57 protein-coding genes (1 of these 57 running past the window's edge) are annotated in these 57671 nt (G+C 37.2%); 25 read left to right on the top strand and 32 right to left on the bottom strand.

What is annotated here, in order from left to right; translation table 11 throughout:
• The 20 genes in view from B554_RS0109930 to tviB are tightly spaced (at most 49 nt apart) and all read right to left on the bottom strand, a layout consistent with a single transcriptional unit that may run on beyond the window.
• A protein-coding gene (locus tag B554_RS0109930; protein ID WP_019457933.1) for a glycosyl transferase crosses the window boundary here: on the bottom strand, positions 1-678 show its 5' portion. The gene continues 312 nt to the left of window position 1, outside the view; 678 of the gene's 990 nt are visible here — the first part of the coding sequence; the start codon lies at positions 676-678; the stop codon falls past the left edge of the window.
• Between the two features lie 19 nt (positions 679-697).
• Positions 698-1636: an NAD-dependent epimerase/dehydratase family protein gene (locus B554_RS0109925; RefSeq protein WP_019457932.1), complete on the bottom strand. Its 939-nt coding sequence runs from the start codon at positions 1634-1636 to the stop codon at positions 698-700.
• A gap of 15 nt (positions 1637-1651) precedes the next feature.
• The gene (locus B554_RS0109920) at positions 1652-2839 is read right to left on the bottom strand and encodes a glycosyltransferase family 4 protein (RefSeq protein ID WP_025465180.1); all 1188 of its coding nucleotides are present in this window, start codon (positions 2837-2839) and stop codon (positions 1652-1654) included.
• A 10-nt stretch (positions 2840-2849) separates the two neighbouring features.
• The gene (wecB, locus tag B554_RS0109915) at positions 2850-3980 is read right to left on the bottom strand and encodes a non-hydrolyzing UDP-N-acetylglucosamine 2-epimerase (RefSeq protein ID WP_025465179.1); all 1131 of its coding nucleotides are present in this window, start codon (positions 3978-3980) and stop codon (positions 2850-2852) included.
• A 12-nt stretch (positions 3981-3992) separates the two neighbouring features.
• A complete protein-coding gene (gene wbjC, locus B554_RS0109910; protein ID WP_019457929.1) occupies positions 3993-5102 on the bottom strand; it encodes a UDP-2-acetamido-2,6-beta-L-arabino-hexul-4-ose reductase in 1110 nt (369 codons plus the stop codon).
• Between the two features lie 2 nt (positions 5103-5104).
• On the bottom strand, positions 5105-6142 hold the full coding sequence (locus B554_RS0109905) for a polysaccharide biosynthesis protein (RefSeq protein ID WP_019457928.1): 1038 nt from the start codon (positions 6140-6142) through the stop codon (positions 5105-5107).
• Complete coding sequence (locus B554_RS0109900; RefSeq protein ID WP_019457927.1) at positions 6139-7158, bottom strand: glycosyltransferase; 1020 nt, start codon at positions 7156-7158, stop codon at positions 6139-6141. The genes B554_RS0109905 and B554_RS0109900 overlap by 4 nt, the downstream gene beginning before the upstream one ends.
• A gap of 11 nt (positions 7159-7169) precedes the next feature.
• The gene (locus B554_RS0109895) at positions 7170-8267 is read right to left on the bottom strand and encodes a hypothetical protein (protein ID WP_019457926.1); all 1098 of its coding nucleotides are present in this window, start codon (positions 8265-8267) and stop codon (positions 7170-7172) included.
• Between the two features lie 49 nt (positions 8268-8316).
• On the bottom strand, positions 8317-9477 hold the full coding sequence (locus tag B554_RS0109890) for a polysaccharide biosynthesis protein (RefSeq protein ID WP_264653700.1): 1161 nt from the start codon (positions 9475-9477) through the stop codon (positions 8317-8319).
• A gap of 31 nt (positions 9478-9508) precedes the next feature.
• Positions 9509-11089 (bottom strand): hypothetical protein, encoded by a 1581-nt coding sequence (locus B554_RS0109885; protein WP_019457924.1) that lies wholly within the window; start codon positions 11087-11089, stop codon positions 9509-9511.
• A 26-nt stretch (positions 11090-11115) separates the two neighbouring features.
• Positions 11116-11886 (bottom strand): oxidoreductase, encoded by a 771-nt coding sequence (locus B554_RS0109880; protein ID WP_025465178.1) that lies wholly within the window; start codon positions 11884-11886, stop codon positions 11116-11118.
• Between the two features lie 3 nt (positions 11887-11889).
• Positions 11890-12576, bottom strand: a complete 687-nt coding sequence (locus tag B554_RS0109875) for a cytidylyltransferase domain-containing protein (protein ID WP_019457922.1) — start codon at positions 12574-12576, stop codon at positions 11890-11892.
• Between the two features lie 10 nt (positions 12577-12586).
• Entirely contained in the window at positions 12587-13558 is a 972-nt protein-coding gene (locus B554_RS0109870) for a Gfo/Idh/MocA family protein (RefSeq protein ID WP_019457921.1), read from the bottom strand.
• Position 13559: 1 nt separating this feature from the next.
• Positions 13560-14615 carry a nucleotidyltransferase family protein gene (locus tag B554_RS0109865; RefSeq protein WP_019457920.1) on the bottom strand — a complete coding sequence of 352 codons (1056 nt, stop codon included), beginning with the start codon at positions 14613-14615 and terminating at the stop codon, positions 13560-13562.
• Complete coding sequence (locus B554_RS0109860; protein WP_019457919.1) at positions 14608-15249, bottom strand: sugar O-acyltransferase; 642 nt, start codon at positions 15247-15249, stop codon at positions 14608-14610. The genes B554_RS0109865 and B554_RS0109860 overlap by 8 nt, the downstream gene beginning before the upstream one ends.
• Positions 15250-16344 (bottom strand): N-acetylneuraminate synthase family protein, encoded by a 1095-nt coding sequence (locus B554_RS0109855; RefSeq protein WP_019457918.1) that lies wholly within the window; start codon positions 16342-16344, stop codon positions 15250-15252.
• Positions 16334-17470 carry a UDP-N-acetylglucosamine 2-epimerase gene (gene neuC / locus B554_RS0109850; protein ID WP_019457917.1) on the bottom strand — a complete coding sequence of 379 codons (1137 nt, stop codon included), beginning with the start codon at positions 17468-17470 and terminating at the stop codon, positions 16334-16336. Before neuC ends, B554_RS0109855 begins: the two co-directional genes overlap by 11 nt.
• A 5-nt stretch (positions 17471-17475) precedes the next feature.
• Positions 17476-18624, bottom strand: coding sequence for a LegC family aminotransferase (locus B554_RS0109845; protein ID WP_019457916.1), 1149 nt, complete (start codon positions 18622-18624; stop codon positions 17476-17478).
• Positions 18624-19820 carry a UDP-N-acetylglucosamine 4,6-dehydratase gene (locus B554_RS0109840; protein WP_019457915.1) on the bottom strand — a complete coding sequence of 399 codons (1197 nt, stop codon included), beginning with the start codon at positions 19818-19820 and terminating at the stop codon, positions 18624-18626. The genes B554_RS0109845 and B554_RS0109840 overlap by 1 nt, the downstream gene beginning before the upstream one ends.
• 13 nt (positions 19821-19833) lie before the next feature.
• Positions 19834-21108, bottom strand: coding sequence for a Vi polysaccharide biosynthesis UDP-N-acetylglucosamine C-6 dehydrogenase TviB (gene tviB, locus B554_RS0109835; protein WP_019457914.1), 1275 nt, complete (start codon positions 21106-21108; stop codon positions 19834-19836).
• Positions 21109-21464: 356 nt separating this feature from the next.
• On the opposite strand from tviB, the gene B554_RS0109830 reads away from it, so the two are divergent.
• From B554_RS0109830 to B554_RS0109810, 5 genes are all read left to right on the top strand, one after another.
• Complete coding sequence (locus tag B554_RS0109830) at positions 21465-22565, top strand: polysaccharide biosynthesis/export family protein (RefSeq protein ID WP_019457913.1); 1101 nt, start codon at positions 21465-21467, stop codon at positions 22563-22565.
• 4 nt (positions 22566-22569) lie between these two features.
• On the top strand, positions 22570-22998 hold the full coding sequence (locus tag B554_RS0109825; protein WP_019457912.1) for a low molecular weight protein-tyrosine-phosphatase: 429 nt from the start codon (positions 22570-22572) through the stop codon (positions 22996-22998).
• 19 nt (positions 22999-23017) lie between these two features.
• A complete protein-coding gene (locus B554_RS0109820) occupies positions 23018-25201 on the top strand; it encodes a polysaccharide biosynthesis tyrosine autokinase (protein WP_019457911.1) in 2184 nt (727 codons plus the stop codon).
• 195 nt (positions 25202-25396) lie between these two features.
• Positions 25397-26119: an FKBP-type peptidyl-prolyl cis-trans isomerase gene (locus B554_RS0109815; RefSeq protein WP_019457910.1), complete on the top strand. Its 723-nt coding sequence runs from the start codon at positions 25397-25399 to the stop codon at positions 26117-26119.
• Between the two features lie 48 nt (positions 26120-26167).
• Positions 26168-26863, top strand: coding sequence for an FKBP-type peptidyl-prolyl cis-trans isomerase (locus B554_RS0109810; RefSeq protein ID WP_019457909.1), 696 nt, complete (start codon positions 26168-26170; stop codon positions 26861-26863).
• A gap of 49 nt (positions 26864-26912) precedes the next feature.
• Here B554_RS0109810 and murJ read toward each other — a convergent pair whose 3' ends face one another.
• Together murJ and ampD are read right to left on the bottom strand one after the other, a co-directional pair.
• The gene (murJ, locus tag B554_RS0109805) at positions 26913-28463 is read right to left on the bottom strand and encodes a murein biosynthesis integral membrane protein MurJ (protein ID WP_171057788.1); all 1551 of its coding nucleotides are present in this window, start codon (positions 28461-28463) and stop codon (positions 26913-26915) included.
• Between the two features lie 74 nt (positions 28464-28537).
• Positions 28538-29107, bottom strand: coding sequence for a 1,6-anhydro-N-acetylmuramyl-L-alanine amidase AmpD (gene ampD, locus B554_RS0109800; RefSeq protein ID WP_019457907.1), 570 nt, complete (start codon positions 29105-29107; stop codon positions 28538-28540).
• 171 nt (positions 29108-29278) lie between these two features.
• On the opposite strand from ampD, the gene nadC reads away from it, so the two are divergent.
• Positions 29279-30124 carry a carboxylating nicotinate-nucleotide diphosphorylase gene (nadC, locus tag B554_RS0109795; RefSeq protein ID WP_019457906.1) on the top strand — a complete coding sequence of 282 codons (846 nt, stop codon included), beginning with the start codon at positions 29279-29281 and terminating at the stop codon, positions 30122-30124.
• On the opposite strand, the gene B554_RS0109790 is transcribed toward nadC, so the two are convergent.
• From B554_RS0109790 to B554_RS0109770, 6 genes are all read right to left on the bottom strand, one after another.
• The gene (locus B554_RS0109790) at positions 30121-30288 is read right to left on the bottom strand and encodes a hypothetical protein (protein ID WP_004706093.1); all 168 of its coding nucleotides are present in this window, start codon (positions 30286-30288) and stop codon (positions 30121-30123) included. The two genes, nadC and B554_RS0109790, sit on opposite strands and share 4 nt — an antisense overlap.
• 379 nt (positions 30289-30667) lie before the next feature.
• Entirely contained in the window at positions 30668-32836 is a 2169-nt protein-coding gene (locus B554_RS0109785; RefSeq protein WP_019457905.1) for a phosphocholine-specific phospholipase C, read from the bottom strand.
• A gap of 20 nt (positions 32837-32856) precedes the next feature.
• Complete coding sequence (locus B554_RS19235) at positions 32857-32991, bottom strand: hypothetical protein (RefSeq protein ID WP_264653691.1); 135 nt, start codon at positions 32989-32991, stop codon at positions 32857-32859.
• A 133-nt stretch (positions 32992-33124) separates the two neighbouring features.
• On the bottom strand, positions 33125-33841 hold the full coding sequence (gene rph / locus B554_RS0109780) for a ribonuclease PH (protein WP_004706096.1): 717 nt from the start codon (positions 33839-33841) through the stop codon (positions 33125-33127).
• A gap of 159 nt (positions 33842-34000) precedes the next feature.
• A complete protein-coding gene (locus tag B554_RS0109775) occupies positions 34001-35143 on the bottom strand; it encodes a fatty acid desaturase family protein (protein ID WP_081400354.1) in 1143 nt (380 codons plus the stop codon).
• Between the two features lie 30 nt (positions 35144-35173).
• Positions 35174-36199, bottom strand: coding sequence for a ferredoxin reductase (locus tag B554_RS0109770; protein WP_019457903.1), 1026 nt, complete (start codon positions 36197-36199; stop codon positions 35174-35176).
• Between the two features lie 173 nt (positions 36200-36372).
• On the opposite strand from B554_RS0109770, the gene B554_RS0109765 reads away from it, so the two are divergent.
• Together B554_RS0109765 and B554_RS0109760 are read left to right on the top strand one after the other, a co-directional pair.
• Positions 36373-37011 (top strand): TetR family transcriptional regulator, encoded by a 639-nt coding sequence (locus B554_RS0109765; protein ID WP_000027529.1) that lies wholly within the window; start codon positions 36373-36375, stop codon positions 37009-37011.
• A gap of 138 nt (positions 37012-37149) precedes the next feature.
• A complete protein-coding gene (locus B554_RS0109760; protein ID WP_019457902.1) occupies positions 37150-37797 on the top strand; it encodes a TetR/AcrR family transcriptional regulator in 648 nt (215 codons plus the stop codon).
• Positions 37798-37889: 92 nt separating this feature from the next.
• Here the strand turns inward: B554_RS0109760 and B554_RS0109755 are convergent, their stop codons facing one another.
• Positions 37890-38507 (bottom strand): thiol:disulfide interchange protein DsbA/DsbL, encoded by a 618-nt coding sequence (locus tag B554_RS0109755; RefSeq protein WP_019457901.1) that lies wholly within the window; start codon positions 38505-38507, stop codon positions 37890-37892.
• A gap of 180 nt (positions 38508-38687) precedes the next feature.
• Here B554_RS0109755 and ubiG point away from each other — a divergent pair, with 180 nt between their 5' ends.
• The 12 genes from ubiG (at position 38688) to B554_RS0109695 (ending at position 49608) form a co-directional block, all read left to right on the top strand.
• Positions 38688-39401 (top strand): bifunctional 2-polyprenyl-6-hydroxyphenol methylase/3-demethylubiquinol 3-O-methyltransferase UbiG, encoded by a 714-nt coding sequence (ubiG, locus tag B554_RS0109750; protein WP_019457900.1) that lies wholly within the window; start codon positions 38688-38690, stop codon positions 39399-39401.
• Positions 39398-40099, top strand: coding sequence for an HAD family hydrolase (locus tag B554_RS0109745; protein ID WP_081400349.1), 702 nt, complete (start codon positions 39398-39400; stop codon positions 40097-40099). The genes ubiG and B554_RS0109745 overlap by 4 nt, the downstream gene beginning before the upstream one ends.
• 65 nt (positions 40100-40164) lie before the next feature.
• Complete coding sequence (locus B554_RS0109740) at positions 40165-40911, top strand: YciK family oxidoreductase (protein ID WP_019457898.1); 747 nt, start codon at positions 40165-40167, stop codon at positions 40909-40911.
• 217 nt (positions 40912-41128) lie between these two features.
• Positions 41129-41530 carry an RcnB family protein gene (locus B554_RS0109735; RefSeq protein WP_019457897.1) on the top strand — a complete coding sequence of 134 codons (402 nt, stop codon included), beginning with the start codon at positions 41129-41131 and terminating at the stop codon, positions 41528-41530.
• Positions 41531-41753: 223 nt separating this feature from the next.
• Complete coding sequence (locus B554_RS0109730; protein WP_019457896.1) at positions 41754-42083, top strand: RcnB family protein; 330 nt, start codon at positions 41754-41756, stop codon at positions 42081-42083.
• A gap of 120 nt (positions 42084-42203) precedes the next feature.
• The gene (gene argA / locus B554_RS0109725; RefSeq protein WP_019457895.1) at positions 42204-43559 is read left to right on the top strand and encodes an amino-acid N-acetyltransferase; all 1356 of its coding nucleotides are present in this window, start codon (positions 42204-42206) and stop codon (positions 43557-43559) included.
• 333 nt (positions 43560-43892) lie between these two features.
• Positions 43893-44861, top strand: coding sequence for a sulfonate ABC transporter substrate-binding protein (locus B554_RS0109720; RefSeq protein ID WP_019457894.1), 969 nt, complete (start codon positions 43893-43895; stop codon positions 44859-44861).
• Between the two features lie 71 nt (positions 44862-44932).
• Positions 44933-45916, top strand: a complete 984-nt coding sequence (locus B554_RS0109715) for a sulfonate ABC transporter substrate-binding protein (RefSeq protein ID WP_019457893.1) — start codon at positions 44933-44935, stop codon at positions 45914-45916.
• Positions 45917-45942: 26 nt separating this feature from the next.
• Positions 45943-47118, top strand: a complete 1176-nt coding sequence (ssuD, locus tag B554_RS0109710) for an FMNH2-dependent alkanesulfonate monooxygenase (RefSeq protein WP_019457892.1) — start codon at positions 45943-45945, stop codon at positions 47116-47118.
• Positions 47115-47912 (top strand): aliphatic sulfonate ABC transporter permease SsuC, encoded by a 798-nt coding sequence (gene ssuC / locus B554_RS0109705; RefSeq protein WP_004706119.1) that lies wholly within the window; start codon positions 47115-47117, stop codon positions 47910-47912. Before ssuD ends, ssuC begins: the two co-directional genes overlap by 4 nt.
• Before the next feature lie 13 nt (positions 47913-47925).
• Complete coding sequence (locus tag B554_RS0109700; protein WP_004706121.1) at positions 47926-48726, top strand: ABC transporter ATP-binding protein; 801 nt, start codon at positions 47926-47928, stop codon at positions 48724-48726.
• Positions 48727-48987: 261 nt separating this feature from the next.
• Positions 48988-49608 carry a TetR/AcrR family transcriptional regulator gene (locus B554_RS0109695; RefSeq protein WP_004706123.1) on the top strand — a complete coding sequence of 207 codons (621 nt, stop codon included), beginning with the start codon at positions 48988-48990 and terminating at the stop codon, positions 49606-49608.
• Between the two features lie 36 nt (positions 49609-49644).
• Here the strand turns inward: B554_RS0109695 and B554_RS0109690 are convergent, their stop codons facing one another.
• Positions 49645-50211, bottom strand: a complete 567-nt coding sequence (locus B554_RS0109690) for a 5'-methylthioadenosine/S-adenosylhomocysteine nucleosidase (RefSeq protein WP_004706125.1) — start codon at positions 50209-50211, stop codon at positions 49645-49647.
• An 81-nt stretch (positions 50212-50292) separates the two neighbouring features.
• A complete protein-coding gene (locus B554_RS0109685) occupies positions 50293-51426 on the bottom strand; it encodes a TDT family transporter (RefSeq protein WP_019457891.1) in 1134 nt (377 codons plus the stop codon).
• A gap of 208 nt (positions 51427-51634) precedes the next feature.
• Between B554_RS0109685 and ribF the strand changes: the two genes are divergently transcribed.
• From ribF to B554_RS0109660, 5 genes are all read left to right on the top strand, one after another.
• Positions 51635-52636, top strand: a complete 1002-nt coding sequence (gene ribF, locus B554_RS0109680; RefSeq protein WP_019457890.1) for a bifunctional riboflavin kinase/FAD synthetase — start codon at positions 51635-51637, stop codon at positions 52634-52636.
• Between the two features lie 61 nt (positions 52637-52697).
• The gene (gene ileS, locus B554_RS0109675) at positions 52698-55535 is read left to right on the top strand and encodes an isoleucine--tRNA ligase (protein ID WP_019457889.1); all 2838 of its coding nucleotides are present in this window, start codon (positions 52698-52700) and stop codon (positions 55533-55535) included.
• Positions 55528-56058, top strand: a complete 531-nt coding sequence (gene lspA / locus B554_RS0109670) for a signal peptidase II (protein ID WP_001133879.1) — start codon at positions 55528-55530, stop codon at positions 56056-56058. Before ileS ends, lspA begins: the two co-directional genes overlap by 8 nt.
• 1 nt (position 56059) lies before the next feature.
• A complete protein-coding gene (locus B554_RS0109665) occupies positions 56060-56542 on the top strand; it encodes an FKBP-type peptidyl-prolyl cis-trans isomerase (RefSeq protein WP_004884037.1) in 483 nt (160 codons plus the stop codon).
• A gap of 132 nt (positions 56543-56674) precedes the next feature.
• Positions 56675-57217, top strand: a complete 543-nt coding sequence (locus B554_RS0109660) for an NADPH-dependent FMN reductase (RefSeq protein ID WP_019457887.1) — start codon at positions 56675-56677, stop codon at positions 57215-57217.
• A 46-nt stretch (positions 57218-57263) separates the two neighbouring features.
• On the opposite strand, the gene B554_RS0109655 is transcribed toward B554_RS0109660, so the two are convergent.
• Positions 57264-57575: an ankyrin repeat domain-containing protein gene (locus tag B554_RS0109655; RefSeq protein ID WP_019457886.1), complete on the bottom strand. Its 312-nt coding sequence runs from the start codon at positions 57573-57575 to the stop codon at positions 57264-57266.
• Positions 57576-57671: the final 96 nt, after the last annotated feature.

Genomic DNA, 57671 nt, shown 5'->3' with positions numbered 1-57671 from the left:
AAAATCTATTTTTAATGCATATAAAGCAAGAACTGCGAATAAAAATCCTAAAAAACTACTGCCTACATCTCCCATAAAAATTTTTGCTTTTGGAAAATTCCAAAATAGAAAACCACTCACTATAGAAGCTATCACAAGCAATATAAAATTATTAGAACCATACCAGCCATAAAGCAAAGCTAAATTTACTCCTACAGATATTGCTTCAATACTTGCGATGCCATTAATACCATCCATAAAATTATATAAATTTAACATCCAGACAAGAAATAAGACGGCCAAAATATTGGTAAAAAAACCTAAATTTAAACCATTAAAAACAATAACTTGATTGAGATTTCTCAAATTAAACACTATAAAAATTGCAGCAATAAAATGAATAGTTAAACGAAGCATAGAGTTGATATGGGTATGATCATCACAGAAACCGAGAATAGCAATGCCTAAACATCCTCCACCTATAACGAAGAATTCATTAAAACTTATCAATTGATTTATAAAACAATAGAACAACGCTAACATAAAAGTTAAAACTATTGCTAAACCACCACCACGCGGTGTTGGTGCAACATGTGAGCTTCTAAAATTAGGTAAATCAATAATATTTTTTCTTAAGGCATATTTGCGAACACAATAAGTCAAAGTAAAAGAAAGAATAAAAAAAAGAATGAGAGGCATCACGATATTCATACTAGCGTTAATTTTTTTTAAACATTAAATTTAAGCAGTCATCAACACTATAAGGTGCTTTCCAACCCAATAATTCTACATTCTTTGATGTATCAACCACTAATGGCGAACAAAGCCGTAAGGCAATAGCATCTTTATTAAAAAGTTTAGCTACAAAGTTAATCAGTACTTTAGGTACAGGTAAAGCGATAAGCTTTTTACCTTGAACTTTAGCTAGCTTCTTAAATAATTCTTTAACTGTTATATCATCTTGATCACTTATCAAGAAAATTTGATTTTTTGCTAAAGGATGTAATAAACAAGTATGGATAAAATCAATTAAATTATAAATACTCACCATACTTCTTTTATTATCAAGACAGCCAACGGGTAAAGGAACTCCTTTTGCTGCCAGATTTACCATACTCTTAAAGTTTGCCTTAACATTTGGGCCATAAATTAATACAGGACGAATAATAACTACATCCATTTTAACGTTTTGAGCCAAATTTAATAAAGCTTGCTCAGCTTCAAATTTTGATAATCCATAAGGATCTTGAAGATTTGAAACACTTTCATTTGGTGTAAACAGCTTATTGGTAGTTACTTCACCATTTACCTTTATACTACTCATAAAGATAAAACGTTTCACGCCAGCTTTAGCTGCTTTTTTTGCTAAATTAAGTGTACCTTCTACATTTACCTGTCTATAGAGGAAAAGTGGATCACTCTCTACTTCTTTCATAATATGAGCACGTCCAGCACAATGCACGATAACATCTACTGAACCTAAATCAAGATTAGTTAGATCATCATTCAAATCAAAAATGATAGTCTTAAGGGACGTACTTAAGTTTTGTGTTTTTTCCCGAATTTGAGCAAGAACTCTATATTCGGGAATTGTCGAAAAATACTCACATAAATGTGAGCCCACAAAACCGTTACTTCCTGTAATTAATATCTTCATTTTTAAAGTACAGTCTTAAGAAAGTTTTCTAATAATTTTTAGAATTTTATCCATTGCTACTCTTTCTGAATAAAATTCATTAAGTATTTTTCTTGATGAATTAAACGAATATTGATGTTTTGCTAACACAATTTGATCAAGTTGTTTAGCCAACAAATCTTCATTATTAGGTGGAACCACCCAACCAATATGGTGTGTATTAATCATATCTGCAACTTCTGACCCATTATCCATAATCGCGAGTAAAGGTTTATCAGCTGCCATAGAAAAATAAGATTTACTTGGAACACCTAAACCTAACATTCCATCAGCCAATGTAATTAATGCAACATCACACGCATTTAAACCCGTCGTTTTTTCTTTCTGATCTAAAGATCCATAGTAAAGAATATTTTGAGATCCTAAAGAATGAATTTGCTCTTTAAGACGAGCCACGTATGCACCATCACCAATAAAAATGAATTTTGCCAAATGTGCATATTCCATTTTCTGAATCGCATGCAGAATATTTTCCACACCTTGAACACGGCCAATATTTCCGAAGAATTGAAAAATCGTAGTTTCACTATCAAGCCAATTCAATTCTTTTAAAATTCGGTTATCAGTTTTAAGTTCTGTACCAATATCCGAAGAGTCAATCCAGTTCTGCACTACAGTAATATTGTTATTTTGATTCGTTTTTTGATGCACTAATTCTTTCATGTCTTTGCCAATAACAATGACCTCATCAGCACTTGCATAAATCCTATCAAATAAACTTTTTAATATTTTAAATAAAAAATGATCATTTTTTAAAATTTTAGCCGCTGCCAAATTTTCTGGAAAAACATCATGAACTAACAATATCCATTTAAAATTTAGAAACTTTTTAATAATGAATAAAACAAAAAGGAGCAAAATAGGAGTCGTACCTGTAAAAACAATACTATTTTTTTTCACTACTTTCAAAGTTTTAGTTAAGAAACTAAAAGCAATAACTAACTCATATAAAAATCTTTTAAACAAACTCGCTTTATTAGGCTTTTTAGCTTTAATAAAATGTGCATTTGCATACTGAGGACAATTCGTATCCTCTTTTGCAATAAGAACAAGGTCTATATCACTTTGTACATTCAACGTGTCATACAACTTTCCTAACAAGTAACCTGTCGTATTTTGATATGGGTGATAATATTCTGTGATTAAATAGACCTTCTTCTTCACTTCTTAAACCTCAATACTTTTTCCAAATCACTCGATTTATATAATCTGTGTAGCTCATAATGATACGCACAACTTTGTCACTTACGTTTGGCATACTATAGTCTTCAACTAGACGTAAAAGACGATCTTCACCTCTAGTCTGACCTTCTAGAATTGCCAAACCTTGTAAAATACGTTCCGCTTTTAAGCCCACCATCATTACAGCAGCTTCTTCCATTCCTTCTGGGCGCTCATGTGCTTGACGTAAGTTAAGTGCAGGGAAGTTTAGAATTGATGATTCTTCATTAATCGTTCCGCTATCAGACAATGCAGCCTTTGCAGAAAGCTGTAACTTATTGTAATCACTAAAACCAAGTGGCTTTAATAGTTGAATTAAAGGATGAAATTCAACATTTAATTGTTCGATACGCTTACGGGTACGAGGGTGTGTAGAAACAATTACCGGATATTTATACTTCTCTGCAACTGCATTTAACATTTCTACCAAATCTAGGAAATTCTGATCTGAATTAATGTTTTCTTCACGATGAGCACTCACAATAAAATATTCATGCTCTTTTAAATTCAAGCGTTCAAGTACATCAGAAGCTTCAATTTTTGCTTTGTAGTGATGAAGTACTTCAAACATTGGGCTACCTGTTTTAATTACTAAATCAGCAGGTAATCCCTCAGCCAACAAATAGTCACGTGCAATCGTACTGTACGTTAAGTTAATATCAGCAGTATGGTCAACGATTCGACGATTAATTTCTTCAGGAACGCGCATATCAAAACAACGGTTTCCAGCTTCCATGTGGAAAGTTGGAATCTTGCGGCGTTTTGCAGGTAATACTGCCATACAGCTGTTAGTATCACCTAAAACAAGTAAAGCTTCAGGTTGTACTTCATCTAGAATCTTATCAACTGCAATAATGACATTACCAATCGTTTCTGCACCTGTAGCACCAGCTGCATTTAAGAAATGGTCAGGTTTACGGATACCCAAATCAGTAAAGAAAATTTCATTTAATTCATAGTCATAGTTTTGACCGGTATGAACAATAACATGATCAAAATATTCATCACACGCAGCCATTACGCGAGACAAACGGATAATTTCTGGACGTGTGCCCACCACTGTCATTAATTTTAACTTTTTCACTACTCTTTACTCTTAATTTGTTATTGGCATCGCATAAGTATCTGGCTTATTACGATCAAAGATTTCATTTGCCCATAGCATTACTACCATCTCTTCATCACCAATGTTAGTAATATCATGTGTCCAGCCTGGCACTGTTTCTACAATTCTTGGTTCATCACCATGTGTTTCAAGTTCATAAAACTCACCTGTCACAACATGCTTAAACTTAAATAGTGCCTTACCTTTAATAACAAGAAACTTTTCAGTTTTCGTATGGTGATAGTGTCCACCACGAGTAATACCCGGATGAGCAGTAAAGTAAGAAAATTGGCCTGCATCTGGTGTTTTTAGCATTTCAACAAATACGCCACGAGCATCACCATATTTTGGAACACTGTAGTCAAATTGCTCTGGCTTTAAAAAGCTTAAATATGTTGAATAGAGTGCGCGAGTTAAACCTATCCCTACACGATCTGTGATAAGCGTATCGCGAGATGCCTTAAAACCATTTAAAACTTTAGCCAAATCACCTACTGTAATTTGATATTCAGGTTCAACTTGGAAAACTTGCTCAACCTGCTGACCATTTATAATATTCCAGAATGTTTCAACTACATCGTCGATATACACAAGACGAATCAAAGCATTTTCATCATGAATTTGTAGCGGTAAGTCATTTGCCACGTTATAGCAAAAAGTTGCAACAGCTGAATTGTAGTTAGGACGTGACCACTTACCAAAAACATTAGCTAAACGGCAAATATGAACAGGATTACCTTGTGATTGATTGAGAGCTACCAGAGCCTGCTCTCCACCTAGTTTACTTTTACCATAAGGATTATCACGTTCAACCTGAATAGAAGACGATAAAATAACAGGAGTTTTCTTATTTGCTTGCTGCAAAATCTGGCAGATTTTTTCAGTTAAGCTGGTATTACCTTCAGCAAACTCTTCTTCATTTAAAGGACGATTCACGCCCGCTAAATGCACTATCCAATCCGAAGCGAGAACTGCTTGCTCAAACTCTTGATCTGTTGTTTCACGATGAGTTTTCAAAATCTCAACTTCAGGTTTTTCTGATAAAAACTGAATAAGGTTTTTTGCAATAAATCCATTAGAACCGGTAACTAAAACTCTCATGCTTACGCCTCTGGTGAAATGTATTCGCCTCTTGTTAATGCGCGAACAAAATCTAGTTTAAGCAATAATTGTTTCATACCCTCTACATCTAGACGAGTAGTATTATGCGAGTTGTAATCTTCAAATTCAGTAATTTTTAAATCACCATCTTCTACATACTTTTCATAATTCAAATCGCGTTGGTCTGCCGGTACGCGGAAATAATCGCCTTGATCAAAAGCATGCACCATTTCTTCGCGGCTTAATAAAGCTTCAAAAGCTTTTTCACCATGACGGGTACCCATAATAGAAATAGGATGATCTTCAACGTTTAGTAACTGTTTTAATGCTTCAGCTAATACTGCAATTGTAGCTGCAGGAGCTTTTTGTACAAAGATATCCCCATTTTCACCATGCTCGAAAGCATAGAGAACTAAGTCTACCGCATCTTCTAAAGTCATCATAAAACGAGTCATATTCGGATCAGTAATCGTAAGAGGTTTACCCTGACGAATTTGATCAACGAATAAAGGAATTACTGAACCACGTGATGCCATCACATTACCATAACGAGTGCCACAAATAACCGTATTTAAACCCTCAAGGTTACGTGACTTTGCGACCATAACTTTTTCCATCATGGCTTTAGAAATACCCATGGCATTGATTGGATAAACTGCTTTATCTGTGCTTAAACATACGACACGCTTAACATGGTTTTGAATGGCCGCTTCAAGTACATTTTCCGTACCCAACACATTAGTCTTTACAGCTTCCATCGGGTGAAACTCACATGATGGAACTTGCTTTAAAGCTGCTGCATGATAAATATAATCAACACCACGGGTCGCATTTAAAATACTGTTATAGTCGCGTACATCACCTATATAAAATTTTAGCTTTGCTGAATGATATTTCTTACGCATATCATCTTGCTTTTTTTCATCGCGACTAAAGATACGGATTTCTTTAATATCTGTTTCTAAAAAACGTTTTAAAACAGCGTTACCAAAAGATCCTGTACCACCAGTGATTAATAATGTTTTTCCTTTAAAACTCATATGTTATCCGATAAAAGTAAAATTAAACGATCAATATCATTGGAAATTGTTTTTTCCGAATCTGTTAACTTCTCATTCATTGCCTGAATTATAGCAATTTTGATACTTTCTTTAGTATAAGGATTGAAAGTCAAAGAAGGTTTACACACCTCATAAGCATAAGGTAGATCTGAAACAATAATCTTACATCCCCCATCTATTCCTTCTACAAGGCCCAAACCAAAACTTTCAGACAAAGAAGGAAAAATTAAATATTCAGAAGACGAATATATTTGCCCCAACTGTTCTCTATCTATAAAACCCACATTTAAAATAGGATAGCCTAGCTCGACTTTCTCACTAATTAAATTATTCAAAATAACATCATGTTTTGGAACAGTAAGCGTTAAAGAGCCTGATTTAGTTATATCGTAAGCTTCACAAAACGCATGTATTAAATTTTCATGATTTTTATGTGGTCCACTATTACTCACATAAATAAAAGAACCCTGATTACGTAAAGGTTTTACAACGTCTATATTCAATGGGGGATAAAAAGGCAATACATAAATATTACTTAATTTTTTATTCAGATATTTTTCTGCAAACTGTTTTTGCATCAATTTACTTTGTACTAACCATTTATCACAATTTTTTTTGTAAAAGTTTAAATATAACTGTTTTATTTTATAAACCAACTTGTCTTTTAAACTAAATCCATTAGGAATTTCTAAAAAAAGCTTTTGATGGAAATAAACAAAAACTTTAGCTTTCAATCGCAATGGTGGAGGAACATTTCCAAAACACAAAACAGACTGAAATTTATCTTTATTTTCAGAATAAAACTTTAAACGCTCCGTATGAGAGTTTTTTATAAATCTTACTCTCTCTTGATCTATATCATTAAAATAATCTTCTGTACGACTATCCAATAAATAAAAAATATTAAGTTTTCTTTCTTGAACAATTCCAATTAAATAATTAAGTAGTACTAGACCACCACTATCATTTATATAAACTGCATCAAGTAAAATCATGTACTATCCTATCAAGAAAAATTTTCTTTTTTACCAAAAAATAAGCAAAATAAAATAAATATTGGTGCTAACATTTCGACACGCAACAGGTTACTTTCGAATACTCCATATAACAGTGAAGTAATAATCATAATTACATATGCACGAGGTATATATTTTTTATAGGAAATAAATGGTGAAAAAAAGTAAATAATAAAAGAAAGAACAATTCCTATTGCTCCTGAAAAAATAATATAACTATTATCTACAGTGATATCTTCACTCAAAGGAACACCAAAGATAATACTCATATTATTTTCAAACAAAAGATCTGTATACTGCTTAAAAAAAGCTGGTCTATAACTAAGAACTTCATTAAAACCACCCCCAGCATTTGAAGCTAAATAAAAACTAACGCCAGCTGAAAAAATAATAATAAAATTCAGACTAAAACGCTGAAGTTTATAAAATAAATCTAATTTAGAAATTTGCCAAAGAAATACAATCAATATGCATAAAAACAATGAAGTACGAGCATCTGAAAGTTGAATATAAATTATAGAGCTGATAGCAAAAAAATAAAAAATAATTTTTTTATAAAAATCTTTACCGTTATGAGCAATCATATAAAAATTTAACATAAAAAAATAAAAATAAAAAACACCTAATCTATTAGCATTTGAAAAGCCATAAGAATTTCTTACACGCTCATCAAATGAAGAAATAGAATTTTCCAAGATTCCCGTAAATATAAAAATATTATGTAGAAAAAAATAAATAACATAACTAAAGAAAGTAAAAACAACAATATTATTTAATTTAACTCGAGACAAACATGAAAAAATAATTAATAGAAAAAAAATATTAAGTAAAATATCATTCCCATTAATAATATAAAAAACAAGTACTAATAAAATACTAAATAAAATTGAATATTTAATTTTACCAATTTGCCCCATATATAAAAGCAATAAGAACAGGCAAACCATCCTTACACTATTTTTCAATAAATTAAAGGCATCTTCCCCCCCCCAGTCAAATGCTGTAAAAAGCATATAGTTAGAAAAAAGTAGAAATAAAGCCAAATACAAAAGAATATCTTCTTTTAATTCTTTAAGAAACACTCTCATATATATTCGCTCCAAATAATAAAAATTAGTTTCATAACACTCTTGGCAATTAAAAACTAATCAACTTTTTCCTAGCCATTAATATAAAAAATACATATCCTAAAAATATAAACCATCCAGTACAAATTTTTGCATATAAATAATAATTCAAATTATAGCTATGTTTGAAAAAGAGGGGGTACATATAATATAAAATTAAGACAATACAGACAGTTAGATTTACTACAACAATCTCCCTTCTTAAATCCAAACCATTCATCACATGATAATAAATTGCCGTTAATGCAAAAGGTATGACTGCTAAAGTTGCCATATGCATTTGAGGAATTAAAAAACTATAATCAGTATATTTAACTACAAAATAATCCATACAAAAATTTGCTACAATTACACCTACTAGAGTAATACCTAAAGTTATAAAAGTTTCTTTCCAAAAAACACGTTTTCCTAATTCACAACTTTGTTTTATGATTTTTACAAACAACAATTCTGCAACACTTGCTGGTATAATCATTAAAGCACTAAAAGCAAACAATATAATACTATAATGGCCTAACTCTTCTCTACCATTAGAATAGTCAATAAAAAATCGATCCATTACTAAATATAAAAAAACCACCAATGAGTTTACAAATAGCAAAAAAGAAGGAACAGCTATTTCTTTGATTACATGTCTTACTCTTTCATATTTAATAAATTGAAAAATTTCTCTTTCTCTATAAAACAAAATAAGTGCGAAAAATAAATAAGATGATAGTAATGAAATAAGATACAGATTAAAATCTAAAGTATAAAAATATATAGCAATTGAAATTAAAAGTGGCACTAACTGGTTATAAAAGACCAGCTTCAACATTTCTGTCAAATTATTTGTTGCTCGATAATAGGCTTTTACAATATTTCCCACTGCAATAAAAACACCACTTGCAGTAAGAATCGAAACCACAACATCCGCTTTATTAAATATAACGGCCACTAATAAAACAAACAAAGCACCAATAAATGTAGTAAACAACACTGTTGCAACTAGATATTTTTTTTCTTCATCCTTTGCTACGGGAATATAACGATCTAGAGAAAATCTAGCGCCTAAATGTGAATAATCTACAAACTGTTGCCATGTTTTAGCAAGAGCTAAGCTGCCTAACTGATAGGAATTTAAATATTTCATTAATAGTAAATTAAATAAAATATTCAAAAATTGAATCATATAATTCAGCAGTATATATATTAACCCTTTTTTAAACATGGCTATTTACTACATCCTTCTTAATTTCATCATAGAAACTATCTTTCATAGCTTCTCCATTTTTGAAATTCTCAATAATTTCCTTATACTTGTTTAAATAGACTTCTGAATAAACCTCACCTGGCATAATATGGCTTTTTGGTAAAATTTTAGAATGACGTCTACTTTGCGCGACTATATAAAGTAAAACCAATGCTCTATTTACTTTTTCTTTATCTAAACGTTCAATTTTAGTGATATTATCTAATATACTATAATACTCTTCTACAGTATCTGGCTCTTTAGTAATGCCAAATCCATAATAATACCCTTTACCCGCTGTTACCGCTGGTATGCCCAGACAGCTAAACTCGAGCCCTGCCGTGCCTTTTGCAGTAACGATATAATCTGCAAAGTTAACAATAGAGTTAGTATTTAAGTTGTTGGGTAATATATAAATATTCTCTAACCGATATTTTTCTAATAACTCTTCTACAGCTCCTTTTTCATTCCACATATAAGAGCTAGGATGAGCTTTAACAAAAGTATTTACTTGAGTATTTTCATTTAATCTAATTAAGGTTTTTACTAAAAAATCATAATAGTCGTTAAATAATAAACCTTCGCCAACATGTGGAGCATCCGAAAAGGCATGAGACATTACAACAACATTTTTTTTGTTCTTGTCTACTTTCGGAAATATTTCTTTTAACTCATCTAAGCTATAAGTTTTTTTGTTTAAAAATGCATTTTTGACATCTATTTGGTCAATATTTCCATTAAATCTATTTTCAACGTAAGCTCTAGCTTCTTCCAAATATTCAGGTGATGATAATTTTTGATTAAAAAGCTCTATCGAAGGCTTAAGAAAATGCTCTTTTATACTTATAGACGAGTTATAGCATTTATATGCATAAATGTCTTTTAAGAAAATCACATTTGTATTACTTACTTTTTTTAATTGTCTAGGCAACAAACCAAATTCCGCATAAACATTATGACTCGTAACTAAATACTTCGGTTTATATTTTTTAATTAAGTATTCATTATTATAAAAGGTCAAAAATGCTCGAAATATTAATCTATAATGTGTAAACTTAATTTTATTTATTGTATACGTATTTGGCTTAAATCTAATCAGTGTATCATAAATAAGCTCACCGACCTCCACACCCTTATGTGTAAGACTAGCTAATTTATTACCATCTTTATATAAAACAACTGTTTTTAAGGTTGCAAAAAAAGCAGGTATAAATATTATAGGATTTAAAAAACCTTTCCACCACATATAAAAATTATTGATATTAAAGGATTTATAAATATGTGTTACATCATTTCCTTCCTCATGAAATCCTCTTAAAAACACAACAGGCTTAGCTCCTGTAACCTCTTGTATTGCTTTTCCTATTCTTGCTTTATCTATAATACTTGCTGGACAAGTAATCTGGCCTTCTATTAGGCAATAACCATTTTCAGCCACAGCTGTTTTTTCATTTTTCCAATATTGATTATTGAGTTGAGTAAAATCTTGCTCAATTGGGCTTGGTTTATATGGCTTAGCATAGCTTATAATTCTTTTCAATTTATTCATCATAAAATACATCCTTACTTCTAGACTAATTACAAGCTAAAGCCATCATCTACAATAATATTTTGACCTGTTACATATCTTGATTGTTCAGAAAGTAAGAATAAAACTGAACCTATGATTTCTGTAACATCTAACATACCAGCTCCGTGAGTATGGGTCTTATATGCTTCTAAAAATGGTTCAGGTTGATGATCAAAGATACCACCTGGACTTACACAATTAATGCGGAAGCGACTATCATTGACATAAGCAACTGTGTATTTGTTTAAATGGAGTGTTGCCGATTTAATTGCAGCATACTCAACAGGCATTGTCATTTTCGTGTTGTTATAGATATCAAATTTTGGAGCAACGACTCCATAAATAGATGAAATATTCACAAGCGAAAAAGGAGTCTGGCATTGTGTAAAATATTTTGCACATTGCTGAGTGAACAAAAACATACTACCTAAATGTAGTGATAAGTTCTCATTAAAGCTTTCAAGGGTCACATCAAAAAAATGCGAACCATATGTCTTATTACGTGGATATGTTGTATTAACAGCTCCATCAATTTTAAGATCTGTTGAAAAAAATGACTTTACACTTGATTCATTTGTTACATCTAAAGAAACCAAAGATAACTTTTCGTTTGTAGGATCAACCCCCAAACTACTTAATCGAGTTGCCATAGATTCAAGGTTTATATCAGCAGCAATAACTTTTGCACCTTGCTCTAATATAGCCGCCACCAAACGTGTGCCTAGTAGTCCACCAGCACCAGCTACTAAAAAGGTTCTATTCTCTAATAAATTTTGCATCATTTATTCACCTTTAATAATAGCTTCAGCTAAACGAAAATCGTAAATATCATCGATATCCACAGCTCTTGCTTTTGGCACTTCAATGCTCACAACTTTTCCTGAAAATAAACCATAGTTATTTAATACAAACTCAGGTGTTGTTGCGTAGACTACCGTTGTAATGTCAAAAACTTGGGGAGCATCTTGACGGCGTGATACTTCGCCTTCAGGTTGATTGACAAGCTCAACAAAACCAGCCTTGTTGTACTTAACCATATTAAAATATGGACTGCGACTTGCAGGTGTCACTGCAATACAAATATCAGCTGTCTCTGCTTGTCTTTTTAAAATCGCAGCCTCTACATCATCTTGGCTACGTAATGGACTAGTTGCAGGTAAACTAACAAAACCATCAAATGAACCATAGTGCTCAGTTGCCCACTCAACCGCATGCCGCCAAGACAACCATTCTGGGCTTTGGTCACTTGCTAGTTCATTAGGTCGCTCTATAAGAATTGCTCCACCTTCTATAGCAACTTCAGCAATAGTCTGATCATCTGTTGAAACAAAAACTTGTTCAATCAAATCCGATGCTAAAGCGGTATCAATTGAATATCGTAATAACGGTTTTCCTGCCAATGGTTTAATATTTTTTCCAGGTAAACCTTTAGAGCCGCCTCTAGCAAAAATAAATGCAAAATTTCTCATATAAGCAGTCTCATTCTTTCGTCACAAATTCTTTCATCTCTACAATTAGGCTTACTGTTCTTTCAGCTTCTTGCAGACTTATAGATTGGTTTGGCTGTCCGTTTATTTTTTTAATAAAATCGGTAACCATTTCTAAATACATTTGATTTTTATCCCACTCAGGGGCACTATAAATTTCTTGTTGATCTTTAGCCTTAATAAGCACAACTTCATTTCGTATTAAATCCCACTCAATACATCCTTCACTACCAATAAAACGACATTTACGATGTGCTTTACGCTGCAAAAAATCTAAGTGGATATTAACAACAGCTCCTTTCGCTGTTGTCATTAAAAGATCGGCATTATCCTCAACTTCTAAACCTAACTCTTCTGAAGCACGTAAAACGACATATTTAGGAGTAAGCGAACCTAAAATCCATTGAGCATAATCTAACTCGTGACTCAGCTCTAGTAGGACTCCTCCACCCAATTCAGTTTTAGCAGATACTGTTTCGCGATAATCCTTGGTAGGTCGCCAATCTGGTAAATACTGACCAATTTCAATAAATGCATTATATAGGTTTCCAATGACACCCTCTTGTATAATTTTTCGTACTTGCTGCGCTGAAGGTAAATAGCGTAAACAGTAACCTACTGCTACAGGTGTCTTATACTGCGCTTCTGCATCAATTAAAGCTTGAGCATCGGTCTGGGTAACTGAAACTGGTTTTTCTATTAACACAGGGATACCTGCTTTAATAAGTGGTATTGCGTGTTGGGCATGAAAAGGGGCTGGTGAGGCAATTATTGCAAACTGAACTTGCAACTGAATAATTTCATCAATACTTTCTGCTATATGATCGCTATCAGTCACTGGCTCTTTAGAAATACGACCACTAGCAGACATCACAACTAATTTTGCTTCAGGAAAAAGCATTTTGAGGTTACGACGATGTCGGGTAGCGATATTACCTAAACCAATAACAGCAATATTTTTCATATTATTCTAAACCCAACATATGGATATCTTTTTGCGCACGGTTATAGTCTTCCATATGACCTATGTCGAGCCAGTATTCATGTAAAGGATAACTTAACACTTTATTTTTCTTTTCCATTTGCTGTTCTAAGATAGTTGGCATACCAATAAACTGTGCATTAACTTGAGCCAACAATTCAGGTGAAATGACATAAATACCTGTATTAATATCAAAGAAATAACTTGGTTTTTCAGTCATGCTTTGTATTACGTTATCTTCGGAGTTTACTACGCCATAAGGAATTTGATATTGGAACTCTCGCACACACATCGTTGCAATAGCTTCACGCTTCTCGTGAAAATCCAATAATTTTTCAAAATTCATATTTGTTAATACATCACCATTAATTACAATGAATGGCAATTTAATATCTGAGGCTGGCAATAAACTCAATGCACCGCCAGTTCCCAGCGGATCAGTTTCATGTACGTATTGAATCTGTACATCAAAATTCTCGCCATTACCAAAATGCTCATTAATCACTTCTGGTAAATAGTGAGTAGAAATATAAAATTTGTAAAAGCCTTGATTTTTAAAGCTTGAGATAATGGTTTCTAGTAAAGGCTTACCACCAACAGGTAACATTGGTTTTGGGCATGTGTCTGTGAGTGGGCGTAAACGTGTACCAAAACCACCAGCCATAATAAAAACGGGATTTTCTTTACGTTTTTTACGAATCAAATCATCAAGCGTAATAATATTAACGAGTTGGTTATTTTTAATTACTGGTAATGCCAAATAACTTTTTTCACGCATGATCTCAAAAATCTGGCGGTTATTTAAGCTACCTTCTTCAATACTATAAGGATTAGTATGCATGATTGTTTCAACAGCTGCATACACATCTTGGCCTTTTAAGAGACCTCTACGAATATCACCGTCTGTAATACTTCCGATCAACCGATTATGATCATCAACGACCAAAACAATTCTTAAAGCATATAAATCAAGTAGCTCTAATGCTTTCAAAATTGAATCATTTTTATGCAAAATTATATTATTAATATCTCTAGTCACGACTTAATTCCTTAGCAGGTGATCCAATATAGACCTTATTTGGTTCCGTATGTTTCACAACCACAGCACCCGCACCTATAACGGAGTTTTCACCTAAATATTTCAATTGCTCTGGACTTTTGCCCGGCAAAATAGCAGCATTTGCTCCAATGTAAGTGCCTTTCTTCAAATGAATACAACCAGACACATTAACACCTGGCATGACAGAAACGTAGTTTTCTAGAATACAGTCGTGCCCAATTGTGCTGTTAAAACTTACTATAATAAAATGACCAAAACGACATGAATTTGTAATTCGCGCTCCAGCCGCAATTACCACACCTTTACTATGTTCTAGCAACTCTCGAATACCATACCCAAGTGATGATTGAGAATGAATCAAATTGGGATAAGGTAAATCGGCATAAGTTTCATATATCCTTTTACGAATCTTCGGATCAGCAACACCTATTGCATACACAGTATCCGTTAATGTCGGTATTATTGATTCAGGCAAAATGGGAAAACCAAGTAGGGTATCACCATCTTTGGCATTTCTTTCTAAAAAAAATATATGGCGGTAGCCTTGATCTATTGCTAAATCTACTAGCTCTTTTGCAAAGCCACCTGAACCAAAAATTGCCAGCTTTTTCATTTAAATTTCAATAAAGTCGTTCTTTTTAAAGCTACGTTTTGCTTTTGTACCAACTACATCCCAATACTTATTTGGTTCTAAACAAACGCGACCTGCTCGTTTTGTTGTGACATTGTCAGAGGTTAAAAGCTCCCCTTCCGCAATATCTGTTTTAGCCACAATACTACGACGTACTAGGTAATAGTTATCGCTCTCTTGCTCTAGCATAAATTTAATACCGTCGCCTAAAGCTGCATGTGTTTTATGCAAAATTTCGACATAATGCTTAAATTCATCTGGTTCCATTGATGCTGCGTGGTCTGGGCCAGCCATCGTTTTATCTAATGTAATATGCTTCTCAAAAATGCGAGCACCGAGACTTACACCAATAACCGCTGCATATTCATCAAGCGTATGGTCAGAAAATCCTGTTGCCAAATCAAATACATTTTTTAAAGTTGAAATGGCTTTAAGATTACTTTCTTCAAATAGTGCCGGATATTGAGTCACACAGTGTAAAATAGAAACCTGTTCCTTCAACTGTTTACGTACTGAAATTTTTGAATAAGCTTCTCTAAATAATTGCTGAGATGGTCGAACATCTGTTCCTTTATCAATAACAAAAGCAAATACTGATAAGGCTTGTTCAATATCACCTAAACTCGCTGTTCCTGTAGATAAAATGACATGTTTTTTTGAACATGCAATTTCATAAAGAAACGGTAAATTCGAAATATCAGCAGATGATACTTTTAAGTAAGGTACATCGATGTCATTTACTAAGAACTTTAAACTGTCAGAGTCAAACGGTGTTGAAATAAAAGTAATTTGATGTTCATCACAAAATTTCTGTATTTCTTCTGTCTGCTCATAAGTGAGCTCTAAACTTTTTACAAGCTCTAATTGGCTTTGGCTAGAACCTGTATTTTCCTTTTGATATGCAGCCATTTCAGTTTGATCAGATAACAAACTATCTGCTTTAAAGGTTTGAAATTTAACAGCATTCGCACCACAATCTTTGGCTTTTAAAATAAGCTCTTTTGCTAACTCTACAGAGCCATTATGATTTACACCAATTTCTGCAATAACATAAATTTCGTCTGGATTAAAGATCATAAAATGGCGCCTTCTTTTTAAAATCCGTCGTTTTAATAAGTTCAATTATTTTCTGAGAAGTGTTGCCAAGCCCTAAAGGTGGAACAACTTGACTCAATTCATCATCTGGGAAATTAATTGCTTTTTGCAATGCTTCTAAAATTTCATTTTCGTCTAATTTAACATCAAGGATAGATTCACAACGCAAACGTCCTTTTTGACGATCACCAATATTTACTGTTGGGACCTGTAAAGCTGGAGCTTCTGATAAGCCACTTGATGAGTTACCCACCATAGCTAAAGCATTTTTCAAAACACTTAAATAATTTTGAATACCAAAACTCTTTACAAGCAATACGCGATCTGGCAACTGTGCTTTTAAATCAAGCATTGCTTTCACAATATTAGTATTACCATTGTCGGCATTTGGATAACTAAAGACAAAATTGACATCTTTTATTTGCTTAAGTGCATTAAATAAAGGCGCAACATTTTCTTCTAGTAAATTAGTTTCAGGATGATAAGTAATGAGAAAATATGGTTTTGAAAAATCAAAATCATATAATTCACTCAATTCTGCAATATTTTTAAATGTTGTACGCTGGATATGATCTAAGCCTAGGGCGCCGACATTAAATACTTTTTCTGGTTGCTCGCCTAACTGAATAATTCGTTTCTTATATTCCTCTGCCGCAGCAAAATGGATATTAGACATTTTGGTAATCGCATGACGAATTGATTCGTCATATGCACCTTCAGTGATTTCACCACCGTGCAAATGTGCAACAGGAACATGCATGATTAAAGCAGCTTGCGTCACTGCCAAAGCTTCGAAACGATCACCCAAAACAACTAATAAATCAGGTTGCATACGTTTCAATGCATCTGCAAATCCAAGTAAACCCACACCCATTGACTTCACAACAGCGGACGATGTATCAGATGACAATAGCATTTCTACCGATTCGGTAATTTCGAAACCATCTTGAACAATAGTTTTCCAAGTTTCGCCGTGCTCAGGCGAATAATGCATAGCCGTAGCTAGAATTTGTAACTCTAGCTCTGGATCTTGCTGAATATCTCGCATTAACCAATACAGCAAACCATATTCAGCTCGAGTTCCTGTAAAAACGGCTATTTTTTTCATTCTCATTACTCCAGAGGAACTGAACTTGGAATATTTACAACTCTTTCTTCCAACCATAATGAGTTAGTTAAATCGCCTTGTAATGCAGTTTGGTACATTGGCAATCTGGTCATTAAAGTCCAGATTGGGCGAGTCATAACCTTATTTGAATTGGTTTCATCCAAAATCAAATCTCGTTGTGCTTTATCTTTGCAAACAATGGCATTTAACCAATAGTTAGATCGGCAGTCTTCAGGTTCCACAACAAATGAAATATCACTATCTTTAAAGAAATCTTGATATTGCTGAGCTAAATCACGCTTTTTAGCAAGGAAGCCTTCCAAGCCTTCCATTTGTGCACAACCTAAAGCAGCATTCAAATTTGGTAAACGGTAGTTAAAACCATTTTCATCATGATAAAACTCATAAGGATGCGGTATTTTTGCAGTTGTCGTAATGTGCTTCGCTCTTATGCCAAGTTCTTCATCTTGACACAAGACCATACCGCCGCCGCCTGTAGTGATGACTTTATTTCCGTTAAAGCTAAGTGCTGAAACTAGACCAAAAGTTCCAGTATGTTTACCTTTGTAGTAAGAACCTAAACTTTCAGCAGCGTCCTCAACTAATGCAATATTCCACTTGGTTACGACCTGTTGAAGCTCATCAATTTCAACAGGATGGCCAAATGTATGCATTGGAACAACTGCAGAAATACGTTTATTAGTTGCTTTATGTTTACATACACCCTGGTCATCAATAAAAGCATTTTCTTGCAAATAAGCGTCTAATGCCTTTGGACACAAACCAAGTGTCTTTAATGAAACATCAATAAATAATGGTTCCGCACCGATATAAGACAAGGCATTACAAGTTGCGACAAAAGTTAAAGCTTGCGTAATTACGATATCGTCACGCTTTACACCAGCTAGTAAAAGAGCAATATGTAATGCAGCTGTTCCATTAACAGTCGCAATAGCTTTAGCACAGCCTGCAAATTGTTGAACCTTGGCTTCAAAGTCATTTACATACGCACCAACACTAGAGACAAAAGTACTATCAATCGTATCTAATACATATTTCTTTTCATTACCAAGAAAACGAGGTTCATGTAATGGAATAAAATTATTGGTACGATAAATATCTCGTACAAACTGATTAAATTTAGAAGTATCCATTACATTTTCCCATCTAAATATAAGCCTGTTTCTTTGTGTCCAAAGTTAGGCATCATATAGTTAAATAGATCAACAATTTCTTCTTTATTCCATTGCTTATTTAACAGCATTGTATGAATTTTTTCTTGGAATACATGCAATTTATCTTCTTCAACATTTAGCTCGTTTTTAATAACACCTAAATTATTAAAACGTTGCATATCTAAAGTTTCATTATCGGTAAAGAATTCTTCGAAATCCTTCTCACCCGTAGTTGTACTTCCAGCAAATAAACAAGGCCATTTTCCTTGTTTTGGTAAGGTCTGAATTAAGTTACGCGCTTCATCTTCAGACTCACACAAATACGGCTCATATCCAAGGTTATTAAGGTATTTGACTGCAATATCAGCAAAAGTAATAAGGTGTAAATGCTCGCTAAGTTTAGGGAAGAAAATATCTCTATTTTCACCTAGCAAACAAGACATCAGGCACAACTCACCAGATTCTTTCGGAGTAACGAAATAGCGGCGAATATCGTTTGGTGCAGCAATTGGCTGATTTTTCTGAATGCGTTGATTAAACCCATGTAATAAAGAACCATCAGAAAATGCAACATTCGCAAAACGGGCTGTTGAAATATCAATATGCTGACTTTGGCGCATAAGAAACATTTCCATAATACGTTTTGAACCACCCATCATATTTACTGGGTTCGCAGCTTTATCTGTCGAAACACAGAAATACTTTTTCACGCCTTTTTCAATAGACTGCTGAATCGTTTTTTCAGTATTCAAAATATTGACATGAATCATTCGCATTAAGGTAAATGGATCTTTTTCACTACGGACATGCTTTAAAGCAGAAAGATTTAAAACGTAGTCAAAATCACCATCATTCTGAATATATGCATCATACTCAGCAGAGCCAATATCTAGTGCAAATGTTTGGAAATCACCATCAATGTAACCAAACGAGCTACGAATATCACGAACAACTTCTGTTAGATTATTTTCCGAAATATCAACAACATGTAATTTTTTAGGGTTGCGTTTGAAAATTTCTTTAACAACTGCTTGACCAATAGATCCCGCCCCACCTAAAACTAAAAACTTTGATGAGGAAACAATTTCGATTAACTTATTATTCCAATGTTGAATATCATCAACAAAAAGCTCTTGTGTTCTGCCAATTAAATTTAATTGAATATCTGTAGACATTATAAAACCCTAATCAAAGTCTAATATTTGAACTTTCTTTATCCAAAACATATTTCAAATCATAAAGTACATGCTTTTCTTTGCCTAAAGCATGGAACTCTTCAACACTCATGGATTTAAACTGATTATGTGCTACCGCAATGACGATCGCATCATACAAGCCTTGTTGTAATTCTTTAATTGGCGCTAATCCATATTCGTGTTGTACTTCTGTATCATCGACCCATGGATCATATATATCTAAGTCTAAATCATATTCTTTAAGAGCTTTAATAAAGTCGACAATTTTTGTATTACGAATATCAGGACAGTTTTCTTTAAAACTAAGTCCCATCACTAAAATACGCGCGCCTACAACTTGTATTCGCTGCTTCACCATTTCTTTAATCAGCTGTGTTGCCACATGCTCACCCATTCTGTCATTTAGGCGACGTGCTGCTAAAATGATTTCTGGATGTAAGCCAATAGATTGTGCTTTATGGGTTAAATAATACGGGTCTACACCAATACAGTGCCCACCGACTAACCCTGGTCGAAATGGTAAAAAGTTCCACTTCGTTCCAGCAGCCTTTAAAACATCTTCTGTATCAATGCCTAACTTGTTAAAAATAAGAGCAAGTTCATTTATGAGAGCAATATTGACATCACGTTGTGTGTTTTCAATTACCTTGGCTGCTTCAGCTACTTTTATATTTGGCGCTTTATGAGTTCCTGCCTCAATGATGAGATTATATACCTCATCAACATAATCAGAGATTTCAGGTGTAGATCCTGATGTGATTTTTAAAATATTAGTTACTCGGTGAAGCTTATCACCTGGGTTAATTCGCTCAGGGCTATAGCCTGCAAAAAAGTCTTGATTAAACTTTAGTCCTGACACTTTTTCCAAAACAGGGATACAAACTTCTTCTGTAGCACCAGGATATACTGTCGACTCATAAACAACGATATCACCTTTTTTTAATACTTGCCCTATACTGGTAGAAGCTTTTATTAAAGGGGTTAAATCAGGTTGTTTAAAGTCATCAATCGGTGTCGGAACTGTGACTATAAAAAAATTACAATCTTTAAGATCGTCTAGATTAGTTGTATAACTTAAATGCAGTGCTTGCTTTAATTCTTCACTAGCAACCTCTAAGGTATGGTCTATTCCACTATCAAGCTCATTAATACGTTTTTGATAAATATCAAAGCCAACAACTGGAACTTTTTTTCCAAACTCAACTGCCAGGGGCAAGCCAACATAGCCTAACCCAATAATTGCTATTTTTAACTTGGCAATTTGCATATAAAACGAGCCTTTTCCCTTAGAGTTTATATCTAATAAATCATGCTTTTGGCACTTACAACGCAAAGTACTATATCAGATTTTAAGTTATACCCGAACATCAATTGTATAAATGTGTTTACAATACCGATACGGCATATTTATTAATTGAATTTAACTAATACGTTTTTGATATTTCGATTAAATGAGTTTTGCCTAAAAGTACGTCTAGATAAACTAAAACATACAAAGCTCTACGATTTTTCAGTGTCTTTTGTTCTTTTTTGAGCTAGAATCGGCTCATCCTGCGTTTAATAGGCACTTGTTACTATGCAGTGGACAATATCAATTAAAGATAAATACACAAAGGGTTGCGTGTGAAGTATTGCCAGTTTTTTTCTGTTCTTGCCTTAAGTTTAAGTGCTGCCAGTTGTGCAGTTACTTCCGGTTTACAAACTTACGATATTCCAAATGAAGGTGTGTATAAAACAGATCTCGGAACCACAGTAAATGTGGTTAAAATTACTCAAGAAACATTACCAGCAATTCAACCCGCTCAAATTGACTATAATCGTAACTACTCTGCATTATTTAAAAATCAACAGCCTATATATCATTTAAGCCCAGGTGATGTTCTATCTATTCAGCTTTGGGCCTACCCTGAAATCACACCACCAATTAGCAATATTAGTAACCAAGAATCTATTCAGGCAAATGGCTATCCTATTGATCAAAGTGGATATATACAGTTCCCTTTAGTCGGTCGCTATAAAGCAGCTGGAAAAACCTTAGCTCAAGTTAACCGTGAGTTACATAGCCAACTTGGACGTTTCTTAAAAAACCCCGATGTGGTGGTGCGTGTAATATCATATGAAGGACAGCGCTTTTCAGTACAAGGTAGTGTAACTAAAGGTGGTCAATTTTTCTTAAGCGACCAGCCTGTAAGTGTCTATACTGCTCTTGGTATGGCTGGTGGCATCACCAACTTGGGCGATAATACGTATATTCAACTTATCCGAAACGGTATAACTTATAATTTAAATACAATCGAATTAGAAAAAGCAGGTTATTCGTTACACAAACTACTTGTTCAACCGAATGATACTCTTTATGTCAGCACCCGTGAAAACCAAAAAGTCTATATTATGGGGGAAGCAGGTAAAAATCAGGCTTTACCGATGCGTGACCAAGGTATGACTTTAAGTGATGCATTAGGTGAGAGCCAAGGTCTAAATCCTCTATCTGCGAGTGCAAGTCGTATTTATGTTTTACGTACCAATCCAAATGATCGCTCAACAGAACTCTACCATTTAAATCTCATGAGTATTGGCGACTTTGGTTTAGCGAATCAATTTAAGTTACGTAGTAATGATATTATCTATGTTGATGCTACAGGCTTAACTCGCTGGCAACGTGTTGTCAACCAGATTATTCCGTTCTCAAGTGCTTTATATAACGTAGACCGTTTGGGAAAATAAACTAATGCAATTTAAAAATATTTTGGTAGTTTGTATTGGAAATATCTGCCGTAGTCCTATGGCAGAATATTTATTAAAACAGCAATATCCTCTATTAAGTATTGAATCTGCAGGCATCTCAGGTCTTACTGGTCATCAAGCCGATGAAAAAGCCTTACTCTGCATGCAACGTTTAGGCATTGATATGCAACCGCATATAGCACGTAAGCTAAATGCGGAGCATATTAAGAAAGCCGATCTTATTTTAGTTATGAGTCAAAACCAGCAAAAGCATATTGAGCAAACATGGCCTTTTGCCAAAGGCAAAACTTTTCGCTTAGGTCATTGGCAAAATAGAAATGTGCCCGATCCATACCGCCATGATCAAGCTGTGTTTGATGATACTTGTCAACTCATTCAAAAATGTGTGGCTGACTGGACACCTTATATTTAACATTTAGATATTTAAGCTTATGAACCAAAATACTAATACCGAAGATACAATTGACTTAAAAGAATTGTTTTTTTCACTCATTGCACAGTGGAAACTAATCGCCCTTTGCATTATTTTAAGCCTTGTATGTGCCTTATTATATTTACGTGCAACACCGGATACTTATTCAGTTGATGCATTGGTTCAGGTAGAAGATAGTAAGGGAGCTTCTGCTGCTTTACTAGGCGATTTATCTAATATGATTGAGCAAAAGTCGCCAGCTCAAGCAGAAATTGAAATTTTAAAATCTCGATTAGTTTTAGGCTCAGTTACAAAAAATCTAAATTTAGATGTACAAGTTTCTAGTACTGAAAATACTTTTACTCATCGCTTATTAAGTAATACTGAATATAAAACTGAATATAATGAAAAATCAGTTGTACTCAAAGATGGTGAAAAAAGTTTTGAAATCCGTCAATTCGTAGTACCTGCTTATTATTTAGATAAAAATTTACACCTGAATTTTGATAAACAATCTTTACGCTTAACAGATCCAGCAACTGAAGAAGTTATATTAACTCTTCCTCTAAATCGTATAAATCAAGTGACTGGACCACATGGTATATGGAAAGTTTCGATTTTCACTAAAGACCAATTTGATACGACTTACAATATTAGTAAATTATCATTACCCGCTGCAGTTAATGCGATTAGTTCAAATTATTCGGTTGCCGAACGTGGTAAATTAACTGGTATTCTAGGTTTAAATTATCAAGGTCAAGATCAGGAACATATTACTAAAGTTTTAAATGCGATTTTGGCTACTTACAGCGCACAAAATATTGAACGTCGCTCAGCTGAAACTGCTCAAACCTTAAAGTTTTTGGATGAACAACTTCCAACTCTAAAGAAACAGCTTGATGATGCGGAGCGTCAATTTAACAAATTTCGTCAACAATACAACACAGTTGATGTAACTAAAGAGTCTGAGCTTTACTTAACTCAAAGTGTTACTTTAGAAACTCAAAAATCTGAGCTTCAGCAAAAACAAGCTGAAATGGCAGCAAAATATACCGCTGAGCACCCAGCGATGCGTGAAATTAATGGGCAGCTTGCAGCCGTTAATAAACAAATTGCTGAGTTAAATAGCACATTAAAACAATTACCCGATTTACAACGTCAATACCTTCAGTTATATCGTGAAGTAGAAGTAAAAACTCAACTCTATACAGCACTCTTAAACTCTTATCAGCAACTACGAATTGCAAAAGCTGGTGAGATCGGAAATGTCCGTATTGTTGATACTGCTGTTGAACCAATTAAACCAATTAAACCGCAAAAACTTCAAATTTTGATTCTTTCATTATTTTTGGGCGGCTTTATTGGTACTCTTATTGCATTACTTCGCAATATGCTTCGTACTGGTATTAAGGATTCCGGACAAATTGAAAATGAACTGGATTTACCTGTATACGCAACTGTACCACGTTCGCCAATTCAAGAAAGTCGTATCAAAATTTTAAAGAAGAAAAAGAATATTCCTATTCTTGCTGTTAAAAATAGTGATGATATTGCAATTGAAAGCTTACGCAGTATCCGTACAGCCATCCACTTTGCATTAACAAATGCAAAAAACAATATCATTATGATTGCAGGCCCTTCACCAGAAGTAGGTAAATCATTTATTTCGACCAACCTTGCAACTATTTTCGCACAAGGCGACAAACGAGTACTCTTGATTGATGCCGATATGCGCCGTGGTTATATGCATAAATACTTCGATGTCGATGTAAAACCTGGTCTTTCTGAACTGTTAAGTGGACAAGCTAATTTATCACAAGTATTACATAAAACCCAAGTTGCGAATCTTGATGTGATTACTCGTGGTAAGAGTCCTACAAATCCTTCAGAGATTTTAGGTTCTAAACAATTTAAGGAATTACTTGAACAGCTACAAAGTCAATATGACCACATTATTATTGATACTCCACCAGTACTTGCAGTAACTGATGGTATTATTATTTCACAATATACTGGTGTGAACTTAATTGTTGCTCGCTACGCCAAGTCACAAATGAAAGAGCTTGAATTAACGCTAAACCGTTTCGAACAAGCTGGTGTTAAAGTCAACGGCTTTATTCTTAATGATATTCAACGTGCTAGTGCAGGTTATGGCTATGGTTATAATTACGCCTATGCCTATAAAGCACAAAAAGAAGACTAAGTTTCAAGTTTTCATAAAACCGGATCAAGTGATCCGGTTTTTTTATTTAATTTTTTTAAGTTTCACCAAATTAAAACTAACTAAAATATATAAAAAAACCACTCGTTTTTTTTGTTAAACATTCTATGCTTAAGTCGAAGCATGCTAAGATCGAAGCAGCCTTTTAGACTCAAATGATTATTTTTGGAACCTTTTATGAGTAAAGCCTTACCCATTGCTGTCGCTGTAGTTTTAGGCGGTGCTGCACTTGTACCTGTATATTATGCAACTCAACATCCGACCACAGAAGTTGGACGTAAAGCAGACAAAAATGCTTCTCCAATTCAAAAAATCAGTTATGTGCTTGGGTATGAGGTTGCGCAACAAACTCCTCCAGAACTGGATACAAAGGCATTTGTTCAAGGGATCCATGATGCTCGTAGCAAACAGCCAAGTGCTTATACTCAAGAAGATTTAAAAGCAGCTGTTGCAGCTTATGAAAAAGAGTTACAACAAAAAATGCAGCACCCAGCTAAACCAGCGCAAGCAGGCACATCTGCTGAATCTGCAGATGCACAATTCCTTGCTGAAAACAAAACAAAAGCTGGGGTAAAAACTACTGCATCAGGTTTGCAATATATCATTACTAAAGAAGGTACTGGTAAGCAGCCAACAGCACAGTCTGTTGTTAAAGTTCATTATGAAGGTCGTTTAATTAACGGTCAGGTTTTTGATAGTTCTTATAAACGTGGTCAACCTATCGAGTTCCCTCTTAATCAGGTGATTCCAGGATGGACTGAAGGTCTTCAACTTATGAAAGAAGGCGGAAAAGCGACTTTCTTTATTCCATCAAACCTTGCATATGGTCCACAAGAAGTTCCAGGGATCCCAGCAAACAGTACACTGATTTTTGATGTAGAACTCATTTCAGTGAAATAATAACAATCCAGGAGAGTAATTATACTCTCCTGTTTTTTGGAAAATGGCATGAAAAAAATTAGTTTGGTTATTGCAGCTTCAACAATGAGCTTATCTGTTCTTGCTGCCACACCGATAACAAATAAAAGCCCAGCAAAAGATCAGTTTAGCTATAGTTATGGCTATTTAATGGGACGTAATAATACTGATGCATTAACAGATTTAAATCTTGATATCTTTTATCAAGGTCTTCAAGAAGGTGCTCAGAACAAGTCAGCACGCCTCACTGATGAAGAAATGGCGAAAGCGATTAATGAGTATAAAAAAACTTTAGAAGCTAAACAGCTCGTTGAATTTCAAAAGCAAGGACAACAAAATGCCCAAGCTGGGGCTGCTTTTCTGGCGGAAAATGCTAAGAAATCTGGTGTGATTACAACAAAATCAGGTTTGCAATATCAAGTTTTAAAAGAAGGTTCTGGTAAAACACCTAAAGCTACTTCTCGTGTAAAAGTGAACTATGAAGGCCGTTTACTCGACGGAACTGTCTTTGACAGTTCAATTGCACGTAATCACCCTGTCGATTTCCAGTTGAATCAGGTGATTACAGGCTGGACAGAAGGCTTACAAACGATGAAAGAAGGCGGTAAAACCCGTTTCTTTATTCCAGCTAAACTTGCTTATGGTGAAGTAGGCGCTGGTGATAGTATTGGTCCAAATAGTACTTTAATTTTTGATATTGAATTACTACAAGTTTTGCCAAAATAAGTTTTTTTAAGATCAAAAAAAAGCGATCATTTAAGATCGCTTTTTTATTTTAATGTTTTAAATCTCTTGGTCTAAAACCTGTAATCAGTAAGCCCATTAAGTAAGCGATTACACCTACTACGCATAGACCTGCGACCTCAGCAATACGGATCCATTGAGAAAGTTCACCATTATACCAATTTAACCCAAACCAAAGCACTGCAATCATAGCAAGGTTTGCTAAACCATATTGAAGAGCTAGTTTTTTCCAATGTGAGCCAAATCGGAAAATATTACGCTTATGTAGATAGAAGTAGAGCAAACCAGCATTTACCAAAGCTGAGCCAGAAGATGCCAATGCAAGCGCCATATGCTCAGCATGCCAATTGATCAGTTTAAAGAATCCAATAAATACAACGTTTAAAATGGCATTTGCGGCAACTGACATTAAACCTACACGTACTGGTGTTTTAGTATCTTGCTGCGCATAGAAGCCTGGTGCAAACACCTTAATGAGCATAAAAGAAATTACACCAGCACTCATACATTGCAATGCAAGTGCTGTCATTTGAGTATCACGTAGGTCAAACTCGCCACGTTGGAATAAAGCCTGAATAATCGGTGTAGAAAGCATAAATAAGGCGATACTTGCTGGCAAACCAACCAACACAATAACTCTTGCTGCCCAGTCGATCATGCCGCGGAACTTTTCCTGATCTTGCTCAGCATGACGTGCTGAAAGCGAAGGTAAAATCACTGTACCAATGGCAACACCGATTAAACCTAAAGGTAGCTCAGTCATACGCTCTGCACTGTAGAGCCAAGATACCGAACCGTCTTGCATGAAAGAGGCCCAAATCGTATTTAACAATAGGTTAATCTGAGTCACAGACACACCAAATAATGCTGGAAGCATTAATTTTAAAATACGCTCTACACCCTCGTGTTTAAAATCAACTTTGGGTGGAATCAGTAAGTTTTTACGCCATAATTCAGGAATTTGTATGGCTAACTGTAAAATACCTGCTGCGACAACAGACCATCCTAATGCTTTAATAGGCTCAGCCATATATGGGGTAAGCCACCATGCTCCTGCAATCATTGCGACATTGAGCAAAACAGGCGAAAAGGCTGGGGAAGCAAAAGAACCATAACTGTTTAAGATACTGCTGGCAAAAGCAGTCAGTGACATAAACATTAAATATGGAATAGTCAGACGGAACATGCTGACCGCTAAATCGAATTTTTCAGGGTCATTATGGAAACCCGGCGCATACATATAGATGATTGCTGGTGCCAAAACCATAGCCACGAAAGTGAGTAAAGTCATGACCATAAGCAAACAACCAAATACCCGACTAATCAAGATTTGAACTTCAGCATGTAATCGGCCTGTTTTATATTCGGTTAGTACCGGAATAAAAGCTTGCGAGAAAGCTCCTTCTGCAAATAACCTTCGAAAGAAATTGGGAATACGAAAAGCAACGACAAAGGTATCGAAATCTTTACCCGCACCAAACACATTGAGCAATACGACATCTCGTACTAAACCCAATACCCGTGACAACATCGTCATCGCACTGACAATAAAAGTCGATCGCCACAATGCCATCGTACTCACCTACAGCTATATATTCGAAAGTCGCTATTGTAATGAAACTAGAAAATCTTTTCGTTGTGAAATGATGAATGAACTCAAGTTTTTTTCTGTGCTAGCAGTTGTCTAAAGTGCTGCCATTTAAAATAAGGTCCCGGATCGGTTTTTCGGCCCGGTGCAATATCTGAATGTCCTGCAATATGGTTTTTAATTTCTGGATAAGCTTGACGAATAGCGGCAACCACATCAGTTAGTACACTGTACTGTACTTCTTCAAAAGGCAAGTCATCACTTCCTTCAAGTTCAATACCAATTGAATAATCATTGCACTCAACTTTAGCTAAATAACTCGAACGCCCTGCATGCCATGCCCGATCATTAAAGCTAACAAACTGTAGGACTTCCCCACTACGTAAAATCAGCAAATGCGTAGAAACCTGCATCCCCTCAATAGTTTGAAAATAGGGGTGAACCGACCAATCTAATTTATTTTGAAAAAACTGCTCAATATACCCACCTCCAAATTGAGATGGCGGCAAGCTAATATTATGAACCACAATCATTTGAATTTCGGTACCAGTCGGACGCTGGTTAAAATTTGGAGAAGGGACTTGTCTCGCCCCTTTTAATTGTCCATCTATAACTTCATACGGTGTGATTTTCTTCATTGAAGTGCCAATAAATTGCTTGCCAATTGTTTTAGTTTAAAACAGTTATGTGCTTTTCAAAGTAGTCAGCACGATTGTTTATCGCGATTAAACACATAAAACAGCTTATTTTTAAAGTCGACGGTGCTAATATATCGCAAGTTTTAGGGTCATCGACAAAATGGAAACCGTATGAGCATACCTCAGTCTTTGCTTGAACAGTCAATTCAAATCAATATTCAACAAGCATTACAAGAAGATATTGGGGACGGTGACATTACCGCTATGCTCACGCCTGAAGATGAGCAGGCAACCGCGACCATCATTAGCCGTGAAGATATGGTTTTAGCTGGACAGCCGTGGGTAAATGCACTCATCTCAGCTTATGACAATACTGTACAGGTAACTTGGTTAAAACAAGAAGGTGACCGTGTTGCTGCAAATGAAGCCTTTTTAAAGCTTGCTGGTTCTGCACGTAGCTTACTGACGGTAGAGCGCCCTGCTTTAAACTTTATTCAAACTTTGTCTGCTGTTGCAACAAAAACTGCTGAATATGTTCAGCATCTTGAAGGTTTAAATACAAAACTTCTTGATACACGTAAAACTTTACCGGGTTTACGTATTGCACAAAAATATGCGGTTGCTATTGGCGGCGGACAAAACCATCGTCTTGGTTTATTTGATGCGTTCTTAATTAAAGAAAACCATATTATGGCAGCTGGTGGTATTGCTCAAGCAATTGCAAAAGCACATCAAATTGCACCAGGCAAACCAGTTGAAGTCGAAGTTGAAACTTGGGATGAGCTCAACCAAGCACTTGAGGCTGGCGCGGACATTGTTATGCTAGACAACTTCAGCCAACAGCAAATGATTGATGCCGTAAAGCATGTAGCTGGACGTTGTAAACTCGAAGCTTCTGGCAATATCACCATTGAAAACTTGCGTGAAGTAGCAACTACTGGTGTCGACTATATTTCTATGGGTGTCCTGACTAAAGACGTCAGAGCTGTTGATTTATCTATGCGTTTTAATGCTTAAATAAAATCCACATCGTTATTGGTTTGTTTCTGCGACTTAGTTATGTCTGCCGCTTGTGTTTTTTGCCATGCTGACTGAGTCGCTTGTGCCCCGTTATCTCGTGGGTCGGCAGCCATTAAAACAAAAGTAACTACTGCTAATAATACAATAAAACCTTGTAGCATAAATTTTCCCCATCACTTTTAAAAATTCAGGGTTTCAAGGTAAAAGATAAATATGACCAAGCTTAGGAGATTCTGTTACAAAAGGTAAGTCTTTATTTTTATTATTCATCTATACGACAGCATCTTCCCACATAATATTTTATATCAATACCCTAATCCCTTTATTTACTATGGTGACAGGTGACATGGATGTCACCGTTTCTCTGTGTTACAGGGAAGTAACATCAGAGAAACAGAGGTTTTTGTCACTTTTGACCTTTCAAAAGTGAGGAAAGCCTATACAACATCTATTTGAATTACATGTGATATGAGGCTGTGCTTTTTGATCAAAGTCATCTGAATTAACTTTAGATAATAATCCCAATTCAGGCTATATGACTTAAGACTCTAAATAACCCATATATGGGTCAGAAATCGAATCTTCTTGAGTTTCTATACGTCCTGCAAAACGGCGACTAAACGTTGCATCATCAGCTAATGTCACCGTAAAGTCATACCAACCACCAAATTCAGACATATCCCAAACTAATTCTTTTTCAGAACTATTCGTCTCGATAGTCCATGTCTTACTTGGAAGGTAAGCATTTGCTTTAACGTTAAGTTTGACTGACTTATTGCCGTCGTGACGAACCTTTAAATACAAATTCGCATCACACTCTTCCACACATACTCTAATTTCCGGTAACGCTTGAGTTTGGTTGGCTTGGCTCAAATTACCTTTAAATGCACGGTGGAAACCATTTGGCCCAAGTACCCATAAATCGTACTGTCCATTTATAGTATTCCACACATCATCAAGCTGTTTACCCGCCTCAACCATATAGCGACGAGGAGCTACTGTAAGATCTAATCGATTATAGACATGGAAAACGGCTGCTTGTTTACCCGTATTAGAGAACATCAATTTAACTGTTTTTTGAGTGGCATCAACTTTGGCACTGGTATGCAAAATATATGGCAAAGCACGTGATGGTCGAATCCCCATTTCCTGCTGAGGAAATTGCTGCTGGCTCGGTACAGGAACTTGTGGCAATAAAGCTTGAGCAACACGAATCGCATCGGCTTCGGCTTTGGTTTTCTTGCCATCTAGTTCAGCAACAGGCAAAAGGTTCGGTGTTTTAAAATTAAATGCTGTCGTTAAATCACCACATACGGCGCGGCGGTATGGGCTAATGTTAGGTTCTTGTATACCAAAGCGTTTTTCTAAAAACTGTAAAATAGAAGTATGGTCAAAGACTTGAGAGTTTACCCAGCCACCACGGCTCCACGGTGAAATCACATACATAGGAACACGCACACCCGGCCCATACACTCGACCATCTGGCTTAGGTTGAGATTTTGAAGTCGCTACTGCTGGATGATTAAAGTATTCATAAGATACTTGCTGATCGGTTAAAGTTGTTTTTCCATATACAACGCCATTTATATCTTTAGATGGCGCACTCGGTGAAGGAACATGGTCGAAGAAACCATCATTTTCATCGAAGTTTACCAATAAAACAGTTTGGCTCCACAACTCAGCGTTTTCAGTTAAAGCATTTAATACTTCCTGAATATACCAAGCGCCCTGTACAGGACTAGATGGCCCAGGGTGCTCACTATAATTTGCTGGAGCAACTAACCAACTCACTTGCGGTAATTTACCTTGTGCAATATCAGCTTTAAAAGTTCCTAAAAAACCACCGTCTGGCATGGTATTAGCAATACCTTTATAAAGTGGCTGTGTTGCATCGATTTTTTCATCGTATGCTGGGCATGTTGGGGTGTCATTACTGACCGGTTGACCAGATTGCTCGTTAGCACGGCGATATTGCTTGAAACCAGCTAAAGGGTTATCGGTAAAGTTATCTGGCATATTTTGATAAACTTTCCATGTCACGCCAGCCTGCTGTAAACGCTCAGGATACGTCGCCCATTCATAACCTTCTGTTGATGATCCAATCCCATCAAATTCGTTGACCACACTGGCTACACCTGCACCTGTAGGGCCATTCGTTCCAGTCCAGATAAATTTACGGTTCGGGTTAGTCCCTGCATGCATAGCGCAGTGGTAGGCATCACAAATGGTAAAAGCGTTGGCTAAAGCAAACTGATATTCAACTTCTTGCTTTTTATAGTAGCCCATCGACTGCGGTTTTTTATAAGCAACCCAATCACTCATGCGACCATTGTCCCAAGCTGCTTGGCCATCAGACCATGAGTGGGGTGTACCTGAAACACGCTGAGCATTTCCTAAACGGCTGTCGAGATGGTAAGGCAAAACTTTATTTTTCTTAGCATCGTATTGCTCCCAGACCTTACGACTTTCTGTCATTGGAATGGTAAAGCGGTCACCAAAACCACGCACACCTTTTAACGTTCCAAAATAATTATCAAACGAGCGGTTTTCCTGAGTCAAAATCACAATGTGTTTAACATCTTGAATAGTTCCACTTTCAACTTTGGCATCGATAGCCAGCGCTTTTTGAATACTTAGCGGGAAACTTGCCAGAGCAGCAGTCCCAAACATAGTTTTTGTAGAATTTAAAAGAAATTCGCGACGATTCATTTTTTCATCCTTAATTTTTATTATGGTGCACAGTGCATTTTGCAATTACTGGTTGGCGGTGTTGTTGGCGATGAATTATCTGAGTTGTTGTCATCGTTACAAGCACTGAGCATAAGCGCTAAAGATGTAATAAATAAAAGTGAAAGTTTTCGCATCATTTTTTTCCAAACGGTTTAAATGCGAACTACTAATAAAGCGTAAAAGTGACAGGCAAGTGATGTTTTTATGTCGATTTGATGAAGGCATAAAAAAACGCATCCGAAGATGCGTTTTTTAGATAACTTGAAATTACCAGCCTAAAGCTTCTTGTTGCTTTTTAATCAGCTCAGCAATTCCTTTTTCTGCCATTTCTAACATGGCATTGCTTTGCGCACGAGTAAACGGTTTATCTTCGGCTGTACCTTGAATTTCAATAAACTCGCCCGCTTGTGTCATTACTACGTTTAAGTCAGTTTGACAGTTCGAATCTTCTTCATAGCAAAGATCAAGAAGTACTTCATCTTGATACATACCCACAGAAATTGCAGCAACTAAGCCTTTAAGCGGATCATGCTTAATTTTTTTCTGTGCAAGTAAAACATTCATCGCATCAACCAATGCTACAGCAGCACCAGTGATTGATGCAGTACGTGTACCGCCATCAGCCTGAATTACATCGCAGTCGATGGTAATGGTATTTTCACCAAGCTTTTTCAAATCAACCATCGCACGTAAGCTACGGCCAATAAGGCGTTGGATTTCTTGAGTACGACCAGTTTGTTTACCACGAGCAGCTTCACGGTCACAACGAGAATGTGTTGAACGCGGTAACATACCATACTCTGCTGTTACCCAGCCTTGACCTTGGCCTTTTAAAAAGCGTGGCACTGAGTTATCAATGCTTGCAGTACAAAGGACTTTGGTGTGACCAAATTCGACCAGCACAGAACCTTCAGCATAACGGGTGTAGTTTCGTGTAATTTTCACTTCACGTAATTGGTCTAATGCACGTTGGTCAATACGCATAATCCTTCCTAACTTCTCTTAAATACAAACTTGGGCATAGTATAGCAAAGGATTTTGACAGGTTGAGTTTATTCCCTACTTTGAAATGTAAGTCTGCACTTTTCATGAGTTAAAAATAAAAATAGCCCCTAAAAAGGAGCTATTTTGGATTAACTGAGATTATGCAAATTTAAATTTTGCTTTTAACTTTTCTAATGTCTGCATCACTTTTCCAGTGGTATGGTTTGGCAATGAACATTTTGCTAAACGTACCCATACACTCCAGAACTGGCGCATAAAGCTCGCTTCGTTGTAGTGAATACCATATTCTGTGCAAAGCGCCTTAATTTTCGGTGCCACTTCTTTATAGCGGTTGGCAGGCATATCTGGGAATAAGTGGTGTTCAATTTGATGACTTAAGTTACCACTCAGAAAATGAAGCCATTCTGTCCCACTAAAATTACTCGAACCACGAATCTGGCGTAAATACCACTCTGCCTTAGTTTCAGTGTCGGTATTATCCGGCTCAAACGTTTCTGCATCTTCAGTAAAATGACCATTAAAGATCACGGCAGATGACCACAAGTTACGAATAATATTGGCAACTACATTTCCTGCAAAAACTGGTAAAAACATAGGACCAGAGATCACAGGGAAAAACACATAGTCTTTTAAAACTTGGCGTGTGGCTTTTTTACGGACTTTAGCCGAGTCTTTCCAAACCTGTTTCCAGCTCTTGGTTTTATAAACTAATGCATCTTCAAGATGTAAGTTTTGTACACCTACATACCATTCAAAGAAAAACATTAACTGTAGACCGAGTGGAATATTAAACAGGTGACGAGGTTCCCACTTTTGTTGGTCACTTACTCGTAAAAGGCCATAACCCACATCATGGTCTTTACCTACAATATTGGTATAGGTATGGTGCACATAGTTATGTGTTTCACGCCAGTCATCCCCCGATGCAATGGTATCCCAATCGTAAGTATTACCGTTCAGGCTTGGTTCATTTAACCAATCAAACTGACCATGCATAACGTTATGACCAAGTTCCATATTTTCTACAATTTTAGAAATGCCTAATAAGCCTGTTCCCAATAACCAGACAGGTGGAATCCAGCCACCAAACATCAACATGCCACGCGATGCGATTTCGGTATAGCGAACAAAATTACGCACTTTGTAGATATATTTTGCGTCGTGTTCACCAAGACTTTGCATCACTTCTTGACGAATCTGTTCAACACGGCGACCAAACTCTTCAGTCTGTTCAGGTGTTAAATGAGCAGATTTAGAAACGGTAGAAAATTCTAATGCCATATTCATAGGGTTAATCCTCTTTAATTCTTTTTATAGATCAATCGTGACTGGGCTTAATGCCTGGCTCACGCATAGTTTAATTGGACGGTTCGGTTGATCTTCAATTTCACCTGTTAACAGGTTTTGAGTCACTCCGCTTACCTTGGTACAACTGCATTTATTGCAGACACCCATACGGCAACCATGTTGCGGACGTAGTCCTGCTTGCTCTGCACTGCTCAGTAAATTTGTTTCAGCTAAAAACTCGTGTTGGGCACGGCGGAAAATAACAGGCTGTGCGGTATGGGTTCCAGTCACTTGAAGTGGTTGGAAATATTCTTGGTGAAGCTGAGACTGAGCACCTTTTTGTGTATAAATTTCATTCGCCTGCTGCATCATGCCGTGGTGTCCACACACATAGGTCGCAGTCTGCGCAAAGTCAGGAACCAGCTTTTCTAGCAGGCTTTCAGTTAAATGCTGCTTTTGCTCGGTAGTATTAAAAAAATGATACTGAAGCTGTGGGTACTGCTCTGCCAAAGCTTTTAATTCAGCATGAAAAATTTCCGCACGATTAAAATAAATCACATGAATTTGTTCAAGCTGCTGTTTCAAAGCTTGCTGCAAAAGTGAATAAATTGCAGTAATGCCACTACCTGACGCGATTAAAATCGCAGGTTGTTGACCTTGATGCAAAGTAAAATCACCTTGTGGCTGTGAAATCTCAACACACTCACCCACATGTAACAGTTGAGCTGCACGAGACACCAAGCCTTGTACTTTAATACCTAAAACAATTTCACCTCGAGTGGTTACTTCAATAATTGAATAACTACGCTGTTGATAAACGCCATCGATAAGTAACGTCAGTAAAATACTTTGGCCCGCACAAACCTGATCGAAATTAAAATTACGATTCGGTTTAAGCTTGATCAGCACCATATCGGTATGAAGTGGCTGAACTGCGGTAACTTCTGCAAGTACCCTTTTCCAAGCCCAAGACACATTAATTTTTTGCAAAACAAAATCAACGAAATCTTCTCGAACCCAATGTGGTTGATAGTTAAGTGTTGCGTTCATACGTTCCTCTTTTGTTTCTGGCTATTTATTTGAGTGAACACATGTTCGTATAGTGAACATATGTACACTATATTTATAAGTGTTCACTCAGTCAACACTTGTTCACTATTTTTTTTATGAAAGTTTGCTCTTTTTTGTTAGACTTTGGCTCACGGTTTAAATAGGTTCTTTTAATGTCGATACGGGATGAACGAAAACAGCAAAGTCGTCAGGCACTTCTCGATGCAGCCTTGCATTTAAGTACGTCTGGGCGTTCGTTCAGTAGTATCAGTTTGCGTGAAGTTGCACGTGAAGTTGGTTTGGTACCAACAGCGTTTTATCGCCATTTTCAAGACATGGATGAACTCGGTAAGGAACTAGTCGATCAAGTCGCGCTACATTTAAAAAGCGTTTTACATCAACTTGGACAAAGTTATTTACAACATAAATCCGCTAAAACCCAAACCAGCATTGAGCTATTTGTGCAGGCAGTGAACCATAGTCCTAAACAGTGGCAATTTATGATTGCTGAACGTTGGGGCGGTTCAGAAACGGTTCGTGCAGCGATTGCTCGAGAAATCGAATTTCTGATTGAAGACTTAACAACAGATCTGACTAAGCTCGAAAATTTTAAACATATTCAAAACCCTCAAGATTTAAATGTCTTATCTACCATTTTGACTAATATGTCATTTACATGGGCAATGACGTGGCTCAACCTCGCCAAACAATATCAAGGTGAACAGCTCAAGCAGCAACAAACTGCCTTTATTGAAAACGCATCTACACAAGTTCGCTTACTGTTTAGAGGGATTGCGAACTGGGAACGATAGAAGCGGCAAATGACAAAAAACAGGTTATGTGGTAATACGTAAACAGAGAAAGAAAAAGGCTCAAAATTTCGAGAAAAGTCTTTTTCTTTTTTACAGGAAGTAAACTATTCGTTAGGCCAAACTGGTGTGGGAATACCTATGAATCTTGATCGTCATACACAGTTTTTAATGCGCAAAGAAAAGATTCTGAGCGTTGCAGAAAAATTGTTACTAGAAAACAATCAGGAAATTACTCTAGATGAATTAGTGGCCGAGCTAGATATTGCAAAAGGTACGCTTTATAAGCACTTTAGAAGTAAAAATGAACTTCTACTTGAACTCATTATTCAAAATGAAAAACAAATTTTAGAAATTTCTCAAAAATATAATACCGACTTTAAAGAGTATGCACCCCGTTACATGCTGCATCATTTGCTCACACCGGGCAAAACGATTCTATTGCATCAACTTGAAGAAAATCTGACCATGACAGAGTCTAAGTTGAAACACCTCTTTGAAGAGCTTTATGAAATTCGTCAGCAACGTATTTTAGCGATTAAAGATATTACTGAAAATTATTTAAAATCATTGAACTACGACATGTCGATTCGTGATTATTTATCATATATCTGGTCACTGACTTATGGCGCATCACTGCTTTTAAATTCGACTTATTATCAGCGTTCAATTGGTTCTCGCCAAAAACTCATTAATTTATATATTAATCAGGCATTGTCGTTGCCAACACAAACTACCAATTTTGATGCACTAAATTTCCAAATCGAAGATGAAAATCATCAAAATTAATTGAATTATTTCGTGATTATGAAAGCAATTGAATATGTAAATTTATAAAAAAAGGGACCTCAATAGAAGTCCCTTTTTTAAAGCAATCAATATTATTTTGCCTTACGTTCTTTCTCAATTAAGTAATTAAGTACTTGGGTCACTTTACCATCTTCGCCTTGTACTACGTATTTACCATTTACCACTACAGCAGGAACACCAGTTAATTGGTACTGTTGAGCAAGTTTATTTGACTCAGCAACTTTTGCAGTTACGGCAAATGAGTTGTAAGTACTGTTAAATTTCTCTTCAGGTACCCCATAACGCGTGAAGAATTTAGCCGCAGAAGCCTGATCAAAAATCTGCTGACCATTCACCTGAATAGCATGGAATAATGGTAAATGTGTGCGCTTACGGACACCTAATGCCTCAGATGTATAATAAGTACGTGCCCCTTGTTCCCATACTTTGTTCATAGCAGCTGGTGTACGTACAAAACGTACATCATTAGGAATTTGTTTTAACCACGTTTGCATATGTGGTTCAAGTTTAAAACAGTGCGGACAACCATACCAAAAGAACTCACGTACTTCGATTTTCCCCGGTACTTCCACTTTGCCTGGATTGGCAATCACGGTGTAGTCTTTACCAGCAACGAAATCTGCTGCCATTGCACTACCCGATACGGCCATAATTGCTGCACTCAAACCACCCAAAACCAATTTTTTCATTGCTACAGCTTTTCCTCTAAGTTGTTATGCATTAGCTTATGCTCTAAATATAAAACAAATATGCTAAATTCGTTTTGCTTCTGTGAAGTTTTTTATTGGGTTTATCGCTTTTTTCCCAATAATCGCTACACTAACGGCGAACTACATCCAAAAAGATAACTCAAGTTTAGAGGTAGCACCATGTCGCAATTGAATGTTGATTTACAAGAAATCGCAAAGTTTGAAGCACTTGCTGCCAAATGGTGGGATCAACATTCTGAATTTCGCCCACTTCATCAAATTAACCCATTACGTTTAAACTGGATTGATGAACGTGTTGGTGGTCTTGCAGGCAAAAAAGTACTTGATGTTGGCTGCGGTGGCGGTATTTTAGCTGAAAGTATGGCTCGCCGTGGTGCAGATGTACTCGGTATTGATATGGGTGAAGCACCTTTAGCTGTAGGTCGTTTGCATGCTCAGCAAGATAATGTTCAAAATATTGAATATCGCCAAATTCCAGTTGAAGAATTGGCCCAAGAGCAAGCAGGCCAATACGATGTGGTCACTTGTATGGAAATGATGGAACATGTTCCTGATCCAGCATCTATTGTTAAAGCATGTCAGGCTTTAGTGAAGCCAGGTGGTCATGTGTTTTTCTCGACCATTAACCGTAACCCAAAGTCATATTTATTTGCGATTATTGGTGCTGAATACGTATTACGCATGCTTCCAAAGGGCACGCATGATTATCACAAGTTCATTCGCCCTTCAGAAATGGCACATGACATTCGTAATGCAGGCTTAACTTTAAAAGAAATGACAGGCTTGCACTACAACCCGCTTACCAAGCATTACTGGTTAGCGCCAAATGTTGATGTTAACTATATGGTTCATACAGTAAATACAGGTGCATGATGAAAGCTGTTTTATTTGATTTAGACGGCACTCTCATCGACACGGCTGCCGACTTTATTCGTATTATTCAACAAATGTGTCGTGATGCAAGACGCCCTGTAGTTGATGCAGACCTCATCCGTACTCAGGTTTCTGAGGGCGCACGAGCGATGGTCAAATTAGTCTATCCAGAACTGGATGTAGCCAATCCAATTTTCTTGGCGCATCGACAAAACTTTTTAGATATTTATGGCAATAATATTGTCGTCGATACAGACCTGTTTGAAGGCATGTATCCGCTTTTAGAAGAGTTAGAAGCTCAGCAAATTCCGTGGGGTATTGTGACCAATAAACCACGTGGTTTAAGTGAGTCATTGTTAGAAAAATTAAATCTGACTGAACGCTGTGCAGTTCTAGTGTGTCCAGAAGACGTTTCTAAAACCAAGCCAGACCCTGAACCAATGTATTTGGCTGCAAAGCAGTTAAATATACCAGCAAATGAAATTATTTATGTGGGTGATCATCCACGTGATATTGATGCTGGTCGCAATGCCGATATGTATACGATCTTGGCAGCATACGGTTATTTACCTATCGAACATCGTGATGATTTAGCCGCTTGGCAAGCCGACTCGATTGTAAATACGGTGACAGAATTACACGAGATGTTACGTCAAAAGCTTCCTGCTCTACAGGAAAATCAGCGTATGATAGGTTAACACAAGAGTTTTACAGGCTTTTTTAACAGTTATTTATATCAATATAAAAAGAAGGAGGTTTACCAATGAAATATTCAGAATATCAACCTCGTCCAGATCTTCTCAAAGATCGAATTATTTTAATCACCGGTGCAGGTGATGGAATTGGGCGAGCTGCGGCCCTCAGTTATGCTTTACACGGCGCAACTGTGGTTTTGCATGGTAGAACCTTAAATAAACTTGAAGTAATTTATGATGAAATTGAAGGTTTAGGCGCTCCTCAGCCTGCAATTTTACCATTACAACTTTCGAGTGCTTCTGATCGTGATTATGACTTTTTAGTCAATACGTTAGAAAAGCAATTTGGACGTCTGGACGGTATTTTGCACAATGCCGGCATTTTAGGTGATCGAGTAGAACTGGCACATTATCCAACAGAAGTATGGGATGATGTAATGTCAGTAAATTTACGTGCACCTTTTGCTCTTACTCAAGCCCTACTCCCGCTTTTACAAAAATCAGATAACGCTTCTGTGGTATTTACCAGCTCTGGCGTAGGTCGCGAAGCACGTGCACTCTGGGGCGCGTATTCAGTATCTAAAGTCGCAATTGAAGCTGTAAGTAAAATTTTTGCAGCTGAGCATACCTATCCAAATATCCGCTTTAACTGCATTAATCCCGGTGCGACACGTACTGCAATGCGTGCAAAAGCCTATCCTGAAGAAGATCCAAAAACATTATTGACGCCTGAGTCGATTATGCCAGCTTATCTTTATTTAATGGGTGAAGATAGTTTGGCGCTCAATGGACAAAGTATTGATGCTCAGGATTAAATAATTACGGATGAACAGCTAAAATACATTACAGCCGATCATCACATCTGGCTTGGCTATACCTGAAAAGATATATACAAGCCTTTTTTATTATTGATAAAAACTCTGGATCTATCCGTAATTTTAATTGAAGCATTAAATGATCTTCACAGTTTCTCTGCATTTTACGCGTAGAGTATTCACCATGAGAGACATCAGATGTAAACGAGGATGCATCATGAAAAAGTTGTTCACTACCTTAACTCTTTGCATAACCGTACTGACTACTAGTATGGCAAGCTTTGCCGACCCTCCTTTTGATCGAGGACATGGCCCTAAAGGTGGTCCGCATGGTGAATGGAATGATCGTGGACATAAATTTGATCGGGACAATGACGATGATCGTTTCCGCGATGAACGCCGTATGCGTGAAGAACGTGGTTTTGAGCGTCTAAAACAACATCGCTGGCAGCCAGGTTATGTCATGCCACAGCATTATCGCGGCAATGGCTATAAGGTCGACTATAGAGACAGTAACTTGCCTAAACCAGACCGTAACCAGCAATGGTATAAAATTAACAATGACTATATTTTAGTCGACACAGACTCTAACAGTATTGTTAGCATTCGTGGTTTATAAAACTGATAGCTCCTCACTATCAGTCATTAAAAAGGATAAACCCCATCGGTTTTATCCTTTTTTTATTTTATATATCAATTAGATAATAAAAATTCATATATTCTAAATTTCTTCTTATTTCATAGAATTTTTTCACATTTATCGTTCTTAGTCTTCACGATTTATCTTTAATTATTCACTAATCTTCAATTATCGAAATTTAATTGATCATTCGAGGTTCATGATGAAAAAACTAACAACAGCAATTGTTCTTTCAATGAGTGGTTTAATCGCAACAACAGCAATGGCTGCTCCAAATGACCATGATCGTCATGGTAATTACCCAAACCATGAAGTAAAAACAGTTAAAGTGATTAAAAAAGACGACCATCGCAATGACTGGCGAGCAGGTCAAGTTGTACCCCGTGAATATCAGCACCCACGTTATGCAGTTGACTACCGCTCACACCAGAAACTGACCAAGCCAGGGCGTTTTCAAAAATGGTATAAAGTGAATGGTAACTATGTACTGGTAAATGAACAAAGCCATAAAATCATTAAAGTGATTCGTTAATTTAACAAAATATCAGACACCCAAATCTAATTTGGGTGTTTTTATATCTAAAACATGCGACTTTAAGCTTTTTTGTTTAGAATCATCTTTATATCTTTTTGCTGTTGATTCGAGATCGGTATGCCAACTAAGTCTTTAGAGAAATCACATAATAACACCCAACATTATGTACATTGGTTCCGACACTCAGCACCTTATATTAATGCCCATCGCGATAAAACTTTTGTATTAATGTTTGGCGGTGAAGCCGTCCGCGATCCTAATTTCGAACATATTATTCATGATATTGCTTTATTGCATTCACTTGGTATCCGCTTAATTTTAGTCCATGGCGCACGTCCACAAATTAATCAAAACCTTAAAGATAAAGGTATCGAAACACCTTTTTATGACAATAGCCGTATTACCACACGCGAATCATTAGGCTGTGTCATGAGTGCTGTGGGGTCTATTCGGTTAGAAATTGAAGCACTGTTATCTATGGGATTGGCTAATTCTCCAATGTACGGCGCTCGAATAGATGTTGTATCAGGTAATTTCGTAACAGCTAAACCTTATGGTATTCGTGATGGAATGGATTTTCAGCTTACGGGTGAAGTTCGTTCCATAGATACCGACGCGATTGAGCGTCATCTTGATAACGATAATATTGTTTTACTGGGCCCGACTGGTTATTCAACCACTGGTGAAGTATTTAATTTAAGAGCTGAAGAGGTGGCAACCAAAACCGCAACCTATTTAAAAGCAGACAAATTAATCTTTTTAGGTGAACAACAAGGTTTGCTTAATGAAGAAGGACAATTATTGCGTGAATTGAGCCCGCATCAACTTGATTACTATATTCAGCAATACCAGACCAGTAGCCCCACCCTAACCCTACATTTACAGGAAGCAAAAAAGGCATCTTTATCGGGTGTTCACCGTGTTCATTTAATTTCTTACGCCTATGATGGCGCACTCATTGAAGAACTCTTCACCCGTGACGGTGTGGGTACCATGATTACCGATGCGCACTATGAAGAAGTTCGCACAGCCCATATTCAAGATGTGGGTGGCTTAATGAATTTATTGCGTCCGTTAGAAGAAGAAGGCATTTTGGTTTATCGTTCGCGTGAACGTTTAGAGCAGGAAATTAGCCAGTTTGCGGTTATTGAACGAGACGGTATGATTTTGGCTTGTGCTGCTCTTTATCCAATTCCAACTGAATTTAATGAAACTCGTTCGGCAGAAATTGCTTGTGTAGCAGTACACCCTAGTTATCGCAAATCAAATCGTGGTAGCCAAATTCTGCAATTCCTTGAAGAAAAGGCTAAACAACAAGGTATTCGTCAATTATTTGTTTTAACAACACGAACTGCTCATTGGTTTTTAGAACATGGTTTCCACCAAGTCACTGTTGATGAATTACCAAATGCCCGTCAGGCACTATATAACTATCAAAGAAATTCTTTAGTGTTTAAAAAACTACTTCCCTAGCCTTTGCATTTTTTAAGATATTCTTATTTCAGATAAGCTTAGTCCCAAAAGTACAACCATACATACCATTAATGTATGGTTGTACTTTTTTTAAATCTTTAAATTTTCTTCATTTCATATTTTTCATTTTATTTACAAAAACTTAAACGTTATTTTCAAAATATTATTTTATTTAATAAATCATTTTTTTGCATAAGTTTATCGTCGAATGTTTTTAGCTTTTTTTTGTATAAATAAAGACCGAATACTTATTTTTTATGAAATAAAAATCCCTTTAGGGTATCTGCTCATCCAATTATTTTTCTTTTTCTCTTTCGGGGAGCACGAAACCACATGGCACTTTTTAATTCCACTTCATGGGCAAAATATTCAGTCATTGCTGCCAGCCTTGCGGGAGTGATGATGCTAGGTGGTTGTGCTAAAAAAGAGGAACAGACCACCACAACTCTAAATATTGGATACCAGAAATATGGCATCCTTCCTATTTTAAAAGCTCGTGGTGACTTGGAAAAAGCGCTAAAAGATCAAGGCGTACAAGTGAAATGGGTCGAATTTCCTGCGGGTCCTCAATTACTTGAAGGCCTAAATGTCGGAAGCGTTTCATTGGGTGAAGCAGGTGAAGCACCACCTATTTTTGCTCAAGCAGCCAATCCAAACTTAGTCTATGTTGCAAACCAACCGGCTGCACCAAAAGCAGAAGCATTATTGGTACAAAAAGACTCTCCTATTCACTCTATTCAAGATTTAAAAGGCAAACGTGTCGCACTGAATAAAGGTTCGAATGTTCACTACCTATTATTGAAAGTTCTAGAAGCAAATCACTTGAACTTAAGTGATATTCAACCTGTTTATTTACCGCCATCAGACGCACGTGCTGCTTTTGAAAAAGGCGCTGTCGACGCATGGGTCATTTGGGACCCGTTCTTTGCAGCAGCTGAACATCAAATTCAAGCTCGAGTTTTAGCAACAGGTGAAAACTTGGTAAGCAATCATCAGTTCTACTTAGCTGATCGTAAATTTGCAGAAAGTAATCCAAAAGTACTCAACACTGTTGTGCAAACGCTAAATCAAACAACCCAATGGGTCAGCACGCATCAAGATGAAGCGGCCAAGCTACTCGAAAAACCTACGGCACTTGAGTTTGATGTACTCAAAACTTCTATTTCGCGAATGGGTTTTGGTGTTCAGCCAATATCTGACAAGGTCGCTCAAGAACAACAATATGTAGCCGATGCCTTTTATGCGCAAAAGCTCATTCCAAACAAGCTCACCATTCAAGATGCCATTTTAAAACTGAAATAAACCCAGCTTTGGTACAGCTTAAATAACGATATAAATGCTGTGCCTTGCCTGAAGGGAACAAGGATATCTATATGCAATATCAGTCATTATTTAATAAGAGTCAGTGGACTCAGTTAGTTAAGCACTTTAGTGCAGTCGCTGTCTTAGGTTTAACGATTGCTGCACCTGCTTGGGCAATTGACCCAACCGTAAAAGAACTGCGTATCGGTTTTCAAAAAAGCTCGATCAACTTTGCAATTGCTAAGCAGCAAAAATTATTTGAACAAGAATTTCCAAATGCCAAGATCACTTGGAACGAGTTCCCGGCTGGCCCTCAAATTTTAGAAGCCTTGGCTGTTGGCTCACTCGATGTTGGCGTTACTGGAGACACACCTCCAGTCTATGCTCAAGCAGCGGGCAAGCCTTTATATTACATTGCTTATGAAGCAGCTAAGCCATTGGCATCAGCAATTTTAGTTCCTAAAAACTCACAGCTCACCCAGCTTAAAGACCTAAAAGGCAAACGTATTGCGTTGCAAAAAGGTTCTAGTTCACATTACTTGCTCGTACAGGCTGTGCGTAAAGCGGGATTAAAATGGAGCGACATTACGCCAATTTGGCTCACACCTGCCGATGCGCGCGCAGCATTTCAAAAAGGTGCCGTTGATGCATGGGCAATTTGGGACCCTTACTACGCTTCAGCGCAACTAGAAGACCAAGCTCGTGTACTTGCTTCAGGTAAAGGTTTAAGCCCGAACTATACCTTTTATTTAGCAGCTCCAAATTTTGTTAAGCAATATCCAAAAGCTGTTCCTGAACTCATCAAACAGATTAATCAAGCTGACAAATGGGTTCAAAGCCATCAAACAGAAACGGCGAGCGCGATTGGCCAAAGTACAGGCCTAAAACCTGCAACTAGTGACTTATTCATTAAACGTCGTCCACGTCCATCAGCAGCAGCTCCTCTTAACAGCAAAGTTATTGCTGAGCAGCAGCAACTCGCAGACATCTTTACTCAACAAGGCATCATTCCAAAGCCAATCAGCATTAAACAAGCTGTTTGGGGTGCCAAGTAATTTCAATAGACATATAGGTAATGCACATGAAAATTTTCTGGTTTATTCCTACCCACGGTGATAGTCGCTATTTAGGTACAAGTAAAGGCGCTCGTCAGGTTGACCATGCCTATATGAAGCAAATTGCTGTGGCAGTAGATAATTTGGGTTACGAAGGTGTACTTATTCCAACGGGCCGTTCATGTGAAGACCCGTGGATTACGGCGGCTAGCCTTATTGATGCAACTCAGCACCTTAAGTTTTTAGTTGCGTTACGTCCGGGGGTAACCACACCAGCTTTAGCTGCGCGTATGGCTGCAACATTTGACCGCCTATCGAATGGTCGTGTGTTACTCAACTTGGTGACAGGTGGCGATGAAGCAGAACTACGCGGTGACGGTTTATATGAAGATCACTCAACGCGTTACCAAACAGCCAATGAATACGTAAAAATCTGGCGTGAAATTTTGACGCGTTCACATACGGGTGAAGCTTTTACATTCCACGGTGAACGCTTACAAGTAGATGATGCAAAACTACTTTATCCACCTGTTCAAAAGCCTTATCCACCACTTTGGTTCGGTGGCTCTTCAGACGTCGCTGTCGATTTGGCTGCTGAGCAAGTTGATACTTACCTTACGTGGGGCGAGCCACCAGCAGCAGTCAAACAAAAGATCGAACATGTTCGTGCTAAAGCTGAGGCTAAAGGCCGTAAATTAACTTATGGCATTCGCTTGCATGTGATTGTTCGCGAAACCAACGAACAAGCATGGGCAGCTGCTAACGAGCTTATTCAATATCTCGACGATGCAACTATTGCTGCAGCACAGAAAAAATTTGCTCAAATGGACTCCGTAGGCCAACAACGTATGGCCGCGCTACACGGCGGTAACCGAGACAAGCTAGAAGTCTCTCCAAACCTTTGGGCAGGTATTGGTTTAGTCCGTGGTGGTGCAGGTACGGCACTTGTAGGTGACCCAGAAACAGTTGCTGCTCGTATTCAGGAGTATGCTGATTTAGGTATCGATACTTTTATTTTCTCGGGCTATCCACATCTTGAAGAGTCGATCCGTTTTGCAGAGTTAGTATTCCCGTTATTACCAATTGAGACCCGAGCTAAACTTGCTCAGCCAAACTTAACTGGTCCATTCGGTGAGATTATTGCCAACAACTATGTTCCAGACGAAAAGAAGCAAAATAGTTCCGTCAAGGAGCCTGCATGAGCCAAGATGTAAATATTGTTTCACGTGGAACAAAACAAATCGGGCAGCGTTTGCTGCCCTGGATTTTCCCAATTGTTCTATTGGTTGTTTGGCAAATTGCCTCAAGTTCGGGTCTTTTAGAAAGCCGTATTTTACCTGCTCCAAGTGCTGTCATTTCAGCTTTTTGGCATCTTTTGGTGAGTGGCGAACTATGGCATCACGTTAAAGTAAGTGCTGGTCGTGCATTGCTTGGGCTTTTGGTAGGCGGTGGTTTAGGCTTGCTATTAGGTCTGCTCAATGGGTCTTCACGTTTCGCCTCCACCCTACTCGATACAACCTTACAGATGATTCGTAATATCCCAGCTCTTGCGCTTATTCCGCTGGTGATTTTGTGGTTTGGTATTGATGAAACAGCAAAATTGTTTTTAGTTGCTGTCGGTGTTTTCTTCCCAATTTATATCAACACCTATCATGGAATTCGTTCAGTCGACCCACAATTGATTGAGATGGGTAAAAGCTATGGGCTTTCCCGCTGGCAGCTCTACAAAGAAATTATTCTACCAGGTGCAATGCCTTCTATTTTAGTGGGTCTACGTTTTGCCTTAGGTTTGGTTTGGGTATTACTCATTGTGGCTGAAACGATCTCAGCGCAAGCAGGTATTGGTTATATGACCATGAATGCACGAGAGTTTTTGCAAACAGATGTGGTTCTGGTCGGTATTCTTCTTTACGCCCTATTAGGCAAGTTAGCCGATGTTTTAGCACAAATTTTGGAACGCTATTTACTACGTTGGCACGCTGGTTATCAAAAATAAGGGAGCTTAAAATATGACAAATCTGAATTTAAATATTAATCAGAATGACGTAGAGCTCATTCCAGAAAATCATCCAGAGTCACAAGAACCTGTCGTAGGTGCAGAGATTCTGATTGAACAGCTTTACAAGTTTTATGGTGAGGTGAAAGTTCTTGAAGATCTTAATCTGCATATTCAACCGGGCGAATTTTTAGCGATCGTTGGTCGTAGTGGCTGCGGTAAAAGTACCTTATTACGCTTAATTGCCCAACTTGAAAAAGCGAGTTTCGGAGAAATTAAATTTAAATCTGCGCGACATTTACGCGAAGGCATTACTAACGATGACATTCGGGTTATGTTCCAAGACCCACGCTTACTTCCTTGGCGAAATATTCTTCAAAACGTTCAACTTGGACTACCAAAATCACAACATGCTTTGGCAGAAGAATTACTGGAAAAGGTGGGTTTAAAAGAAAAATCGGGACAGTGGCCTTCACAGCTCTCAGGTGGCCAGCGCCAGCGTACAGCCTTGGCCCGTGCGTTATCGCATACTCCACGTATTTTGCTGTTAGATGAGCCGTTAGGTGCATTAGACGCACTCACCCGTCTTGAGATGCAAAGCTTGATTGAACGTTTATGGAAAGAGCAAGGTTTTACTGCCATTTTGGTCACACACGATGTAAGTGAAGCAGTGCAACTGGCCGACCGTATTATCCTATTAGATAAGGGCCAAATTGCCCAAAGTTTCCAAGTGAATTTGCCACGTCCGCGTAAAAAGAGCATAACTTTTGCCCAGCTTGAACAACAAGTACTCGATGCTGTTTTAGCAACTTAAAGCTGAGATGAGTAATGAGAACCATTTCAACCACAAAATGTCCAATTAACGAGCAATAAAACTGATGATTTATTGCTCTTTTTTGGGGCGAATATAAAAAAATATTTTTAAGAATAACAATAAACTAGTGAATCTCTCTATTTTTTGCACAATAGTATATCTATTGCTCAAATAACTATCCGTTTTTTCACTAAAAAAGTGAGACACCTGTGCACAAATCAAACGATTTACCTTACAATGGGAGCACTATCTTTTTAATTTATGCAGCAAATGGAACAAAAGAAGAGTACTCAAAAGCGCAATCAGCTTCTTGCTGCCGCCCTTGATGTGTTTTCACTATATGGGTTCAGTGGTGCAAGTCTGGATGAAATTGCCCAACTCGCTGACATGCATAAGTCGAATATTTTCTATTACTATGAAAATAAAGAGTCTTTATATGTGGAAGTGCTGACCACAGTTTTACAAAAATGGCTTGCTCCCTTACAAACCTTAGAAGCTGAGTTAGAACCAGCCGAAGCTTTGTCTCACTACTTAATACAAAAAATCGAACTTTCACGTAGCCAACCAAAAGCTTCGCGACTATTTGCTTTGGAAATTATCCAAGGGGCGCCGCACATTTTACCTATACTGAAAGGGCCTTTGAAAAAGCTATTTAAGCGCAAAGCTAAAGTCATTCAGACTTGGCAAGAAGAAGGAAAAATTTCCCCAGATATCGATCCTGAACTGTTAATACTCAATATTTGGGGTCTTACACAAAACTATGCCGATTTTGCCACGCAAATGGAAATGGTGACTGGAAAAACGTTGCGAAACCGCAGTATGTTCCAACGCTCGATTGAGCATACAGTACATCTCATGCTCTACGGCGTAATCCCTCGTTAAAACAAAAAAAGATCGGCAAATTTGCCGATCTTTTTTTTAGAAATGATTTTGATAAAGAGCCAAGAGTTTTTGCGCGCCCAATAATAAATTTTCTTCCCAATCTAAATGAGCGGTATCATCTGCGCCATCAGTAATATACTTGACTGAAATTAGGCGTACACCTAGCTTATGGCAAACTTTGGCTAAGGCATACCCTTCCATATCCACCACATCACAAGCGACTTTCGGCTGACCCGTTTCAAATGAGTCCCCTGTCCCGCAAATGCCTTTTGGTAAATCAGAAAAATGTGATTGAAGATGAATTTCAGCAGGTAAGTGCTCATCTAACGGCGTTACACCGACTTCAAACCCTAATGGTGAAACATCCATATCACGTTGCACAAAAGTTTTTACTTCGACCAAATCATGTCTATTAAAAGATGAACTTCCTGCCGAACCTAAGTTAATTAGAGTTTTACAGCCTGTTTTTTGAATAACTTCAAATGCTTTAAAGGCAGCGTTGATTTTACCGATACCGCTATAATGGACTTCAATACCTGCTTGCTCAAACAAACCTTTAGATTCATTAGGAAGTGCCATAATTAAAGCGATATCTTTGTTCATTCAAAAAGCTCAAATCAAAATTAAATAAATTAGAAAATAAGTATAAATCAGGTGCAAAAGCTTTTTTGCACCTTTTCACTATTACTGCATTTTTTGTTGTAAGGCGATTAAACATGGAGAGAAGAACAGTTGCCCACTATAGGCTCCGGCTAAGGTTTTCTTCATTACAACGCTCCACATCACTAATAATAAAACACTAAGTGCCACTGCAACATACTGTAAAAATACAACTTCAACCTGATGCCCTAAATTAAATAAAGCCAAAATAAACACACCAAGTGGAAAGGTTAAGCCCCACCATCCCAAGTTAAACGGAATACCTGTTTTTGCATGACGAAGCGTTGTTAATATCGCAAGACCTAGCCACCATAACCCAAAGCCTAACAGTACCAAACTGCCTACCACGCCTAATGCTTGAAATACATTAGCAAACTGGTCAAATCCTACATTTGGCGCCACTCTTTTTGCCTGTTCACCTAGCAACAATAGACCTAACGCACCTGTTCCAATTGGACCTAAAGATAACCAGCTAGAAATTGCGACTTCTTTTTCCGGTAACTGATGCAAAGCCATACGCAGCATTAAAATGGTCAAAATAGCGAATGCAGGTAAAACAGAAATTCCCCAAAGTACGTAGCCCGCCATTAATAAATGAAAGCTATGCAAATCTGCTGGTAAGTGTGCAACCAACATGCCCGCAGAGCTTGCTGCTACTTCACAAGCAACGACAGGTAAAAGCCAGATTGCAGTCATGGTATGTAGCTGATGGTTCTGACGGCTAAACATGCAAAACGGCACAATCCAAGCAATTGCGAGTGCTAAAAATACATCGACGTACCATAAAGCTTGAGCAATATGGATTGCTACTTCACCATAAAGCCCGACACCGAAGCTTAAAAAGCCATTTAATATGGTTGCAAGCCCCATCGGTATTGCGCCTAAAAACAAGCTCATATTTGGATGATTAAATACTTGCTTCGCTTCATGAGGGAAAAGAAACCACCGCAATAAATAAAGACCTGAAAAAACACTAAATAGAACAATATTAAATTGCCATAACAGCGTCGCCAGCATAAATAAAAATGATTTGGCAAATGGAAGCTGAATTAAAATCATACTCACCACACCAGTACCCATAGTTGCTGTAAACCAATTTGGGGTAAAATGTCGTATAACATCTTTACTTTGATTTAATTGGTAAAAGGGTCTTTTCATCTTGAGTCTCTAGTCAAAGAGTGGATGAAGCTATAGTAGGATAAATTAATAATAAGAAAAATTGATTTATTTTTATTTAATTCATCAATTTTTTAGATATAAAAGATATTCATATTGAAAAATACCTGAGTAAAAACACAACAACAAGACGAATCTGTGAGATTATGGCAATATATAGCCCTTGCAAAAATAGCCATATTTTAAGTTCATGAAACTGCTTCGTCTTAATGCGTTATCGCCCAATTTCCAGTTGCCGCAAACAGCGGTAACTATTGGTAATTTTGATGGTGTCCATTTAGGTCACCAAGCGATGATTGCTCAACTCAAAAAAATTGCTGCAGCACAAGGCTTAAAAACATTGGTCATGATTTTTGAGCCACAACCGCTTGAGTTCTTTAAAGGCTACGATGCCCCACCTCGTATTAATTCATTACGAGAAAAAGTTGAATACCTCGCTGAACTTGGGGTGGATTACATTGCGGTTGCCAAATTTGACCAGCATTTCCGTAGCATGAGCGCATCAGAATTCGCAGATTTATTAAAAGACAAATTAAATGCGCAGGCTTTGGTTTTAGGAGATGACTTTCATTTCGGCAAAGACCGTCAAGGCAACAGCGAATTTTTAAGAAATTACGGCTTTCAAGTCACAAATTTACATACGATTGAACTCGAAGGTGAACGCGTCAGTTCAACTCGTATTCGCCAAGTGCTTCAAGTGGGTAATCTCGCTTTAGCAGCTAAATTATTAGGCCGTCCGTACAGTATTACTGGACGAGTTCAATATGGCGACCAAATTGGACGAACTTTAGATTTTCCAACGATTAATGTCCGTCTCAACCGCCATAAGCCTTGTTTAAATGGTATTTATGGCGTTGAAGTCATTTGCGAAACAACTTCGCTAACTCAAAAAGTGCTTCAGGATGACCCTGAAAAGCCAGGAATTGCCGGATATCATGAAAATAGCCTTTATGGTGCAGGTCATGTCGGTACTCGCCCAGCCATTCAGCAAGAACATCCAGAGTGGAGATTAGAAGTACATTTCCCTGATGTTTCTGCTAATCTGTATGGCTTATTTATGCGGGTGACTTTTCTTCACTATCTTCATGGTGAATTGAACTACCCTTCGCTTGAGGCACTTAAGGCAGGAATTGATAATGACGTGCAACAATTACGACAATATCGTAAAGACACGACACAATTTCCTTTTTAATTCGAATTTTGATTGTAAAACATGTCGGCTCCCAAGCTGATTAAACTGGAAGACAACTTGCATGAGCGATAAGCAAACTACTGAAAATGCAGTGGACTACAAAGCCACGCTAAACCTGCCGGATACTCAATTTGCAATGAAAGCAAATTTGGCAGTACGTGAAGTGAAATGGTTAGAAGAGTGGTATACCGACAACATTTATCAGCAGATTCGTGCATCGCGTATTGGTAAGAAAAAATATATTTTGCATGATGGCCCTCCATATGCGAACGGTACAATTCACTTGGGTCACGCTGTTAACAAAGTACTCAAAGACGTCATCGTCAAAAGCCGTACTTTGGCAGGTTTCGATGCGCCATATGTTCCGGGTTGGGACTGTCATGGTTTGCCAATCGAACTAAAAGTTGAAGAAAAAGTAGGTAAAGTAGGCGAAAAAGTTGATGCAGCGACTTTCCGTAAACTGTGCCGTGAATATGCGCTAAAACAAATTGATTTACAGCGTGCTGACTTTAAACGCCTTGGTGTTTTAGGTGATTGGGATAATCCTTACCTCACCATGAACTACAAACAAGAAGCCGATATCGTTCGTGCTTTAGGTTTAATCCAAAAAAATGGTCATATCCAGCCGGGCTTAAAGCCAGTGAACTGGTGTATGGACTGTGGCTCAGCACTTGCTGAAGCTGAAGTTGAATACGAAGATAAAAAATCTGACGCAATTGACGTTGGTTTTGGCGTTGTAGATTTAAAAGATTTAAGCGCTCGTGTAAATGTAGATGTTCAAGACCCAACAGACATCGTGATCTGGACCACTACACCTTGGACATTACCAGCGAACCAAGCAGTTGCATTGCATGCCGAAATTGAATATCAATTAGTACAAGTAACGACTGAGCGTGGTAAGCAAAACTTTATTCTTGCTAAAGACTTAGTTGCTTCTGCAATTGAGCGTTACAAGCTTGAAAACCCAGTTATTTTAGCTGACTTTACTGGTTCAGCTCTTGAAAACCTTACTTTACAACACCCTTTACTTACCGATCGCCAAGTTCCGGTTATTTTAGGTGAACACGTTATCGCAACAAGCGGTACAGGTGCTGTACACACTGCTCCTGGCCACGGTGCAGACGACTATAAAGTAGGTCTTCAATACAACCTTAAAGTTGAAAACCCAGTGGGTGGTAATGGAGTTTACTTACCAACTGCACCAATCTTTGCTGGTGAGCACATCTATAAAGCTAATCCAAAGATTATCGAAGCTTTAGGTGCTGTAGGTCGCTTATGGGCTCATCAACCTATTAAACACAGCTACCCACACTGCTGGCGCCATAAAACTCCGATTATTTTCCGTGCTACACCACAATGGTTTATCAGCATGGATCAAAAAGGTTTACGTGAAGGTGCGCTTAACGCTATTGAAAACGATATCGAGTTTGTACCGAACTGGGGTAAAAACCGTATTGAATCAATGATTGAAGGTCGTCCAGACTGGTGTATCTCACGTCAACGTACTTGGGGTGTGCCAATTCCTTTCTTCGTTCATAAAGATACGAATGAATTGCACCCTCGTACGCCGGAACTCATCGAAGAAGTTGCAAAACTTATCGAACAAGAAGGTATTGATGCATGGTTTAACCGTGATGCGAAAGACTTCATTGGTGAAGATGCTGAACAGTACAATGCGGTTCGCGATACGCTAGATGTATGGTTTGACTCTGGTACAACACATTATGCGGTACTTGAGCAACGTGAAGAATTAGAAAGCCCTGCTGACTTATATTTAGAAGGTTCAGACCAACACCGTGGCTGGTTCCAATCTTCTTTATTAACGTCTATGGCAATTCATAATCGCGCGCCATACAAAGCCTTGTTAACACATGGTTTCACAGTGGATGAAAATGGCCGTAAATTGTCGAAATCTTTAGGCAACTATATTCCACTTGAAGAAATTATCAAACAACTTGGTGCTGACGGTTTACGTTTATATGTCGCGTCTAGCGACTATCGCTATGAAATCGCAGCATCAAAAGAAATCTTTAGCCGTGTAAGTGATAGCTACCGTCGTATTCGTAATACGCTACGCTTCTTGCTTGCAAACTTAAATGGTTTCAAACCAAGTACAGATGCTTTAGCAGTAGATGATCTTATCGCCCTTGATCAATACATCTTGCAACGTGCGAATGAAGTACAACAAACTATTATCACTGCATATGAAGAAATGAACTTCCATGTCGTGTGTAGTGCATTAACAAGCTTCTGTATTAATGACTTAGGTGGTTTCTATCTTGACATCATCAAAGACCGTCAATACACCACTAAGGCTGACTCACAAGCGCGTCGTTCTGCACAAACAGCGCTTTATCATATCGTACAAGCATTTGTGCGCTGGATGAGCCCAATTCTAAGCTTCACAGCTCAAGAAGCTTGGCCACTTATCCCAGAACAAACTGAGAAGTATGTATTTACAGCTGAATGGTATGATCTACCTGTTTCATCAAAAGCAAACTTACTTTCTGAAGCAGATTGGCAAACATTGATTAGCGTAAAATCTGCAGTAAATAAACAGATTGAAGCAGCTCGTAACGCTAAACTTGTCGGTAGTAATCTTTCAGCCAAAGTTGAACTTTGGGCAAATGAATCATTACAAACAGTTTTAAACCAACTGGCTGATGAACTCCGTTTTGTTCTTATTACTTCGCAAGTAGTAGTACATCCATTTGCTGAACAAGGTGAAGCAACTGAAATGGAAGGCTTACGTGTACAAGTATCTGCAGCTGAAGGTGAAAAGTGTGCACGTTGCTGGCACGTCCTTCCTGATGTAAATACACACGCCGATCATCCTGGTTTATGTGGTCGTTGTATTGTGAACGTCACTGGTCGTGGCGAAGTGAGAAAATATGCCTAATTCACAAGCTAAAAAAGGCTTATTCCAGTTTTATCCGCACAACCTCATTTGGCTTGGACTTTCTGTCCTTGCCATTGTGTTGGATCAATGGACAAAATGGATCGCAAGTACACATCTGAACTATGCAGATCCTGTACCTGTGCTTCCATTTTTAAACTGGACACTATTACATAACTATGGTGCAGCTTTTAGCTTTTTATCTGATGCGGGGGGATGGCAACGCTATTTCTTCACATCTTTGGCAGGCTTAGTTTCAATACTTTTTGTATTTTGGTTGCTGCGTATGCCTAAAAAAATGGTGGTGCTACCTGTAGCTATTGCTTTAATTTTAGGTGGAGCACTTGGTAATTTAATTGACCGTATTACTTTAGGTTATGTGGTCGATTTCATTCATGTTTATTACCAAAATCATCACTTTCCAGCTTTTAATATTGCGGACAGTGCCATTACTCTAGGTACCATTTTGCTACTCATCGATACATTCTTCCTTGAGAAGCAAAGACCTAAAAATTCGGATGCATAATATGACCGAAATTATTCAACCTAATGAAGAAATTCGTATTACTGACGGTTCTAAAGTTGACCTACACTTTTCTGTTGCTCTTGAAAATGGCGTAGAAATTGACAATACACGTAGCCGTGAAGAACCTGTTAGCTTGACTATTGGTGACGGTAACTTGTTACCAGGTTTTGAGAAAGCCTTATTCGGCTTACGTGCAGGTGACCGACGTACAGTACACCTTCCACCAGAAGATGCTTTTGGTCCTTGGAATCCGGAAAATATACAAACTTTTGATACGGTTAAATTCGAACAACGACCTATTCCTGGTCACATGATCGAATTTGAAGATAAAGCAAAAGCAACTTTATTTGGTGTCGTGAAGTCAGTGAATGATGATATTACTGAAATTGATTTCAACCATCCTTTAGCTGGCAAAAATATTACTTTTGAAGTAGAGATATTCAAAGTAACTCCAGCTGGCCAGCAAGGCATTAAGTTGATGTAAAAAAAGCCCTCGATTGAGGGCTTTTTTATTATTTAATCTTTATGCATGACATAATAATCCTTACAAATTCTATATTCTCACGTCCTATGTAATGAATTAAGTTATAAAGATAAAAATCCTTAGGAAAAATATATGCTGGTCTATATTGTCGTGGGAAGTGTTCGTGAAGGACGTATAGCAATTAAAATTGCCAATTGGGTAGAATCAACAATTCCAACATTGGGTCTAAAAGATTTCCAAACCGAAGTAGTTGATTTAAAAGAATGGGATTTACCTCTGTTTTCAGGCTCTCACCCACCCGCTACCGGAATTTATGATCAACCTAAACAACAAGAATGGGCAAACAAAATTGCTCAAGCAGATGCTTTTATCTTTATTAGCCCAGAATACAACCACGGTTACAGTCCAGCTTTAAAAAATGCACTCGACTATGTTGGTAAGGAATGGAGCGGTAAACCAGCCGCATTTATTGGCTATGGCTCCACAAATGGCTCTCGCTCTATTAGCCAAATACGCCAAGTCACCTCAAGTTTAAGTATTGTTGACCCAAATGCTGTAATAGAAATACGAGATATCTTTAAACGCAATAAAGATGAAAAGTTTGAAGCCAATGAATTTGAAGTAAAAGGTCTTCAATCAATTGTTGAAAAGCTACAAAAATATCATTTGTCTTAAATTGAATAAAAAGCCTCTTTTCCAAACACAAGAGGCCTTTTTAATTTTATAAACTCTTTAAATACTCCACTACATCAGTATTACCTGCCATTTCTGCAAGCTGTAGTGCTGTGTATTCACTTTTATAAGCAACTTGCGCACCTTTTCCTACCAAGAGCTTCACTATCTCTAAATGATCATTCTCAGCTGCTGCTTGTAAAGCACTATACCCTTCATCATCAGTCTGATTAGGGTCTTCTCCATCTATTAATAATTGTTTTACTTGCTCTAGATCACCTAAAGATGCCCAATAGATCAACTCTGGAAGAGAAAGTTCTTCATTATCTTCAGGTAATTGAGAGAAAGAATTAAATTTCACGAGATCATGCCAAAATTAAAAGCTTCTTCATTATATCTCTGAAACAGGACAACCGTACAAATTTATTCCACGCAATAAGCAACACCCCGGACTCTA

It is taken from the genome of Acinetobacter sp. GG2 (assembly GCF_000292385.1).
In the GTDB taxonomy this organism is placed as follows: Bacteria; Pseudomonadota; Gammaproteobacteria; order Pseudomonadales; family Moraxellaceae; genus Acinetobacter; species Acinetobacter seifertii.
The sequence above is the reverse complement of the archived record's forward strand: the minus strand, read 5'-3'. Positions and strand labels throughout refer to the sequence as shown.

Coding starts and splice junctions, on each gene's coding strand:
- B554_RS0109785 (WP_019457905.1), bottom strand. CDS start 32,836: ATGAATCGTCGCGAATTTCTTTTAAATTCTACAAAAACTATGTTTGGG.
- B554_RS0109845 (WP_019457916.1), bottom strand. CDS start 18,624: ATGGATACTTCTAAATTTAATCAGTTTGTACGAGATATTTATCGTACC.
- B554_RS0109775 (WP_081400354.1), bottom strand. CDS start 35,143: ATGGCATTAGAATTTTCTACCGTTTCTAAATCTGCTCATTTAACACCT.
- B554_RS0109820 (WP_019457911.1), top strand. CDS start 23,018: ATGAACCAAAATACTAATACCGAAGATACAATTGACTTAAAAGAATTG.
- B554_RS0109760 (WP_019457902.1), top strand. CDS start 37,150: ATGAATCTTGATCGTCATACACAGTTTTTAATGCGCAAAGAAAAGATT.
- B554_RS0109720 (WP_019457894.1), top strand. CDS start 43,893: ATGGCACTTTTTAATTCCACTTCATGGGCAAAATATTCAGTCATTGCT.
- B554_RS0109900 (WP_019457927.1), bottom strand. CDS start 7,158: ATGATTTTACTTGATGCAGTTTATATAAATGATAGTGGTGGTCTAGTA.
- nadC (WP_019457906.1), top strand. CDS start 29,279: ATGAGCATACCTCAGTCTTTGCTTGAACAGTCAATTCAAATCAATATT.
- B554_RS0109730 (WP_019457896.1), top strand. CDS start 41,754: ATGAAAAAACTAACAACAGCAATTGTTCTTTCAATGAGTGGTTTAATC.
- B554_RS0109770 (WP_019457903.1), bottom strand. CDS start 36,199: ATGAACGCAACACTTAACTATCAACCACATTGGGTTCGAGAAGATTTC.
- B554_RS0109895 (WP_019457926.1), bottom strand. CDS start 8,267: ATGAGAGTGTTTCTTAAAGAATTAAAAGAAGATATTCTTTTGTATTTG.
- ssuD (WP_019457892.1), top strand. CDS start 45,943: ATGAAAATTTTCTGGTTTATTCCTACCCACGGTGATAGTCGCTATTTA.
- ssuC (WP_004706119.1), top strand. CDS start 47,115: ATGAGCCAAGATGTAAATATTGTTTCACGTGGAACAAAACAAATCGGG.
- B554_RS0109715 (WP_019457893.1), top strand. CDS start 44,933: ATGCAATATCAGTCATTATTTAATAAGAGTCAGTGGACTCAGTTAGTT.
- B554_RS0109665 (WP_004884037.1), top strand. CDS start 56,060: ATGACCGAAATTATTCAACCTAATGAAGAAATTCGTATTACTGACGGT.
- B554_RS0109925 (WP_019457932.1), bottom strand. CDS start 1,636: ATGAAGATATTAATTACAGGAAGTAACGGTTTTGTGGGCTCACATTTA.
- B554_RS0109735 (WP_019457897.1), top strand. CDS start 41,129: ATGAAAAAGTTGTTCACTACCTTAACTCTTTGCATAACCGTACTGACT.
- B554_RS0109855 (WP_019457918.1), bottom strand. CDS start 16,344: ATGATCTTTAATCCAGACGAAATTTATGTTATTGCAGAAATTGGTGTA.
- B554_RS0109790 (WP_004706093.1), bottom strand. CDS start 30,288: ATGCTACAAGGTTTTATTGTATTATTAGCAGTAGTTACTTTTGTTTTA.
- B554_RS0109690 (WP_004706125.1), bottom strand. CDS start 50,211: ATGAACAAAGATATCGCTTTAATTATGGCACTTCCTAATGAATCTAAA.
- rph (WP_004706096.1), bottom strand. CDS start 33,841: ATGCGTATTGACCAACGTGCATTAGACCAATTACGTGAAGTGAAAATT.
- B554_RS0109745 (WP_081400349.1), top strand. CDS start 39,398: ATGATGAAAGCTGTTTTATTTGATTTAGACGGCACTCTCATCGACACG.
- B554_RS0109815 (WP_019457910.1), top strand. CDS start 25,397: ATGAGTAAAGCCTTACCCATTGCTGTCGCTGTAGTTTTAGGCGGTGCT.
- ampD (WP_019457907.1), bottom strand. CDS start 29,107: ATGAAGAAAATCACACCGTATGAAGTTATAGATGGACAATTAAAAGGG.
- B554_RS0109875 (WP_019457922.1), bottom strand. CDS start 12,576: ATGAGAAATTTTGCATTTATTTTTGCTAGAGGCGGCTCTAAAGGTTTA.
- tviB (WP_019457914.1), bottom strand. CDS start 21,108: ATGCAAATTGCCAAGTTAAAAATAGCAATTATTGGGTTAGGCTATGTT.
- B554_RS0109870 (WP_019457921.1), bottom strand. CDS start 13,558: ATGAAAAATATTGCTGTTATTGGTTTAGGTAATATCGCTACCCGACAT.
- B554_RS0109860 (WP_019457919.1), bottom strand. CDS start 15,249: ATGAAAAAGCTGGCAATTTTTGGTTCAGGTGGCTTTGCAAAAGAGCTA.
- B554_RS19235 (WP_264653691.1), bottom strand. CDS start 32,991: ATGCGAAAACTTTCACTTTTATTTATTACATCTTTAGCGCTTATGCTC.
- B554_RS0109685 (WP_019457891.1), bottom strand. CDS start 51,426: ATGAAAAGACCCTTTTACCAATTAAATCAAAGTAAAGATGTTATACGA.
- B554_RS0109890 (WP_264653700.1), bottom strand. CDS start 9,477: ATGATTCAATTTTTGAATATTTTATTTAATTTACTATTAATGAAATAT.
- argA (WP_019457895.1), top strand. CDS start 42,204: ATGCCAACTAAGTCTTTAGAGAAATCACATAATAACACCCAACATTAT.
- B554_RS0109765 (WP_000027529.1), top strand. CDS start 36,373: ATGTCGATACGGGATGAACGAAAACAGCAAAGTCGTCAGGCACTTCTC.
- B554_RS0109660 (WP_019457887.1), top strand. CDS start 56,675: ATGCTGGTCTATATTGTCGTGGGAAGTGTTCGTGAAGGACGTATAGCA.
- B554_RS0109810 (WP_019457909.1), top strand. CDS start 26,168: ATGAAAAAAATTAGTTTGGTTATTGCAGCTTCAACAATGAGCTTATCT.
- ubiG (WP_019457900.1), top strand. CDS start 38,688: ATGTCGCAATTGAATGTTGATTTACAAGAAATCGCAAAGTTTGAAGCA.
- B554_RS0109885 (WP_019457924.1), bottom strand. CDS start 11,089: ATGATGAATAAATTGAAAAGAATTATAAGCTATGCTAAGCCATATAAA.
- B554_RS0109880 (WP_025465178.1), bottom strand. CDS start 11,886: ATGCAAAATTTATTAGAGAATAGAACCTTTTTAGTAGCTGGTGCTGGT.
- B554_RS0109905 (WP_019457928.1), bottom strand. CDS start 6,142: ATGAGTTTTAAAGGAAAAACATTATTAATCACTGGTGGTACAGGATCT.
- lspA (WP_001133879.1), top strand. CDS start 55,528: ATGCCTAATTCACAAGCTAAAAAAGGCTTATTCCAGTTTTATCCGCAC.
- B554_RS0109825 (WP_019457912.1), top strand. CDS start 22,570: ATGCAATTTAAAAATATTTTGGTAGTTTGTATTGGAAATATCTGCCGT.
- B554_RS0109755 (WP_019457901.1), bottom strand. CDS start 38,507: ATGAAAAAATTGGTTTTGGGTGGTTTGAGTGCAGCAATTATGGCCGTA.
- wbjC (WP_019457929.1), bottom strand. CDS start 5,102: ATGAGAGTTTTAGTTACCGGTTCTAATGGATTTATTGCAAAAAACCTT.
- B554_RS0109840 (WP_019457915.1), bottom strand. CDS start 19,820: ATGTCTACAGATATTCAATTAAATTTAATTGGCAGAACACAAGAGCTT.
- ribF (WP_019457890.1), top strand. CDS start 51,635: ATGAAACTGCTTCGTCTTAATGCGTTATCGCCCAATTTCCAGTTGCCG.
- B554_RS0109695 (WP_004706123.1), top strand. CDS start 48,988: ATGCAGCAAATGGAACAAAAGAAGAGTACTCAAAAGCGCAATCAGCTT.
- B554_RS0109740 (WP_019457898.1), top strand. CDS start 40,165: ATGAAATATTCAGAATATCAACCTCGTCCAGATCTTCTCAAAGATCGA.
- neuC (WP_019457917.1), bottom strand. CDS start 17,470: ATGAAAAAAATAGCCGTTTTTACAGGAACTCGAGCTGAATATGGTTTG.
- B554_RS0109700 (WP_004706121.1), top strand. CDS start 47,926: ATGACAAATCTGAATTTAAATATTAATCAGAATGACGTAGAGCTCATT.
- ileS (WP_019457889.1), top strand. CDS start 52,698: ATGAGCGATAAGCAAACTACTGAAAATGCAGTGGACTACAAAGCCACG.